A 52,202-nucleotide genomic window follows, 5' to 3' on the forward strand; every position below is an offset into this window, starting at 1 on the left:
TGAACAGGTCTTCCTTGCTGGGGAAATACAGAAACAGCGTGCCCTTGGACACGCCGGCGCGGGCCGCCACCTCTTCCACGCGCGTGGCGGCAAAGCCCTTTTCCACGAAAAGTTGCAGCGCCGCGTCCAGCAATTCGCCCGGGCGCGCCTGTTTGCGCCGCGAACGGCGCGGCGGCTCGGCAGGGGCCGGCGTGGGCGTGGGGGCTCGGGGTGCCATGGCGGGGGTTTAATGACCGATGGGTTAGTAATGTACCCCACCGGGCATCCCCGGACCCCGCCCCGGGGCGATCAGGCGGCGATCAGGAGAAGGCCTGGATGCCCGTGATCGCGCGGCCCAGGATGAGGGCGTGGATGTCGTGCGTGCCCTCGTAGGTGTTCACCACCTCCAGGTTCACCAGGTGGCGCGCCACGCCAAATTCGTCGCTGATGCCGTTGCCGCCCATCATGTCGCGCGCCAGGCGCGCAATGTCCAGCGCCTTGCCGCAGCTGTTGCGCTTGAGCACCGAGGTCAACTCCACCGGCGCCTGCCCCTCGTCTTTCAGCCGGCCCAGGCGCAGGCAGCCTTGCAGGCCCATGCCGATCTCGGTGAGCATGTCGGCCAGTTTTTTCTGGATGAGCTGGTTGGCCGCCAGCGGGCGGCCGAACTGCTGGCGGTCCAGCACGTACTGCCGGGCGCGGGCGTAGCAGTCTTCGGCCGCGCCCAGCGCGCCCCAGGCGATGCCGTAGCGCGCGCTGTTGAGGCAGGTGAACGGGCCCTTGAGGCCGCGCACCTCGGGGAAGGCGTTCTCTTCCGGGCAGAACACGTTGTCCATCACGATCTCGCCGGTGATGGAGGCGCGCAGCCCCACCTTGCTGTGGATGGCCGGGGTGCTCAGGCCGGCCATGCCCTTTTCCAGGATGAAGCCGCGAATCGAGCCCTCGTCGTCCTTGGCCCACACCACGAACACGTCGGCAATGGGGCTGTTGGTGATCCACATCTTGGCGCCGCTGAGGCTGTAGCCACCCGCCACCTTGCGGGCGCGCGTCACCATGCTGGCCGGGTCGGAGCCGTGGTTGGGCTCGGTCAGGCCGAAGCAGCCAATCCACTCGCCGCGCGCCAGCTTGGGCAGGTACTTCTGCTTCTGCGCCTCGGTGCCGAACTCGAAGATGGGCACCATCACCAGCGAGCTCTGCACGCTCATCATTGATCGGTAGCCCGAGTCCACCCGTTCCACCTCGCGCGCCACCAGCCCGTAGCTCACGTAGTTCAGGCCCGCGCCGCCGTAGGCCTCGGGAATGGTCACGCCCAACAGGCCGAGGTCGCCCATCTCGCGAAAGATGGCTGGGTCGGTCTTTTCGTGGCGAAAGGCCTCGGTCACGCGCGGGGCCAGGCGCTCCTGGCAATAGGCGTGGGCGGCGTCGCGCACGGCGCGTTCATCGGCGGTGAGCTGACCGTCGAGCTGGAAAGGGTCGTCCCAGGCGAACTGGGCCTTGGCGCGGGGGGCTGCGAGCATGCGTTGTCTCCGGTGCGGGGTGGGGAATCTCGGCATTTTCGGGGTGCCATGCATAGCTGTCTAATATTGAATCCATATCTATCCATACAAAAATCAGATTCATGGAGCTGCGTCACCTGCGCTATTTCCTGGCACTGGCCGAAGAGTTGCACTACGGCCGCGCGGCCCAGCGCCTGTCCATCACCCAGCCGCCGCTGTCGCTCAACATCCAGCAGCTAGAGGCCTCGGTGGGGGCGCCGCTGTTCGTGCGCAACAGCCGCGGCGTGGCGCTCACCGCTGCCGGGCAGGCCTTCGTGCCGGCGGCCCGCGCCGCGCTGGACCAGGTGGCCCGTGCCTCGCGCGAGGCGCGCGAGGTGGCGCAAGGCGTGCGCGGGCACTTGCAGGTGGGCTTTGCCGGCACGGTGCTGTACCGGGGCCTCACGCCCATCCTGCGCCGCTTCGCGCAGGAGCACCCGAGCCTGCGCCTGTCGCTGCGTGAAATGAGCTCCAGCGACCAGCTCACCGAGTTGCTGCACGACCGGCTGGACGCGGGCTTCGTGCACACCGCCCGGGTGCCGCCGGGCTGCTCGCAGATCCTGGTGTCGCGCCAAGGCTTCGTGGCCTGCTTGCCGGCCGGGCATGCCCTGGCGCGTCGGCGCACGCTCGCGCTGGGGCAACTGGCCGGCGAGCCTTTTGTGCTGATCGACCGTGAGGTCTCGCCCGACTACCACGACCGCCTGATCGCCCTGTGCGCCCAGCACGGCCTGGAGCCCGACACCCGTGTGGCCCTGCAGCATTGGCTGAGCGTGGTGGCCGCGGTGTCGCAGGGCCTGGGCGTGTCGCTGGTGCCCGAGGCCATGCGCCAGGTGGGCCTGCCCGGCGTGGTCTTCGTGCCCTTGGCCGGTGATGTGCCGGTGTACGACACCCATTGCTTGTGGAAGACCGAGCGCGAAGCCCCGGCGCTGGCGGCATTCCTGGGGGCTGTGCGGGGCATTGCCCCGGCGCTAGAGTCCCAGCTTTGATTCACAGGCCAAGAACGGAGACGCGCATGAGCGACAAACAGGTGTTGGTGTTGGGCGGCGGCTGCTTCTGGTGCACAGAGGCGGTTTACAAGGAAGTGCGCGGCGTGAGCGACGTGGAATCGGGCTACAGCAATGGCCACGGCCCGCGCCCGAGCTACGAGCTGGTGTGCACCGGGCGCACCGGCTACGTGGAGGTGGTGCGCCTCACCTACGACCCGGCCGAGGTGAGCACGCGCGAGTTGCTGGAGGTGTTCTTCCTCATCCACGACCCCACCACGCCCAACCGCCAGGGCCACGACGTGGGCACGCAGTACCGCAGCGGCATCTACTACACCAGCCTGGAACAAGAGGCCGAGGCGCGTGCGCTCATCGACGAGCTGACCCAGGCCAATGCCTTTGGCGCGCCCATCGTCACCGAGGTGGAGCCCCTGGCCGACTACTGGCCCGCCGAGGACTACCACCAAGACTTTTTCGAGCGCAACCCCTACCAGGGCTACTGCCTGGCGGTGGCCGCGCCCAAGGTGCTCAAGTTCCGCCAGACCCTGGCGCGGCTGGCGAAGTAGGGCGCCAGCGCGGCCACAGCACGATCAGCGCCAGCCCGGCCAGCACCAGGGCGCAGGCCAGCAGCTTCCAGGCCGGCATGGCCTCGCCCAGGCTGAGGGCCGATGCCGACAGGCCAAACACCGGCACCAGCAAGGCCATGGGCGTGATGGTGGCCGCCGGGTGGCGGGCCAGCAGCCAGTTCCAGGCGCCATAGCCAAACAAGGTGTTGCCCACGGCCTGCCACAGCACATTGGCCCAGATGCCAGGGCCGGCGTGGCGCAGCGCATCGGCCATGGCCTGCGGGCCTTCCAGCCAGAGAGACAGGCCCACCAGCGGCGGCACGGCGAAGGCGCTGCTCCACACCATGAAGTGCAGCATGTTCACCGGCCCGGCCGACTTGGCCACCAGGTTGGCGCAGGCCCAGCAGAAGGCGGCGGCCAGCACCGTGCCCAGGCCCAGCAGCGTGACGCTGGCGTCCAGGTGGCTGGCGATCACCCCCAGTCCGGCCAGGGCCAGCGCCAGGCCCGCCAACTGGTAAGGCTGCACCCGCTCGCGCAGCCACCAGATCGACAGCGCGATGGTGAAGAACACCTGCATCTGCACCACCAGCGAGGCCATGCCGGGCGAGATGTCGGCCCGCATGGCCAGAAACATCAGGCCAAACTGGCCCACGCCCAGCAACACCCCGAAAGCCGCCAGCCGCCACCACCGCACCGCCGGCGGTGGCACGAACAGCAGCCAGGGCAGGGCCGACAGGGCAAAGCGCAGCGCGGCGAACAGAAAAGGCGGCAGACCGTCCAGACCCCAGCGGATCACCACAAAGTTGGTGCCCCAGACAAACACCACGGACAGCGCAAGCAAGAAATGGTATAGGGGCATGGCGGCATCGGCGGATGGACGGCCTGCCAGTTTAGGTGGGGCAGGGGGCTTGACAGCTTCTGTACGCTGAAATGGGGGCTGGCCAAGGGGGCCGGCCCGTGTCATTGCCTTGTGTGAAATCCACCATGAATCGATTGGCTTTTGTTCTGCTTGCTTGTATCCTGTCCGTGCCCGCCTGGGCCCAGCATTCCGACAAGGAAACCCAGGAAGACATCAAGCGCCACCGCGCCATGGCCGCCGCCCACGAAGCCGCCGCGAAATGCCTGGCCTCGGGCAAGGGCGAGAAGGCCTGCATGGAGCAACTGGCCATTGACTGCAAGGGCTTGGCCATTGGCAAGTACTGCGGCATGCGCCACGCGCACTGAGCGGCGGTGACAGCGCCCGGGCGAGGGCACCTCACCAGGCGATACCATCGGCGCGGTGAACATCGCCGCCCACCCCGTCGTCGCCTCCCTCACCCCGGTTTTTCTGCTCATCGCCCTCGGCTGGTTCGCCGGGCGGCGCAACTGGATCAGCGATGGCGGCGTCAAAGACCTCTCCAACCTGGTCTTTCTGTTGCTGATCCCCTCGTTGCTGTTTCGCACCATGAGTTCGGTGCGCTTCGAGCAGCTCGATCTGCGCCCGATCGCCGCCTACTTTCCCGCCGCGCTGCTGCTCTTGGCCCTGTCGATTGCCTGGCGTGGATTCAACCGGCGCAGCGTCGTGATGGCCCTGGCGGGTACCTTCTCCAACATGGTGATGATCGGCATCACCCTGGTGGAACTGGCCTATGGCAAGGCCGGCCTGGTGACGCTGCTCACCCTGGTGTCGGTGCACGCCCTGATCTTGCTCACCGTGGGCTCGGTGGTGCTGGAACTGACCGTGGCCCGCGAGGCCCGGCAAGACGGCGGGCGCCAGGTGCACCTGGCCCAGACCGCCTGGTCGGCAGTGAAGGGCGCGCTGATCCACCCCATTCCCTTGCCCATCCTCTGCGGCTTGCTTTATGCCCAGACCGGCTGGGGCCTGCCCATGGTGGTGGACAAGCCGCTGCAACTGCTGGGCAGCGCCTTCGGCCCGATCTCGCTGGTGCTGGTGGGCGTGACCCTGGCCAAGACGGCGCTGGGCCACCACCTGCGCTCGGCCGCGCTGATCGTGGTGTCAAAAAACCTGGTGCTGCCGGTGATGGTGGGCCTGAGCGCCTGGGCCATGGGCATCACCGGCTTGCAACTCACCGTGTTGGTGGTGGCAGGCGCCCTGCCCATTGGCGCCAACGTGTTTCTGTTTGCCCAGCGCTACGAGGTGGCGCAAGACCTCACCACCGCCAGCATGGGCCTGTCCACCGTGGTGGCCTTGTTCACGCTGAGCGCGGCCATGGCCATCATGGGGTTCATTGGCTGATCTTGCGGGCCTCTTCGATCTGGTATTCGAAGTAGTGCTGGATGCCAAAGGCCAGGCTGCCCATGAAGGCCACCGTGCCCACCAGCAGCGAGGCCACCAGCGCCAAAATGGTCAGCCAGTTGGTTTCGCCAGCGCCCGATTGCGGGTCTTGTCCCGGGTTGAACCAGCGGTTCCATTTCTCTTTGTCGCTCAAGGCATAAACGATGCCGGTGAGGCAACTGGCCGCCAGGGTGACGCCGATGAAGGGCACCAGCACCCAGGAGAGCTTGTCGTCCTGCCCGTAGGTGAGCACCCGCTCCACGCCCCACAAGCCCAGTGCGGTGGGCACCGGGTGCAGCCAGCCAATCCAATCGCCAAGGCCCCTCAGGTAGAAGCGGTGCAATCCCAGGGTGCCACCGATCAGGGCGAGCCAGACGGCCAATGTTTTGTTTTTGCGGGCCATGGTCACGCCTCCTGCGGGGGCGTGCGGTCGCCCGCGCCCAGGGTTTTTTCCATCAGCACGATGTCCAGCCAGCGGTTGAACTTCCAGCCGCACGACTTCACCGTGCCCACGTGCTCAAAGCCCAGCGCGCGGTGCACGCCGATGGAGCCGGCGTTGGCCGAATCACCAATGACCGCCATCACCTTGCGGATGCCGCCCCGCTCCAGCGCCGCCAGCAACTCGGCCAGCAGGGCACGGCCCAGGCCCTGGCCCGCGGCCTCGGGCGCCAGGTAGATGGAGTCTTCCACCGAGAACCGGTAAGCCGGGCGCGGCTTGAACCAGTTGCCGTAGGCAAAGCCCAGCACCTGGCCGTCGTCACCTTCCACCACCAGCCAGGGCAGGCCCTTGCCCAGCACGTCGGCGCGGCGGGTGGCCATCTCGGCCTCGGTGGGCGCGGTGGTCTCGAAAGTGCCGGTGCCGTGCAGCACGTGGTGGCCGTAAATGCGGGCGATGGCGGGCAGGTCGCCATCGTGGCTGGGTCTGATGGTGGGCATGGTGGGGTTTGAAGGGCGTCGGCGCGCGGTCGGCGTTAATGGGAACGATTGAATGGCTATAATCGCGGGCTTTGCGACGTTTCGCTGGCCGGGTGGTCAGTCGTGTGTCTCAAGCGTTGCAATCAACGGATCGCAAGATCCGGTGGGGTGTCCAAGTAGGCCACCCCGAACCACCCGAAGGATAAATCATGGTCGTCATTCGACTCTCCCGCGGCGGCGCCAAAGCCCGTCCGTTCTACAACATCGTGGTCGCCGACAAGCGCAACCGCCGTGACGGTCGCTTCATCGAGCGCATCGGTTTCTACAACCCCCTGGCCAAGGGTGGTGAAGAGCCCCTGCGCATTGCACAAGACCGCCTGACCTACTGGACCGGCGTGGGTGCCATCCCCTCCGAGACCGTGGCTCGCCTGATCAAGCAAGCCGCCGCCAAGGCCGCCGCCTAAGCGCTGGCATGCCCCAACCCATGAGCACGGCACTGGTGCCATCGGCCTTGCCGGCCGACGCGGTGGAGTTGGGGCGCATCCAGGACGCCTGGGGCATCAAGGGCTGGGTCCGCATCCAGCCCCACAGCGCCGACACCGACGCGCTGTTCGCCTCTCAAGACTGGTTTCTTCAGCCGCCCGAAGCCCGCTTCGCGCGCGGCTTTTCGGCTTTCTCGGGCTGCGTGACGGTCCGCGTGGCCGAACTCAAGGCGCATGCCGACGGCCTGGTGGCGCGCCTGGATGGCGTGGCCGACCGCAACACGGCCGAGTCGCTCAAGGGCTGTCGCATCAGCCTGCCGCGCAGTGCATTCCCCGAGACGCCCGAGGGCGAGTACTACTGGGTCGACCTGATCGGCCTGGACGTGGTCAACCGCGAAGGCGTGAACCTGGGGGTGGTGCGCGACCTCATGGCCACCGGCCCCACCTCGGTGCTCGTGCTCGAATACCCCGTGGTCGAAGACGGGGTGGAAAAGTCGGCCGAGCGCATGATTCCCTTCGTGTCGGCCTACATCGACGAAGTTGATCGTCAGGCGCGGCGCATCGTTGCCGACTGGCAACCCGACTACTGATCCATCAAGCCCCTCAGCCGCTGAAGGCGGTGCGCGAGGCGGCGTGCCCCGGCACGGCGACAATCGCGCCATGCGTTTCGACGTCATCACCCTGTTTCCCGAGTTGTTCGGGCCTTTTCTGCAGCACGGCATCAACCGGCGCGCCTTTGAGTCGCGCCAGGTGGACGTGAGGCTGTGGAACCCGCGCGATTACGCCGAAGGCAATTACCGCCGCGTGGACGACCGGCCTTTCGGCGGCGGCCCCGGCATGGTGATGATGGCCGAGCCTCTGTGGCGTTGCCTGCAGGCCATTCGTACCGATCGCGCCGAGCCTGAGGGCCAGCGCGCCCCGGTGGTGCTGTTCTCGCCCATCGGGCAGCGCCTGGACCATGCCGCTGTGGCCGCCTGGTCAGACAGCCAGGGCGCGGTGCTGGTGTGCGGTCGCTACGAGGGCATTGACCAGCGCTTCATTGATACCTGTGTGGACCTGCAGATCAGCCTGGGCGATTTCGTGCTGTCCGGCGGCGAAATCCCGGCCATGGCCTTGCTGGACGCGGTGGCCCGCTTGCAGCCCGGCGTGCTCAGCGACCAGGGCAGCCACCAGCAAGACAGCTTCAACCCCGCGCTCGACGGCCTGCTCGACAGCCCGCACCACACGCGCCCCGAGGTGTGGGAGGGCCCGCAAGGGCCCATGCCAGTGCCTGAGGTGCTGCTGGGCGGCCACCACGGCCACATCGCGCGTTACCGGCGCGAGCAAAGCCTGAGCCTGACCGCGCGCCACCGGCCCGAGTTGCTGGCCCAGGCGCGCGAGCAAGGGCGGCTCAGCCGGGCCGACGAGCTTTACCTGCGCCAGCAGGGTTGGCTATAATGGCGGGCTTTCGATCCTCTGGTCGGCCGCTGTGACCGGGTCAGCCTGCTTGAAGCCCAGTGCCAATAGCCAGCGCCCCTGCCGGATTCGCAGCCTTTAGTGCAGCGCGGCCATGATCGTGAAACAGGAAACCATGAACCTCATCCAGACCCTCGAGCAAGAAGAAATTGCTCGCCTCGGCAAGACCATTCCCGAATTCGCCCCTGGCGACACCGTGATCGTCAGCGTCAACGTGATCGAAGGCACCCGCAAGCGCCTGCAGGCCTACGAAGGCGTGGTGATCGCTCGTCGCAACCGTGGCCTGAACTCCAGCTTCATCGTTCGCAAGATCTCCAACGGCGAAGGCGTGGAGCGTACCTTCCCGCTGTACAGCCCGCTGATCGCCAAGATCGAAGTGAAGCGCCGTGGTGACGTGCGCCGCGCCAAGCTGTACTACCTGCGCCAGCGCAGCGGCAAGTCGGCCCGCATCAAGGAAAAGCTGGGCGCCTGATACGTCCGCGACACCGAAAGAGCCGCTCCCCGGAGCGGCTTTTTTGCGTCTGGCCTATGCTCAAGCCATGAGTTCGCCAACCCTAGCGCTGCCCGCTTTCGATCCCCGCACCGTGCCCGTGGTGGCCGACGGCGCTTTGTCGCCTTTGCCGCCCGCACCCGCGGGGCGACTGACGCCCCAGGGGCTGCGCGAGTTGTTTGCCGCGCCGCCGGTGTGGACGCCCGAGCTGGCGCACGAGCCGCGTTTCCTGGACCGTTCGCCGGCGGAGGCCTCGGTCTTGCTGCCGCTGGTGATGCGCGACGAGCTGAAGCTGCTGCTCACCCAGCGCACGCCGCACCTCTCCACCCACTCGGGCCAGATCGCGTTTCCGGGCGGCAAGCGCGACGAGACCGACCCCGACGCCGTGGCCGCCGCGCTGCGCGAGGCGGAAGAAGAGATTGGCCTGCCTCGCTCTCACGTCGAGGTGCTGGGCCACATGCCCACCTATGTCACCGGCTCTGCTTTCATCATCACGCCGGTGGTGGCCCTGGTGCAGCCCGACTTTGACCTGCGCCCCAACCCCGACGAGGTGGCCGATGTGTTCGAGGTGCCGCTGTCTTTCCTGATGGACCCGCGCCACCACCGCCGCCACGCCATGGCGATCAACGGCCAGCGGCGCGAGTGGTACTCAATGCCTTACGACGACGCGGGTCGCGAGCGCTTCATCTGGGGCGCCACCGCCGGCATGCTGCGCAACTTTTACCGATTGCTCAGCGCCTGAGGCGGGCCCGAGCGCCACTATCATCGGCGGATGGGATTTTTAGCCGTCCTCCTGGCGCTGCTGCTCGAGCAAGCCCGCCCCCTCGCTTTCGACAACCCTGTGCATGCCGGGCTGCGCTCTTGGGCGCGCACCGTGCGCCGCAACCTGGATGCGGGCCAGTCGGCCCATGGCTGGCTGGCTTGGTTGCTGGCCGCTGGCGTGCCGGCGCTGGTGGTGATGCTGGTCTACCACGCCCTGTGGCAATTCAGCGTGCTGCTCTCGTTTGCCTGGGTGGTGGCCGTTCTTTACGTGACGCTGGGCTTTCGCCAGTTCAGCCACCACTTCAGCGAAATCCGCCGCTCGCTGGACGAAGGCAACGACGCCCAGGCGCGTGAGCAGTTGGCGCAGTGGCTGCGGGTGCAGCCCTCCAGCCTGCCGCGCGCTGAGTTGCTGCGCCAGGTGATCGAACACTCGGTGCTGGCGGCGCACCGCCATGTGTTCGGCGTGCTGGTGTGTTTCGTGGTGTTCTGGGCCGTGGGCCTGGGGCCGGCGGGCGCGGTGTTCTACCGCATGGCTGAGTACTTGTCGCGCAACTGGCGCGCCCGCCCAGACGGCACGCCCAGCGCGGCATTGCAGAACGCGGCGGCCCAGGCCTGGCGCTGGGTGGACCATGTGCCCGCGCGCGTCACCGCCATGGGCTTTGCCATCGTGGGCAATTTCGAAGAAGCGGTGGCGAGTTGGCGCGGCGACGCGGCACGCTTTGCGCCTGGCAGCGACGGCGTGGTGCTGGCGGCCACCTCGGGTGCGCTCAACGTGCGCCTGATTGCCCAGCCCGAAGGCGCTGGCCCGCTGGACGACAGCGACCCGGCCGCGCGGCCGCAGCCCCAGTTGGCCCACCTGGGCAGCGTGGTGGGGCTGGTGTGGCGCTCGGTGGTGCTGTGGATGCTGCTGCTGGCCTTGCTGACGCTGGCGCGCTTCTGAGCGGGCCTTTGCCTGCACCTCAGTAGCGCGGTGGGGCCGAGAGTTCTTCGAACAGGCTCTCGTAGAGGCGGTGGCGCTGCTCGTTGATGGCCAACGGGTCTTGCGCCGGGTCGGTGCCCACATGGGCGCGCACGCCGCAGCCGGGTTCGTGTCGGTGGGTGCAGTTGTAGAAGCGGCAGTCGCCCAGCGTGGCGCGCAGGTCGGGCATGAGTTGCGCCAGGCGCGTGGGCTCGATGTGGTGCAGGCCGAATTCCTGGAAACCGGGTGAGTCGATCAGCGCGGTCTGGCGCTGGTCGTCGGTCCAGTACCAGGTGGTGCTGGTGGTGGTGTGCTTGCCCGAGTTCAGGGCGCGCGAGATTTCACCGGTTTGCGCGCCCGCGTGCGGCACCAGCCGGTTCACCAGTGTGCTCTTGCCCACGCCAGACGGCCCCAGCACCAGGGTGTGCCGGCCTTGCAGCCGGGATGAGAGCTCGGCCACGCCGTGCTCGGCGCCGGCCTGCAGGCACAGCGGCAGCACGGGGCAGCCCATGCGGCGGTAGGCGTCCAGGCGGGCCCAGGCGCGCTCGAAGGTGGCGCCCAGGTCTTGTTTGTTGAGCACGATGAGGGCATCGATGCCGGCGTCTTCGGCGGCGATCAGGGCGCGGGTGAGCTGGCTTTCGGAGAACTCGGGGTCGGCGGCCAGCAGCACCAGCACCTGGTCGAGGTTGGCGGCGAAGGACTTGGTGCGCAGCTCGTCCTGGCGGTAGAACAGGTTACGCCGGGGCTCCACGCGCTCGATGCTGCCCTCGTCGCCAGTGGCCTGCCACTGCACGCGGTCGCCCACGACCACGGCGTTTTTCTTGCCTCGCGGGTGGCACAGCAGGCGGGTGCCGTCGTCTTGTTCGACGAGGCAGTGGCGGCCGTGTGCGGCCACCACCAGGCCAGGTTGCAGCGTCGCCATCAAGTGCCTTGCAGCGCGTCCACGGCGCGGGCGCAGAAGAAGTCGCTCACCGAGATGCCGTTCACGTCGTGGGTGTTGAAGCGCAGCGTGCAGCGGTTGTAGCCAAAGCTCACGTCGGGGTGGTGGTCTTCGCGGTGGGCGATCCAGGCCACGGCGTTGACGAAGGCCATGGTCTCGTGGAAGTTGGCGAAGGACCAGGTCTTTTCCAGCGCGCCGTCGATGAGCTTCCAGCCGTTGGCGGCGTCGCCATTGACCTGGGTGAGCTGGGTGACGACTTCGGTGGCGGTCAGGGCGCGGCGGTTGTGGTGGATGGGGTTCATGGGTCAGGCCGCCTGTAGGCGGGAGAGTCGCTCGCTGGCGGGCGGGTGGGAGTAGTAGAAGCGCGCGTACACCGGGTCGGGCGTGAGCGTGCTGGCGTTGTCCTGGTAGAGCTTGAGCAGGGCGCTGGCGAGGTCGGCGCCGCTGGTGTGTTCCACCGCGTAGGCGTCGGCCTCGAACTCGTGGCGTCGCGAGAGCTGGGCCATGAGGGGCGAGAGGAAGTAGGTGGCCAGGGGTGCTGCCAGCAGGAAGAGGATGAGGGCCAGCGCGTCGTTGGGCGCGTCCATGGCGGGGTAGACGCCCAGGCCGCTGTAGAACCAGGCTTGCGAGGACACCCAGCCCAGCAGGGCGAAGCCACCCAGGCTCATGGCGAACAGCAGCACGATGCGCTTGAGGATGTGGCGGCGGCGGTAGTGGCCCAGTTCGTGGGCGAGCACGGCGTCCACCTCGGCGGGGGTGAGCTGGCGCAGCAGCGTGTCGAAGAACACGACGCGCTTGGCGGCGCCGAAGCCGGTGAAGTAGGCGTTGGCGTGGGCGCTGCGTTTGCTGCCGTCCATCACGTAGAGGCCCTTGGCCGAGAAGCCGCAGCGCGCCATGAGGGCCTGCACGCGGGTCTTGAGGGTGTCGTCGGTGAGGGGCTCGAACTTGTTGAACAGCGGGGCGATGACGGTGGGGTAGAGCACCAGGGCCAGCAGGTTGAAGACCATCCAGGCGCCCCAGGCCCAGAGCCACCAGGTGGGGCCGGCAGCCTGCATGAGCCAGAGCACCAGGGCGGCAATGGGCAGGCCCACAACGGCGCCCACCAGCGTGCCTTTGATGAGGTCACTGACCCAGAGGCCCGGCGTCATTTTGTTGAAGCCAAAGCGCTCTTCGAGGCGGAAGGTGGTGTACCAGGCCAGCGGCAGCGACACCAGGCCGCCGATCAGCGCGAAGCTGCCCAGCAGCGCCAGCTCTTGCAACAGGCCGCCGCCCATCCAGGCCAGCAGGGCCTGGTTGAGCAGGTCCAGGCCGCCCAGCAGGGTCCAGCCCAGCAGCACGGCCGACTCGAAGGCCATCTCCAGCAGGCCGAAGCGGGTCTTGGCGATGGTGTAGTCGGCGGCCTTGGCGTGGGCTTCGGGCGAGATGGTCTGGGCGAAGGCCGCGGGCACCTGGTGGCGGTGGCGGGCCACGTGGCGGATCTGGCGGCTGGCCAGCACGGTGCGCGTGAGCAGACCGGCGGCCAGCAGCAAGCAGAAAAAGGCGGTGAAGGTGAGGGCGGCGGCGTCCATGGGGCGCGAGTCTAGCGAAGCCGCTGGCGCCCGCGCGAAAAAGGGCCATGGCCGCGATCGGCGAAAATCGCCCGATGTCCACCGATACCCCCACCCTGACCAAGAGCGACCAGAACCTGGTCTGGCTCGACTGTGAAATGAGCGGGCTTGACCCCGAGAAAGAGCGACTGCTGGAGATTGCGGTGGTCATCACCGGCCCGCAACTCACCCCCCGGGTGGAAGGCCCGGTGATCGTGATCCACCAGAGCGATGCGGTGCTCAACGCCATGGACGCCTGGAACAAGGGCACGCACGGCAAGAGCGGCCTGATCGACAAGGTCAAGGCCAGCACCGTGACGGAAGCCGAGGCCGAGGCCGAGCTGCTGGCCTTCATCTCGCGCTATGTGCCGCGCAACGGCACGCCCATGTGCGGCAACTCCATCGGGCAAGACCGCCGTTTCCTGGTGAAGTACATGCCCAAGCTGGAGTCGTATTTCCACTACCGCAACCTGGACGTGAGCACCCTGAAGGAACTGGCCAAGCGCTGGAAGCCCGAGGTGTACGAGTCGTTCAAGAAGCACCAGAAGCACACCGCGCTGGCCGATGTGCACGAGTCCATCGACGAGCTGGAGCACTACCGCACCCATTTCCTGCGCTGAGCTGCGCAGCAGGGCCTTCGCCGGCCCCTGAGCGCCGGGCCCGGGCGGGCCTGTGTCGCTGAAATGTCAAAATCGTGACCTTCACGAGAATTTCATATGCCCAAGCGAAATCGATTCATCGCGCGCCACCTGGAAGTTTTGCAACTCGGTGGCGCTTTGCTTTTCCTGCTGCTCACCGGTCTGTACGCCTCGCTCACCGGCGCAGCCGATGCCTCTCTCAGCACCTCGGCGGTGTGGCTGCTCATCGTCGCGGCGGCGGTGGGTGCCTACATGGCCATGAACATCGGCGCCAACGACGTGGCCAACAACATGGGTCCCGCCGTGGGTTCCGGCGCCATGACCATGGGCTGGGCCATCGTGGTGGCCGCCGTGTTCGAGGCGGTGGGCGCCATCGTGGCCGGTGGCGACGTGGTGGGCACCATCAAGGGCGGCATCATTGACCCGGCGGCCATCAGCGATGCGTCGATGTTCGCCGCCGTGATGTTCGCCGCGCTGCTGGCCGGGGCCCTGTGGCTGAACCTGGCCACCGCGCTGGGCGCGCCGGTGTCCACCACGCACTCGATCATCGGGGCCGTGATGGGCGCGGGCATCGCGGCCGGCGGCTGGGGCCTGGTGAACTGGGGCACCATCGGCTCCATCGTCATCAGCTGGGTGATTTCGCCCGTGTCGGGCGGCATCATCGCGGCGCTGTTCCTCTACATCATCAAGCGCAGCGTCACCTACAAGTCGGACAAGACCGAAGCCGCCGCGCGGGTGGTGCCCATCATGATCGCGCTGATGGTGTGGTCGTACGGCACCTACATGCTGCTCAAGGGCATGGGCCAACTGGTGAAGGTGGGTTTTGTGCCCGCGCTCATCGGCGGCGGCGTGCTGGCCCTGGTGGTGTGGGCGCTGATTCGCGGGCCCATTGCCCGCCGCGCCATGGCGCAAGACAACAGCAAAGACGGTGTGAACAGGCTCTTCACCTGGCCGCTGGTGTGCTCGGCGGCGTTGCTGAGCTTTGCCCACGGCGCCAATGACGTGGCCAACGCCATTGGCCCGCTGGCCGCCATTTACGAGGCGGTGAAGGCCGGCGCCATCGCCACCAAGGCGGGCACGCCGATGTGGATCATGGTGCTGGGTGCGCTGGGCCTGTCGGTGGGCCTGGCCCTGTACGGCGCCAAGCTGATTCGCACCGTGGGCAAGGAGATCACCGAGCTGGACAACATCCGCGCGTACTCCATCGCCATGGCCGCCACGCTCACCGTGATCGTGGCCTCGCAGATGGGCATGCCGGTGTCCACCACCCACATCTCGATTGGCGCGGTGTTTGGCGTGGGCTTCCTGCGCGAATTGCTCAAGGTGAACTACGCCAAGATGGAGGCCGCCGTGCGCGCCGGTCACCAGGGCGCTGACCGCGACGAGGTGGAAAGCTACCTGCAGCGTTTCGAGGCCGCCGAGGTGCACGAGAAGAAGCGCATGCTGGCCGAAATGAAGCAGCGCGCCAAGGCGCAGGCGCTGGCCGATGGCACCGTCTTTGCCAAGAAGGAGCGCAAGGCCTTCAAGAAGGCCTACAAGCAGGAGATCGTGAAGCGCTCGGCGGTGATGCGCATCGTGGCGGCGTGGATCGTCACCGTGCCGGCCACCGCCTTGCTGGCCGCGCTGCTGTTCTACGTGGTGCGCGCTGTCATGAACTGAGGGCCGTTTCGGCGCCCGATACCCTAAGGTGTTGGGGTTTTCCCGAAAGTGTGCGACAATCGCGGGCTTCGCTGGAAACGGCGAAGCCCTTTGTGCATTGGCCTCACTCACTGGCCCCCGAATCCGAGCCCTTTCAGGCGCTCGACCGGGGCCCCCCGCTCCCGGCGTCACCCTATCGACGCCACTTTCGCGGACCGTTTGTGGTTGATGTTGTGTAACCACGAACGGATCTGGCGACGCGGGCCTCATGGCCTTCCCGCTGGCTTCGGTCATTGCGCCTTGCCGCTTTTTTCAGGCAGGCGCGGGAACGAACATGAGCGACTCTTTTGAAGACCGCGGCGAACTCTCGCCCGAAATCCTGACCCCCGACACCAACGCCGGCGCTGAACTCAGCACCGAAGCCGTGGCCGAGACCGCCGCCGAGACCGGCCCGGTGGACGCCAGTGCCTTTGCCGCGCTGGGCCTGGCCTCCGAACTGGTGGCCGCCGTGGCCGACCTGGGCTACACCCAGCCCACCGCCGTGCAGGCGCGCGTGCTGCCCCTGGCCATGCCGGAGAACGCCGAGCAGCGCTACGCCGACCTGATGGTCTCCAGCCAGACCGGCAGCGGCAAGACCGCCGCCTTCCTGCTGCCCGTGCTGCACACGCTGATCCGCCAGCAAGCCGAGCGCGTGGCCGCCGAGCGCGCCGAACGCGAGCGCCTGGCCGCCGAGGCCCTGGCCCGTGGCGAATCGCCGGCCAAGGCGCCCAAGCGCAAAGACCCGACCAACCCGCGCCACTTCAAGGCCGCCACCCCCGGCGCCCTGGTGCTGTGCCCCACGCGCGAGCTGGCCCAGCAGGTGGCGCACGACGCCATCGAGCTGGTTCGCCATTGCCGCGGCCTGCGCATCGCCAACGTGGTGGGCGGCATGCCTTACCAGGTGCAGATCGCGCGCCTGCAGAACGCCGACCTGGTGGTGGCCACCCCGGGTCGCCTGCTGGACCTGCAGCGCTCGCAGCAACTCAAGCTCGACCAGGTGCAGTTCCTGGTGGTGGACGAGGCCGACCGCATGCTCGACCTGGGCTTCTCCGACGACCTGGCCGAGATCAACGAGCTCACCCGCAACCGCCGCCAGACCATGATGTTCAGTGCCACCTTCGCACCGCGCATCCAGCAACTGGCCATGCGCGTGATGCACGAGAACGGCCTGCACGTGCAGAAGGTGCAGATCGACTCGCCGCAAGAGAAGCACGCCAACATCAAGCAGGTGCTGTTCTGGGCCGACCACGCCGAGCACAAGCGCGCCATGCTGGACCACTGGCTGCGCGACGCCAGCATCAACCAGGCCGTGGTGTTCGCCAGCACCCAGGTCGAGTGCGATGGCCTGGCCAATGACCTGCAGCAAGCCGGCTTCTCGGCCGTGGCGCTGCACGGCGCCCTGAGCCAGGGCCTGCGCAACCGCCGCCTGATGGCGCTGCGCAACGGCCAGGTGCAGATCCTGGTGGCCACCGACGTGGCCGCGCGCGGCATCGACGTGCCCACCATCACCCACGTCTTCAACTTCGGCCTGCCGATGAAGGCCGAGGACTACACCCACCGCATTGGCCGCACCGGCCGCGCCGGCCGCGAAGGCCTGGCCGTGACCTTTGCCGAGTTCCGCGACCGCCGTCGCATTGCCGACATCGAGGCCTACACCCAGCAGCGCTTCAAGGCCGAAGTGGTGCCGGGCCTGGAGCCGCGCATGCGCCCGCCCCAGTCGGACAGCTTCGGTGGCCGTGGCCGTGGTGGCGATCGCCGCCCGGCCGGTCGCTCGGGTGACCGTTTCGGTGGTGACCGCTTCGGCGCCGAGCGCCGTGGCCCGCGCGTGGAAAACCGCGACAGCGCACCGCGCTTTGAAGGCCGTGGCCGCCCCGAAGGCGCCCGCTTTGAAGAGCGCCGTTTCGACGACCAACGCGCCGCCCCGCGCCAGGACGCCCGTTTTGACCCGCGCTTCGAGTCGCGTGGCGATGCCCGCCCGGCACCGCGCGCCGACCGTGGTTTCGGCAATGACCGTGGCTTTGGTGGCCAGGGCCGCCCGCAAGGCGCCGCCGGCTTTGGCGGCCGCCCCGACAAGGGCGGTTTCGCTGACCGCCGCCAAGACCGTGGCTTTGGTGGCGATCGCCCCCAGGGCTTCGGTGAGCGTGGCCAGGACCGTGGTGGCTTTGCCGGCCGCCCGGCACCGCGCCGCCCGCGTTAAGCCAGGGCCTGGCGGGCACTGACCCGCCGCCGCACTCGGACAAGCCGGACCTCGTGTCCGGCTTTTTCGTGGGCTCTCCACAATGCCGCCCCATGCGGTACGGCGTGGTCTGGTTCAAGCGGGATTTGCGGGTGCAAGACCATGCCCCGCTGGCCGAGGCCGCCGCGCGCGGCCCGGTGCTGTGCCTCTACATCCTGGAGCCCGCGCTGTGGCGGCAGCCCGACGCGGCCGCTCAGCACCTGGGCTTTGTGCGCGAGAGCCTGCGCGAGTTGCACGCCGACCTGCGCCGCCGGGGCCTGCGCCTGCGGCTGGCGGTGGGCGACGCGCAAGAGATGCTGGCGCGCCTGCACGCCCAAGCCCCGTTCGAGGCCTTGTATTCCCACCAGGAAACCGGCAACGGCGCCAGCTTCGAGCGCGACCGCCGCGTGGCCCGCTGGTGCCGCGAGCAGGGCGTGGCCTGGCACGAGCCTCGGCCCTGGGGCGTGGTGCGCGGCCTGCGTGAGCGCCGGCAGTGGGTGCGCCAGTGGGAAGCGCACATGGCCGCCCCGCAGGCGGGCTTGCCCCTTCGCTTGGAAGACGCCGTCGTGCCCTGGGCGCACGACCCTTGGCCCGAGCCGGTCAGCCTGGGCCTCGCCGAGGCCGAACCCCCGTTGCGCCAGCGCGGGGGGCGCACCCAGGCCGAGGCGGCGCTGCACGGCTTTCTGCAAGACCGCAGTGCCGCCTACCGGGGCGGCATTTCATCGCCCCTGAGCGCGCCCGATGCCTGCTCGCGCTTGTCGCCGCACCTGGCCTGGGGCACGCTGAGCCTGCGCGAGGTGGTGCAGGCCACGCGCGAGCGCATGGCCGACCCCGCCCTGGCCGGCACGCGCCAGCACGCCGGCCTGGCCGCCTTTCTCAGCCGGCTGCACTGGCACTGCCACTTCATTCAGAAGCTGGAAACCGAGCCCGACATTGAGTTCCGCCCCATGCACCCGGGCTACGAGGGCCTGCGCGAGGCCGAGTGGGACGAGGCCCGCTGGCAGGCCCTGGTGAACGGGCGCACCGGCTGGCCGCTGGTGGACGCCTGCGTGGCCATGCTGCGCGAAACGGGCTGGCTGAACTTTCGCATGCGGGCCATGCTGGTGTCGGTGGCGGCCTACCCGCTGTGGCTGCACTGGCGCCCGGTGGGCCTGTGGCTGGCGCGGCAGTTTCTGGACTACGAGCCCGGCATTCACTGGAGCCAGGTGCAGATGCAGTCGGGCACCACGGGCATCAACACCACGCGGGTTTACAACCCCATCAAGCAGGCGCGCGACCAAGACCCCGAGGGCCGTTTCGTGCGCCAGTGGCTGCCGGCCTTGCGCCGCGTGCCGCAGGCCTGGATTTTTGAGCCCTGGCGCATGCCGCCCGAGGTGGCGCAGCGCGCCGGCCTGCGCCTGGGCGAAGACATTCCGCTGCCGGTGGTGGACCTGGCGCCCGCGCTGCGCGAGGCCAAGCGCCGTGTGCACGAGCTGCGCGCCCGGCCCGAGGTGCAGGCCGAGCAGGACACCATCGTGCGCCGCCACGGCTCGCGGCACCGCCCGGCCGAGCAACTGGCCGGGCCGCGCCAGCAGCGCCGCGCCGCGCAGGCGCGGCAGCAGGCCGACGCCCAGGGCGCGTTTGATTTTTAGGCGCTCAGCGCGGCATGCCCGCGGCCAGCCAGGCGCGCCAGCCGCCAAAGGCGGTGATGTCGGTGGCGCCTTGCGTGCCGATGGCCTCGCAGATGAAGCCGGGCACCTCGCTGCCGTCGGCCAGGCGCACCTTGCCAATGCCCAGCGGCGCGGGAATGCCGGCCACGAAGCTGCCGAAGTGCTGGGCCGGCAGTTCCCAGATTTCCATGGCGATGGCCGCGCCGCCCCCGGCCACTTTCACCATGCCCGGGCGCATGGGCGGGCCACCGGCCAGGGCGTAGAAGCGGTACTCGGGTGCTGAGGAAAGCTGGGCGACCAGGCGCGCGCCGCGCGAGGTGAGCTGGTGGTTCAGGGGCAAGCCGTCCAGGTGGGCGCCGCACACGGCCACGCGGAGGGTGCCGCTGTCGGCCGGGCTGGGCGCCGGGCAGGGCGGGGTGTCGGCCAGGCGGGCGGCGGTGGCGCCCAGCGGGGTGTCGCCCAGGGTGCGGTGCAGGCGGTCGGCCAGGGCCAGCAGGTGCAGGTCGTGGAAGGCGGGGGCGGCCAGGGTCACGCCCCAGGGCAGGCCGGCCGCCTCGCCGCTGGCCAGGAAGCCCGCGGGCACGGCCACGGCGCTGTAGTCCAGCAGGTTCATGAAGTTGGTGTAGCGGCCCAGGTTCGAGTTCAGGCGGATCGGGTCGGCTTGCATGTCCGCGATGCGGTAAATGTTGCCGGCGGTGGGCGTGAGCAGGCAGTCGATGCGCTGCCACACCGCGTCGCACTCGCGCTTGAGCGCCTTCAGGCGGTACTGCGCGGCGAAGGCCTCGGCGGCGGTCTTGTGGCGACCGCCTTCGATGATGGTGCGCACCGGCGGGAACACGGCCTCGGGGTGCTGGTCGAGAAAGGCCTGAATGGCGACGAAGCGCTCGGCCACCCAGGGGCCTTCGTACAGCAGGCGGGCGGCTTCCATGAAGGGGCTCAGGTCCACCTCCACCGGGGTGCCGCCCAGGCTTTGGAGGCGCTCGATGCTGGCCTGGAACAGCGCGGCGGCGGCGCCGTTGCCGAAGAAGTCGAGGTCGGCCGCGCGCGGCACGCCGAAGCGGAAGGGGCCAGCGGAAAAGTCGGCCCCCGCGCCGGCGCGGGCGCGGCTGTAGGCGTCGGCCTCGTCGAAGGCGGCGGCCACCTCGAACACCGCGCGGGCATCGGCCGCGGTGAGGGCGAACACGCTGAGCGTGTCCACGGTTTTGCAGGCCGGCACCACGCCCGTGCCCGAGAGCAGGCCCAGCGTGGGCTTGAGGCCCACCAGGTGGTTGAACGAGGCCGGCACCCGGCCCGAGCCGGCGGTGTCGGTGCCCAGCGAGAAGCTGGCCCAGCCCTTGGCCACCGACACGGCCGAGCCCGAGCTGGAGCCGCCCGACACGAAGGCCGGGTCGTGCGCGTTCTGGCAGGCGCCATAGGGCGAGCGGGTGCCGTTCAGGCCGGTGGCGAACTGGTCGAGGTTGGTTTTGCCGATGGGCACCGCGCCGGCGTCGATGAGGCGCTGCACCACGAAGGCGGTGCGGGTGGGCGTGTAGGCGTATTCGGGGCAGGCGGCGGTGGTGGGCACGCCGGCCAGGTCGATGTTGTCTTTCACGGCGAAGGGCACGCCGTAGAGCGGCAGGCTGTCGGGGGCGATGCCGTCGAGCCGCGCCAGGTAGGGCTCCAGCTCGGCGGGGCTCAAGCGGTGGATGAAGGCGTGGTGGGCGTCGGTGGCGGCGCGGCGCACGGCCTCGCCGATCACCTCGCGCACCGGGGCGCCTTGGCGATAGGCCTCGCGCAGGCTGGCCAGGTGAAAGCTGAGTTCGGTCAGGTCGGTGGTGTTCATGGGGTGTCCTCAGGCGGTTTCTTCGATCAGCACGAGCACGTTCTGGCCGGCCGACACGGGCGAGCCCTGCGCGCACATGAGCCGGTGCACGGTGCCGCTGGCGGGGGCGACGAGGTTGAACTCCATCTTCATGGACTCGATCACCACCAGCACCTCGCCGGCCTGCACGCGCTGGCCTTCGCTCACGCTCACCTGCCACACATTGCCCGGCACGCTGGTGGCCAGGGCGCGGCCGCCGTCGGGCAGGTCGATCTCGGTCTCGGGGCCGGCGGCGGCCACGTCGGCCTCGCTGGCCACGGTGTCTTGCCCGGCGGCGGCCCAGCGCTCGCGCTCGGCCTCGAAGGCCGCTTGTTGCTGCGCCTTGAAGGTGGCGATGCTCTCGGCGTTCTCGGCCAGGAAGCTGCGGTACTCGCGCAGGCTGAACTGGCCTTCTTCCACGCGCAGGGCGTAGCCGCCGTGGGGGAAGCGCTCGCGAATGGCGAGCAGTTCGTCCTGGCCCACGGGCTCGAAGCGGATCTGGTCAAAGAAGCGCAGCAGCCAGGGCTTCTCAAACGCGCTGCCGGGTGTGCCGTGGCGCCAGCGGTTCCACATCTGCAGGGTGCGGCCGACGAACTGGTAGCCGCCGGGGCCTTCCATGCCATACACGCAGAGGTAGGCGCCGCCAATGCCCACGGCGTTCTCGGGCGTCCAGGTGCGCGCGGGGTTGTACTTGGTGGTGACGAGGCGGTGGCGCGGGTCCAGCGGCGTGGCCACGGGCGCGCCCAGGTACACGTCGCCCAGGCCGAGCACGAGGTAGCGCGCGTCGAACACGGTGCGGAACACGTCGTCGATGCTGTCCAGCCCGTTGATGCGGCGGATGAACTCGATGTTGCTGGGGCACCAGGGCGCATCGGGCCGCACCGATTGCATGTACTTCTCAATCGCCAGGCGGGTCTGCGGGTCGTCCCACGAGAGGGGCAGGACCACGGTGCGCGAGGGCACCACCATGTCGTCCACGGCGGGCAGGGCCAGGTCGCAGCGCACGATCTCGTCCAGCAGGCGCTCGCGCGGCAGCTCGGCCGGGTTGAAGTGCACCTGCAGCGAGCGGATGCCGGGCGTGAGGTCGATCACCCCGGGCAGGGCCAGGGCCTGCAGCGCGGCCAGCAGGCCTTGCACGCGCATGCGCAGTTCCAGGTCGAGCACGAGGGGGCCGTATTCCACCAGCACGTAGCGGTCGCCGGCCTGGCGGATCACCAGGCGCGGGCGGTCGCCGTCGATGGGCAGGTCCACCAGCACGGGGCTGGCGTCGTTCAGTGGTTCCACCGGCGCGGCGGGCAGGGTCTGGCTGGGCGCACCCTGGGCCTCAAGCGCCAGCGCGGTCTCGTGCGACACGCGGTGAAAGCGCACGGTGTCGCCGGGGCGAAGCTGGCCGAGCTTCCACAGCTCGGCGTTCACCACCACGGCCGGGCAGACGAAGCCGCCCAGGCTGGGGCCGTCGGGGCCGAGGATCACGGGCATGTCGCCGGTGAAGTCGATGGCGCCGATGGCGTAGGCGTTGTCGTGGATGTTGGAGGGGTGCAGCCCGGCCTCGCCGCCGTCGGGGCGCGCCCATTGGGGCTTGGGCCCGATCAGGCGCACGCCGGTGCGGCTGCTGTTGTGGTGCACCTTCCAGTCGGTGGCGAAGAAGGTGTGCACGTCATCGGGCGTGAAGAAATCGGGCGCGCCGTGCGGGCCGTAGAGCACGGCCACGTCCCAGTGCGTGCCGTAGGTGGGCACCTGCTCGGCGGGGGCGCTGGCGGGCGCGGCGCTGGCACCGGGCTGGGCCAGGTGCAGCACGTCGCCGGTGCGCAGGCAGCGCCCGGCGTGGCCACCGAACTGGCCCAGGGTGAAGGTGCTGCGGCTGCCCAGGTAGAGCGGCACGTCCAGCCCGCCGGCCACGGCCAGGGCCAGGCGAACGCCGCGCTCGCAGCGGCCCACGCTGAGCGTGGCGCCGGCCGGCACGGCAATGGTCTGCCACATGGGCACGGGCACGCCGTCGAGCTTCACCGGGGCCGGTGCACCGCACACCGCCACGGTGGTGGCCGTGTGAAAGCGCAGCGTGGGGCCGGCCAGGGTGATCTCCAGCGCGGCGGCCTCGGGCGCGTTGCCCACCAGGGCGTTGGCCGTGCGGTGGGCGTGGCTGTCCATGGGGCCGCTGGGCGGCACGCCCACGTCCCAGTGGCCCAGGCGGCCGGGCCAGTCTTGCACGCTGGTTTGCACGCCCGGCTCCAGCACCTCGATGGTGGCGGGGCGGAAATCGAGCGTGGACAGAAAGCGGGTGACCTGCCGGCCCTCGCGGAACACGGGGTGGCGCACCACCTCGCGCAGGTAGGCCAGGTTGGTCTCGATGCCGGCCAGGCGCGTGGCGGCCAGGGCGGCGTCGAGCCGGGCCAGGGCCTCAGTGCGGTCGGTGCCGGTGACGATGAGCTTGGCCAGCATGGGGTCGTACCAGGCGGGCACATCGGTGCCGCGCTCCACCCAGCCGTCCACGCGCGCATCGGTGGGGAACACCACCTCGGTGAGCAGGCCGGCGCAGGGCTGGAACTGGCGCGCCGGGTCTTCGGCATAGAGGCGCACCTGGATGCTGGCGCCGCGCGGCGTGGGCTGCAGCGCGGCCAGGTTGCCCAGCTCGCCAGCGGCCAGGCGCACCATCCAGGCCACCAGGTCCACGCCGGTCACTTGTTCGGTGACGCCGTGTTCCACCTGCAGCCGGGTGTTTACCTCCAGGAAGTAGAAGGCGCCGGTGCTGGCATCGAGCACGTATTCCACCGTGCCGGCCGAGCGGTAGCGCACGGCTTGGGCCAGGCGCACGGCGGTGGCGTGCAGCTCTTGGCGCACGGCCTCGCTCAGGCCGGGGGCGGGGGTCTCTTCAATCACCTTCTGGTTGCGCCGCTGCACCGAGCAGTCGCGCTCGCCCAGCGCCAGCACGGTGCCCTGGCCGTCGCCGAACACCTGCACCTCGATGTGGCGCGCCTGCTCGACGAACTTTTCCAGGAACAGGCCGGCGTCTTTGAAGTTGGCCGCGGCCAGGCGGGTGACGGAGGCGAAGGCGTCTTCCAGTTCGGCGGCGTCGCGCACCAGGCGCATGCCGATACCGCCGCCACCGGCGGTGCTTTTGAGCATCACCGGGTAGCCGATGCGCTCGGCCTCCAGGTGCGCCTGCGCCACATCGGCCAGCAGGCCCGAGCCGGGCAGCAGCGGCACGCCGGCACGCTCTGCCAATTCGCGTGCGGTGTGCTTCAGGCCGAAGGCGCGCATCTGCTCGGCGCTGGGGCCGATGAAGGCGATGCCGGCGGCCTCGCAGGCCTCGGCGAAGCCGGGGTTTTCCGACAGGAAGCCGTAGCCGGGGTGAATGGCCTGGGCGCCGCACTCACGGGCAATGGCCAGGATGCGGTCGGCGCGCAGGTAGCTTTCAGCGGCGGGCGCGGGGCCGACGCAGTAGGCCTCGTCGGCCTCGCGCACGTGGCGGGCCTGCGCGTCGGCCTCGGAATACACGGCCACGCTCTGCACGCCCAGGGCCTTGAGGGTGCGGATGATGCGGCAGGCGATGGCGCCGCGGTTGGCGATGAGGACCTTGGTGAACATGGGGGCTCCGGTGGCAGGCCGTCCTGCCGAGGCGAGGGAGTCAGACGGGTCGTCCCGTCATCGGGGGAAAAGAAAGAAGGCGGCGGCGCAGCGGGTCACCAGACCAGAAGCTCAATGGGCGTGGGGTTGTAGGCGTTGCAGGGGTTGTTGAGCTGCGGGCAGTTGCTGATGAGCACCCACAGGTCCATCTCGGCGCGCATCTCCACGTACTTGCCCGGGCCGGACACGCCGTCCTCGAAGCTGAGCGCGCCGTCGGCGGTGACGGGCACGTTCATGAAGAAGTTGATGTTGGGCACCAGGTCGCGCTTGCCCAGGCCCACGTCGGCGTGCTGCAGGGCGATGAGGTAGTTGTCGCGGCAACTGTGCATGTACTTCTTCTGCAGCGCGTAGCGCACGGTGTTGCTCTCGGCCGCGCAGGCGCCGCCCAGGGTGTCGTGGCGGCCGCAGGTGTCGGCCACGATGGTGAGCATGGGGCGGCCTTCGTTGCTGCGAATCACCGAGCCGGTGGTGAGGTAGATGCCGCCTTGCTGCACCATGGTGTCGGTGGCGCTGTAGTGCTCGGCCGGGTCGTGGCGGTTGTAGAAGAGCACGTCGGCGGCCTGGTTGCCTTCGGTGTCAACGATGCGAAGGGTCTGGCCCTGGCGCAGCTCGAACAGGATGGGCTCGCCCGCCGGGTGGCGCTGGCGCATCACGGCGTCTTCGGGCTTCAGCGCGCTTTCCTGCAGGCGGATGGCGGTGGCGGTGGTCATGGCGGGTCCCCTCAGAGGTAGAGCATGTCGGTGTTGTGCAGGGCGCGCGCGTTCTCGGGCCGGAAGGCGCGGCAATAGTCGTTGGCCGGGGCGGCGCCGCAGCGCCAGGCGGCCAGGCCCACCTTGCCGGGGGCGTACGCGGGGCGGGGGTCAAGCGCGTGGGGCGCGCTGCTCACGGCCAGGATCACGTCCATGTCAAAGCGCAGTTCCACGAAGTCGCCGGCCCGGGCGTGCTCGGGCGTGAAGCCAAAGCGGCCTTGCGCGTCCACCGTCACCTGGCTGAACAGGTTCACCGGCGCGATCAGGTCGCGCTTGCCCAGGCCGTACTTGCCGATCTCGATCAGCAGCCCGTCTTTGCCGGAACGGTGCATGGCGTTGCGCGCGTGCTCGTAGCGCTTGTCGCCGTAGCGGCGGGTCATGGCCTCGTTGTCGAGCAGGGCGCCCAGCGGGTCGTGCCAGCCCAGGCTGTCGGCGGTGAAGCTGGCCATGCTGCGGCCCATGTCGCTCATGAGCACGTGGCCGCGCGTGTAGTGCGCGGTGTGCTGGGCCTTGAGGCTGTCGGGCATGTTGTAGCGCTCGAGTTTTTCCAGCGCGCTGTAGAGCACCAGGCTCAGGTTGGCGCCGGCCTGCAGCGCCACGAAGCGGATGGCGCTGCCGCGCGGCATGCGCCAGCTCCAGTGGGCACCGCCGGGCAGCACCTCGCTCCACATCAGACGCGAGGTGTCCACGCCCGCGAGCGAGGCGGCGGGGAAGCGGCGCCACAGCTCGGGCGTGTCCACCGGCTCGGCGCGCGGCGGGTTGGGCAACACGGAGGTGAGCGGGTCGGGCAGGTCTTGCAGGTTCATGGCGGGTCTCCTTGGTGGGTCAGGCCGGGGTGGCGCTCAGGCGTTGCAGTTGTTCGAGGTCGGTCTTCATGCCCGAGGTCTCGCGGATGCGGTCCAGGATGTCGCGCTTCATGCGCAGAAACTCGGGGGCGTGCTTGAGGTCTTGCGTGCGCTGGTCGCCGAAGGGCACCTCGTACACCGTGTCGATGCGGCCCGGGCGCGGCGCCATGAGCACCACGCGCTGGCCCAGGTAGAGGGCCTCTTCCACGTCGTGCGTGACGAAGACGATGGTGGCCTTCTCCAGCCGGTGCACGTGGCGGATGAGGTCATGCATCACCTCGCGCGTTTGCGCATCCAGCGCGCCGAAAGGTTCGTCCATCAGCACGATCTCGGGGCGCCCCATCAGTGCGCGGGCAATGGCCACGCGCTGCTGCATGCCGCCCGAGAGCTGGTTGGGCCAGGCGTCGGCCACGGGGGTCAGGCCCATCAGGCGCAAGAGCGCGTCGGCCCGGCCCGAGGCGGCTTCCACGTCGCTGGAGGTGATGTCTTGCGTGTGCGCCTTGAGCTGGCGGCAGAACTTGATGTTCTGCATCACCGTCATCCACGGGTACAGGCTGTAGTGCTGGAACACCATGGCGCGGTCGATGCCCGGGCCGTTCACCGGCCGGCCGTCGATCAGCAGCTCGCCCGCGCTGTGCGTCTCCAGCCCGCCGATGGTGCGCAGCAGCGTGCTCTTGCCGCAGCCCGAGGCGCCCACGAAGGTGACGAACTCGTTGGCGCCAACGTCCAGGTTCACTTGCTCCAGCGCGTTCACGCTGGCGCCTTCGTAGCGCTTGAACAGCTCGCGCACGGCGATCTTGGGGGTGGTGTTGAGGCTCATGGTGGGGTGGCCTTTCATTTCAAATAGAGCCACGGAAAAGCGCGGCGGTGCAGCCAGCGAAACAGCTGGTCGGTGAGCAGGCCGATGAGGCCGATCACGATGATTCCGGCGAAGATGGTGTCGGTCTGCAGGAAGCGCTGGGCGCGCAGCACGGCGTAGCCCAGGCCCGAGTTGGCGGCCACCAGCTCGGCCACCACCAGGTAGGTCCAGGCCCAACCCATGGTGATGCGCAGCGTGTCCAGTAGCGCGGGCTTGGCGCTGGGGAAGATGACCTTCTCGATCAGCTCGGCGCGGGTGGCGCCCATGGTCTGTGCGGCCTCCACCTGCGCGCTGGGCACGCGGCGCACGTCCTCGGCCACCATGAGCACCATCTGGAAAAAGGTGCCGATGAAGATGATGGCGATCTTCGATGCCTCGTCGATGCCCACCCACAGCATCACCAGCGGAATGAAGGCCACCGCCGGCATGTAGCGGATGAAGTCGGTCAGCGGCTCCAGCAGGGCCTGCACCGCGCGGAACGAGCCGATCAGCAGGCCCAGGGGCAAGGCGATCACGGCTGACAGCGCAAAGCCCGCCACCACCCGGTAGGTGCTGATGCCCATGTCTTCCAGCAGGCCGGTGTCGGTGGCCCAGGTCCAGCCGCGCTCCAGCACCTTCAGCGGCGAGGGCAGGAACACCGGGTCCAGGCCACCCCAGGCGGCCAGCGCGGCCCAGAGCACCAAAGGGGTGAACAGGCCGGTGAGGGCGAGCACCCAATAGGTGCGTTGTGCGATGGGACCGCGCACCGTCCAGAGGCGGCTGGGCCGGCGGTGCACCAGCTTGGCGGCTGGCGCGGCCGGCACGGCGGTGGTGGGGGGCAGTTGGGACATGCGGGGCTCCTGTCGTTGGGACGTGCGGCGAGAGGCGTGCGCTCTGGCGAGCCAGCGTCTCCCGGGCTTTTGTCCCTCCGTGGAGCCACGCGATCGTGGCCGACCGCTCTCGGACCAGACGGCCTGCGCGGTGCAGGCCCGGAACCCTAGCGGTCTTTCAAGGCAAGCGGCGTGCGTTCAGGGCACGGCGCCTCTCGGTGTGCGGTGAATGCACGAGCCGTGCCAGCTTGTGCGGTCAGCGCGTCAGCCGCGCCAGCGCCGCAGCGCGTGGTCCAGCGACCACCGCCCCGCGCCCTGGCCCAGCAGGTACAGCAGTGGCGCCGCCCAGGTCAGGTGCGTGGGCCAGGCGGCCGGGTACACAAAGACCTGAATCACCGCCGTCATTCCCAGCAGCGCCAGGGCCGACAGCCGCGTGGCCAGGCCCAGCACCAGCAGGGCGGGAAACAGGTGCTCGGCCCAGGTGGCCAGGTAGGCCGCCGCCTCGGGTGGGATCAGGGGCAGGGCGTAGTCTTCGCGGAACAGCAGGAAGGTGGTGTCGGTGAGCGTGAGCCAACCCTCCACCTTGGTGCGCCCCGAGATCCAAAAGACGCTGGCGATGGCCACCCGCGAGACCAGCGCAATCAGGTCGGGTGAGACCCAGCGCGCGAGCAGTTCCCCCAAGTGCGGGCCTGCGTGGGGTGTGGTGGTGTTCATGGGGTGGTCTCCGTGGGGTTGGCGTGAAAGGCACCTTGGGCAAGCAGCAGGCCCATGCAGGCGGTGAGGTCCAGGCCTGGCTCGGCGGCCAGGGCGGCGGCCACCGCCTCGGGCAGGGTGGTGCCGGTGGCGCAGGCGCACAGCAGCGCCGCCGCACCTGGGCCGATGGGGGTGGCCAGCACCTCGTGCCCCGGCCGGGTGAACAGCACGCCCTCGCCGCGCCAGCGCGGTGGATTGGGGTCGGGCCAGCCTTCGCGGGCCGCGCGCCAGAGGTGCCACAGCGGCCACTGGCGGTGCCAGTGCCAGCGCGTGGCGGGGTGGGGGCGCCAGCGCAGGTCGGCCCCGGCCAGCGGGACCAATGCCTCGGCGCTGAGGCTGGGCGCGTCGCTGGCCACCAGGCTTTCGGCCCAGAGTTGGTCGAGCCTGGCCACCTCCGGCAGCCAGGGCCATTGGTCTTGGGGCAAGGCCTGCGCCAGCAGGTCGGGCAGCTCGGCGCCGTAGGTGGCCAGGCAGGCGTCGCGGGGTGGGTGGACGCGGGCGTGGCGCAGGGCCAGGGCGCGGAACCAGTCGTCGCCGGTGAGGCGGTGCACCGCCGGGTACAGGGCCACCAGGGCGTCCACGCAGCCCCTGAGCACGGTGTTGCGGTAGACCGCGAAACCGGGCTCGTGGGCCCAGGGCGCTTGCTCGGTGCTGGCATCGGCCGGGTTGGCCCAGATGGCCTGCCAGACCGATGGCTGGAAGTCGTGCAGGCCGTTCATGCCACCTCCCGCTCGCGGGCCAAGGCTGCCTGCGCCATGGTGCGCTCGGCCATCAGCGCGTCGAAGGGGGGAATGGTGTCGTCGCGCTCCAGCAGGGTGGGGCGGGCGCCGATGCGCGCCACCAGCCGCTCGTGCAGCCGCCACACGGCCTCGCACACCGGGGCGTCGTGGCTGTCGATCAGCAGGCGCGGGCCCAGGGCAGGGTCGGCGTGGTGCCCGGCCACGTGAATCTCCATCACCGCGTCGCCTGCCACGCCGTCCACCCAGGCGCGGGCGTCGGTGCCCAGGTTGTGGGCCGAGACGAACACGTTGTTCACGTCCACCAGCAGGCCGCAGCCGGTGCGCCGCACCAGCTCGTGCAGGAAGTCGAGTTCGCTCCAGTCGTGCGGCAGCCGGGCCAGGTAGTGCGCGGGGTTTTCGATGGCCACGCGCTGGCCCAGCGTGTCTTGCAGTTGGGCCACGTGCGCGGCCAGGTGGTGCAGCGCTTCGGTGGTGCGCGGCACGGGCAGCAGGTCGGGGGCATAGAAGCCGCCCCAGCGGCTCCAGGCCAGGTGCTCGGACACCAGGGCCGGCTGCAGCCGCCGCACCAGCGCAGCCAGGCGCGCGAGGTGCGAGGCGTCCAGCGCCTGCGCCCCGCCCAGCGAGGCAGACACGCCGTGCAGCGACAGCGGGTGCCGCTCGCGCACGGCCTCCAGCCAGGCCAGGCGGGGGCCACCGGCCACCAGGCTGTTCTCGGGGTGCACCTCGAACCACAGCCCTGGCGCCGAGGCGGCCAGCGCCTCGTGCAGGTGCTGCGGCTTCAGGCCCAGGCCCGCGCCCAGGTTGGCGGCGGGGTCGGTGGGCGATGCGGGCATGGCGATCAGCTCTTGATCGGTTGCAGCGAGCCCATGCCATTGGGCGTCTTGATGGTGGTGCAGGTGCCGGTGGGCACGTACTTCCAGGCGTTGCCCTGGTAGTCCACCTTCGAGGTGCCGGCGCAGGTGGTGCCCGGGCCGGCGGCGCAGTCGTTCTTGCCGGCCATGGACACGCCGTAGCAGCGCTCTTTGGCACTCGCGGGCTTGGCGTCGGGCATGTTGGACTGGGCAATGGCTGCGCCCGTGCTCAGGGCGGCCAGGGCGGCAAGGGTCAGGCTCAGGGTGGTCGAGGTCATGGTGGGCTCCGTTGGGTGGGTGGGCACACCGACCAGCCGGTGCGCTCCGGTGGTCAGTTCGGTGCGCGCCGTGCCGGGGTTACAGGCACCCAGGCCAAACCCCGCTTATTTGTTTCTGCGCCCCCCTGTAACCTTGGCCGGCCATGCAACGAATAGACCCCGTGATCGCAACCGAACACGAACTGCTGGGCCTGTTCCAGGCCGGGTTGGACGGCGACGCCGCCGCCTACCACCGTTTCCTGCAGCGCCTGGGGGCCTTGCTGCGTGGCTATTTCCGCCGCCGCCTGCAAAGCCTGCCCGACGAGGTGGAAGACCTGGTGCAGGAAACCCTGCTGGCCGTGCACACCCAGCGCCACACCTACCGCCCGGGTTCACCGCTCACGGCCTGGGTGCACGCGGTGGCGCGCTACAAGCTGGTGGACCTGTGGCGCCGGCGCGAGCGCCATGAGGCATTGAACGACCCGCTTGACGACGACCTGGCGGTGTTTGCCCACTCCGACGATGACGCTGGCCTGGCGCGACGCGACCTTTCGCGCCTGCTGGGTGGCCTGCCCGACCACCAGCGCCTGCCGATCCAGCACACCAAGCTGGACGGCCTCTCGGTGCAAGAGACGGCGCGCCTGACGGGCATGAGCGAGTCGGCGGTGAAGGTGGGCGTGCACCGGGGCCTGAAGGCCCTGGCGCGACAGTGGAAAGGACTGACATGAAAACCGACGAGTTGATCGGCCTGCTGGCCGCCGATGCCGCGCCCGTGCCGCGCCACGAGGGCCAGCGCCGCCTGTGGCTGGCGCTGGGTGGTGGTGGCTTGCTGGCGCTGCTGTGGATCGCGCTGGCCTATGGCGTTCGGCCCGACCTGGGCCAGGTGTTCTTCACCCCCGCCTTCGCCATGAAAGAGGCCATGCCCCTGGCGGTGCTGGCGGGCGCGGCCGTGGCCGTCTACCGCCTGGCCCACCCCGGGGCGCGCCTGGGCGGCTGGACCTGGGCCATGGTGGCGCCGGTGCTGGTGCTGTGGGCCATGGCGGGCTGGGTCTGGTGGCAGGCCGAGCCCGCCGCGCGCGAGGCCTTGCTATGGGGCAGCACTTGGCGCACTTGCGCCGTCAGCGTGTTGCTGGCGGCGCTGCCGGTGGGCGCTTGCCTGTTCTGGGCGCTCAAGGGCATGGCGCCCACGCGCCCGGCCCTGGCTGGCGCGGCCGCTGGTTGGCTGGCCGGTGCCACCGGCGCGGCGGTGTATGCCCTGCATTGCCCAGAGACTGGCATGCCCTTCATGGCGGTGTGGTACGTGCTGGGCATGACCGCCTCGGCGGGGCTGGGGGCGCTGGTGGGCGCGCGGGGTTTGCGCTGGTGAGCTTGCCATCGCCGATGCCGCAAGCGGTGCGGCAGCGCGAATCTTCAGTCGGCTGACGGGGGGCTTCCATGCCCCAGCAAGGCCTTGGCCGCTTCGATGCGCAGGGCCAGCGGGGTGGTGGGGTCGTTCATCACCCGCATCAGGAAGTCGCGCGGGGTCTGCCACCCGGTCTTGGTACCGACTGCCGGTGGCGCAGGTGCCGGTGACGGCGATGACGGCGCTGGCGCCAGGCCTTGCAGTGCATCCGCCACCGCCTCGGCTGGCACGCTGCGCAGGCGCGCCAGCAGCTCGGCCTGGGCCTCGTCGCCGGGGGGAATGTCCAGCACGGGGTCGTCGCCGAACACCGCCGCCAGGTCGGGGCTCACGAAGGCCGACCAGTTGCCTGAGGGCTGGGCTTGCGGCGGCGTGGGCAGTGGGGTGTCGGCGTCGGGCAGCACGCGCAGGCGGCGTGGGTCGGCATCGGGCAGGAAGCGCTTGAGCAGTGCACGCAACAAGCCTTGGGCCTGGGCCAGCGGCAGCGGCTGGGCGAAGGAAAACCAGAGTTGGTAGGCGTCGCGGCCGTTCACCGCGATGCCGGGCGCGGGCCAGCCGAGGTCGGCCTGAACGCCTTCCCACACTGCGCGCAGCGCCGGCCAGCCGGGCGGGCAGTGGGCCTGCAGCACGGCGTGGCGGGTGGTGCCATCGGCTTGGCCGCCCGATGGGGTTGGGGGGTAGAGGCGGTGGGTTTCGGTTTGCAAGCGGTTCATGTCGGGGGGCTCCTGCGCCGCGGGATTATCCGGCCGCCGCCTTGGCTGCCGTGGCCGTTGTGCCCATGCGCCGACTTTCAATTCAATAGTTCAAGTAATGTTGTATAGTTCCGCCTATGCAAGAAAACGACGTCGTCCGTTCCCTCGCCGCGCTGGCCCAAGCCGTGCGCCTGCGCGTGTTCCGTGCCTTGGTGGTGGCGGGGCCGCAAGGCCTCACCCCCGGCGTGCTGGCCGAGCAACTGGGCGTGGCCCCCACGGCCTTGTCTTTCCACCTGAAAGAGCTGGCGCAGGCCGGGCTCATCACCCAGGAGCGCCAGGGCCGCTACCTCGTTTACCGCGCCGCGTTCGACACCATGACCGCGCTGCTGACCTACCTCACCGACAACTGCTGCGAGGGCGCAGCCTGTGTCACCACCGAGGCGGCGGCCTGCCGCTGCTGAACCAGGAGATTCCCCATGAAACGCTTCCATGTGCACCTTCACGTGCGCGACCTGGCCCAGAGCGTGGCCTTCTATTCCAAGCTGTTCGCGGCCGAGCCGGTGCGCCTGGAGGCCGACTACGCCAAGTGGATGCTGGACGACCCGCGCCTGAACTTCGCCATCTCCACCCGCGGCGAGCTGCCCGGCGTTGACCACCTGGGTTTTCAGGTGGACGAGGCCGAGGAACTGGGCACCCTGAAGGCCCGCGCCGAGGCGGCCGACATGGCCCTGCTCGACGAAGGCGAGACTACCTGCTGCTACGCCCGCAGCGACAAGCACTGGGTCACCGACCCGCAAGGCATTGCCTGGGAGCACTTTCACACGCTGGCGAACATTCCCGTGTTCAACGAGCGCGAGCCCTCGGCCGGCGCTGCCTGCTGCGCGCCCAAGCCCGCCGCTCCTGCCGCCACGGGCTGCTGTGGCCCTGCCTCCACCCCCACCACCTCCTCCACCAAGTCCTGCTGCTGAACGACCACCATGTCTGACGCCCAACGCCCCCTGAACGTGCTGTTTCTGTGCACGCACAACTCCGCCCGCAGCATCCTGGCCGAGGCCTTGCTGAACCACCTCGGCCGCGGCCGCTTTCAGGCCTTCTCGGCCGGCAGCAGCCCGCGCGAGAACCAGCGGCCCAACCCCTTGGCGCTGGAGGCGCTGGCCCATGCCGGCGTGTCCACCGACGGCCTGCGCAGCAAGAGCTGGGACGAGTTCGCCGCCCCCGGCGCGCCGCACATGGACCTGGTGATCACCGTGTGCGACAACGCCGCCGGTGAGGTGTGCCCCTACTGGCCCGGCCAGCCGGCCACGGCGCACTGGGGTTACGCCGACCCATCGGAAGTGCAGGGCAGCGACGACGAGCGCCGCGAGGCCTTTCGCCGCACCTTGCACCTGATTGGCCGCCGCCTGGAACTGCTGGTGAGCCTGCCCGCCTCAGCCTTGGACCGCCTGGGCCTGCAAGACCAGGCACGCCGCCTGGCGAAAGAAGCCACGGAAGGCGGTGCGTGATGGGCGTGTTTGAACGCTACCTCACCCTCTGGGTGGCGCTGGGCATTGCCGCTGGCGTGGGCCTGGGCCTGGCCTCGCCCGGCCTGTTCCAGGCCATCGCCGCGCTGGAGCTGGCCCAGGTGAACGTGGTGGTGGCCGTGTTCATCTGGATCATGATCTACCCGATGATGATCCAGATCGACTGGGGCGCCGTGAAGGACGTGGGCAAGCGCCCGCAGGGCCTGGTGCTCACGGTGGTGATCAACTGGCTCATCAAGCCCTTCACCATGGCCGCGCTGGGTGTGCTGTTCTTCCAGTACCTGTTCGCGCCCTGGGTGGACCCGGCATCGGCCAGCGAGTACATCGCCGGCATGATTTTGCTGGGCGTGGCGCCCTGCACGGCCATGGTGTTCGTGTGGAGCCAGCTCGTCAAAGGCGACCCCAACTACACGCTGGTGCAGGTGTCGGTGAACGACCTGATCATGGTGGTGGCCTTCGCGCCCATCGCCGCCTTTCTCCTGGGCGTGACCGACGTCACCGTACCCTGGGAAACCCTGCTGCTGTCCACCGTGCTGTACGTGGTGCTGCCGCTGCTGGCCGGCGTGGCCACGCGCCATGCACTGTTGCGCCATTCCGAGGCAGCGCTGGCGGCCTTCAGCGCGCGTCTGAAGCCGTGGTCCATCGCGGGCCTGATCGCCACCGTGGTGCTGCTCTTCGGTTTTCAGGCCGGCACCATCGTGGCGCAGCCGGCCATCATTGCCTTGATCGCCGTGCCGCTCTTGCTGCAGACCTACGGCATCTTTTTCATTGGCTGGTGGGGCGCGCGGCTCATGAAGCTGCCGCACGACGTGGCCGGCCCGGCCTGCCTGATCGGTACGTCCAACTTCTTTGAGTTGGCGGTGGCCGTGGCCATCTCGCTGTTCGGCCTGAACTCGGGCGCGGCGCTGGCCACGGTGGTGGGCGTGCTGGTGGAGGTGCCGGTGATGCTGTCGCTGGTGGCCATGGTGAACGCCTGGGCGCCGAAGAGAGCCTGAACCCCGCGGGCCGTTCAGTAAAATCGCCGACCCCGCAGGCCGGGCCGCTCACGCAGGCCCGGCCGTTTTGTTTTTGTTGGCACCTACTTCATGCGCTACTCCGTCTCCCACCACAAGCTCAAGCAAATCCTCGCCGCCCACGGCCTGTCTTCCGGCGATGCCGGCGGCATCGACAAACTCTTTGGTGGTGAAGACGGCTACTACTGGTTCGGCACCCTGCGCGACCTCTGCCCCGAGGGCAAGACCCTGCACTGGGAGAGCCAGTACGACATGGTCAACGCCATCCGCGCCCACGAGGCCGCCACCGCCGAAGAAGACGGCATGAAGCCCATGGTGCCCACGGCCCAGCACATCGCCGCCCTGAGCAAGGCGCTGGCCGACCCGCTCTGACCGGGCAATGACCCGGGCGTTGGCCCGGGCATTGGCCCCGCTGCCGGGGCCAATGCACGACATCGAAATTCTCGGGAACTTGGCGGCCATTCCTGGCTCGCCTTAAAGCTGGCCTCGCCAGTCTGTCCCTGCCCCACGCCCGCTGCCGGTACCGTGGGGAGTGTCCTCTACACTTGGTTTGATGTCCCTTTTCCTGCTGTTACTGCTGCCCTTTGTCGGCAGCGCGGTCGCCGCGCTGCTGCCCACCAACGCCCGCAACCTGGAGTCGCTCTGGGCGGCGGCGGTGGCCTTGGCCGTGGCGGTGCCCCTGGGCTTGATGTACCCGCAGGTGGCGGCCGGGCAGGTGGTGGCCGAGCAGTTGGCCTGGCTGCCCAGCCTGGGCATGAACCTTAGCGTGCGCATTGACGGCTTTGCCTGGATGTTCGGCATGCTGGTCAGTGGCATGGGCCTGCTGGTGATCGTGTACGCGCGCTACTACCTCTCGCCCGAAGACCCGGCGGCGCGTTTCTATTCACTGCTGCTGGGTTTCATGGGCGCCATGCTGGGCGTGGTGCTCTCGGGCAACCTGGTGCAGTTGGTGGTGTTCTGGGAACTCACCAGCGTGTTCTCGTTTTTGCTGATCGGCTACTGGACGCACCGCAAGGACGCGCGGCGCGGCGCCCGCATGGCCTTCACCGTGACCGCCACCGGGGGCCTGGCCCTGCTGGGTGGCGTGCTGCTGCTGGGCCACATGGTCGGCAGCCTGGAGTTGCAGGCCGTGCTGGACTCGGGCCAGCAGGTGAGGGCACACCCCCTCTACCCGCTGGCCTTGGGACTCATCCTGCTGGGGGCCCTCACCAAGAGCGCCCAGTTCCCGTTTCATTTCTGGTTGCCGCACGCCATGGCCGCGCCCACGCCGGTGTCGGCCTACCTGCACTCGGCCACCATGGTCAAGGCCGGGGTGTTTCTGCTGGCGCGGCTGTGGCCGGTGCTCTCGGGCACCGACGCCTGGTTCTGGATCGTCGGCGGCGCGGGCCTGACGACCCTGCTGCTGGGCGCTTATGCCGCCATGTTCCAGAACGACCTGAAGGGCCTGCTGGCGTATTCCACCATCAGCCACCTGGGCCTCATCACCTTGCTGCTGGGCCTGAACAGCCCGCTGGCGGCGGTGGCGGCGGTGTTCCACATGATGAACCACGCCACCTTCAAGGCCTCGTTGTTCATGTCGGTGGGCATCATTGACCACGAGACCGGCACGCGCGACATGCGCCGCCTCGATGGCCTGTTCCGCTCCATGCCCATCACCGGCACGCTGGCCATCGTGGCCTGCGGCGCCATGGCCGGCGTGCCGCTGCTCAACGGCTTTCTGTCGAAAGAGATGTTCTTCGCCGAGACCGTGTTCGTCAGCGCCAGCCCGCTCATCGAACACGGCCTGCCGGCCCTGGCCACGCTGGCCGGTGTGTTCGCGGTGGTGTATTCGCTGCGCTTCGGGCACGACGTGTTCTTCGGCGCGCCGCCCGACTGCCCGCGCCAGCCGCACGAGCCGGTGCACTGGATGCGCGTGCCGGTGGAGCTGCTGGTGCTGGCCTGCATCGTGGTGGGCACGCTGCCGGCCTGGTCCATCGGGCCGGTGCTGGCCCTGGCCGCGCAGCCGGTGGTGGGCGGTGTGCTGCCCAGCTACAGCCTGGCGCTGTGGCACGGCTTCAATGCCCCGCTGATCATGAGCCTGCTGGCCACCGCCGGTGGCGTGGTCGTCTACCTGCTGTTTGGCGCGCGCTTCAAGCAGCGCCGCGCGCGCTGGGCCCCGGGCCTGCGCTGGCTCAATGGCAAGCGCCTGTTCGAGGGGCTGCTGGCGGCCCTCACCGACCTGGCGCGGCGCGTGCTGCGCGTGGCCGGCACGCGCCGGCTGCAGTCACAGTTGCTGGTGCTGGTGGTGATCGCCGGGCTGGCGGGGCTGGCCTCGTCGCTCATCGTGCCACTCACCTGGGGCGACCGCGCGCGCGTGCCGGCCACGCCCGAGTTCGCGCTGCTGTGGGCGGTGGCCGGTGCCTGCGCCATTGGCGCGGCCTGGCAGGCCAAGTTCCACCGGCTGGCCGCGCTCATCATGCTCAGCGTGGTGGGCCTGGCGCTGTGCATCACCTTTGCCTGGTTCTCGGCGCCCGACCTGGCGCTCACCCAACTGGCGGTGGAGGTGGTGACCATGGTGCTGTTCCTGCTGGGCCTGCGCTGGATGCCCAAGCGCCTGGAACAAGACGACGTCCAAGCCCGCACGCTGCGCGCCTGGCTGCGCCGCCGCCGCGACCTGCTGGTGGCAGTGCTCATCGGTGGTGGGCTGGCCGCGCTGTCGTACGCGCTGCTCACCCGCAAGGCGCCGCTGTCGATTTCGCCGTACTTCATCGAGCACGCGCTGCCCCTGGGCGGCGGCACCAACATCGTCAACGTGATGCTGGTCGACTTCCGCGCCTTCGACACGCTGGGCGAGATCACGGTGCTGGGCATCGTGGGCATCACGGTGTACGCGCTGCTGCGGCGCTTCCGCCCGCCGCAAGAGGTGATCGACCAGCCCACGCAGCAGCAACTGGTGCCCCTGGGCTCTGACGGTGACCTCGTCACCCGCGCCGACGGCGAGGGCGACACGCCCCAGCGTTACCTCGACGTGCCCGCCGTGCTGGTGCGCCTGCTGCTGCCGGTGGCCGCCGTGTTCGCGTTTCACCTGTTCATGCGCGGCCACAACGAGCCGGGCGGCGGCTTCGTGGCCGGCCTGGTGGTGGCCATTGCCTTCATCGCGCAATACATGGTGAGCGGCACCCGCTGGGTGGAGGCGCGCATGTACCTGCTGCCCCCGCGCTGGATTGCCTTTGGCCTGTTGCTGGCCCTGGCCACCGGCCTGGGCTCGCTGGCGCTGGGCTACCCCTTCCTCACCACCCACACCGCGCACGTCACCTGGCCCCTGGTGGGCGAGGTGCACCTGCCCACGGCCGCCATCTTTGACCTGGGGGTGTTCGCGGTGGTGGTGGGCTCCACCCTGCTGCTGCTCACCGCCATTGCCCACCAGTCGCTGCGCGCGCGCCGGCGCCAGGTGGTGGTGCTGGAGGACAACACCGACGAGCCCGAGGCTCAAGAAGACCACAAGGAGTTGCGCTGATGGAAGTGATCGTCTCCATCGCCATTGGCGTCATGGCCGGTGCCGGCGTGTGGCTGCTGCTGCGCCCCCGCACGTTTCAGGTGCTCATTGGCCTGTCGCTGCTGTCGTATGCCATCAACCTGTTCATCTTCAGCGTGGGCAGCCTCTCGGTGGACGCCGAGCCCATCGTGCGCGCCGGCCAGGCGGCCGACCTGGTGAACTACACCGACCCGCTGCCGCAGTCGCTGGTGCTCACGGCCATCGTCATTGGCTTTGCCACCACCGCGCTGTTCCTGGTGGTGCTGCTGGCGCTGCGGGGCCTCTCGGGCGGTGACCACGTGGACGGACAGGAGCCGCGCGGATGACGGGCACCGTGGATCACCTGATCGTGGCCCCGGTGCTGCTGCCCCTGGCCACCGCCGCGCTGATGCTCATGTTCGGCGAGGGCCGGCGTGGCCTGAAGGCCGTGGTCAACACCTTGTCCACCACCACTGGCCTGGTGCTGGCGGTGATGCTGCTGCTGCGCGTGCAGGCCGAAGGCCCGGCCGCCTTTGGCGTGTACCTGCCGGGCAACTGGCCCGTGCCCTACGGCATCGTGCTGGTGGCCGACCGGCTCTCGGCCCTCATGGCGGTGCTGGCCGGCGCCGTGGGCCTGGCCGGGCTGCTGTACGCGCTGGCGCGCTGGCAGCACGCGGGCGTGTACTTCCATGTGCTGTTCCAGTTGCAGCTCATGGGCCTGTACGGCGCCTTCCTCACGGCCGACCTGTTCAACCTGTTCGTGTTCTTCGAGGTGCTGCTGGCCGCCAGCTACGGCCTGCTGCTGCACGGCGGCGGCGCGGCGCGGGTGCGCGCGGGCCTGCACTACATCGCCATCAACCTGGTGGCCTCGCTGCTGTTCCTGATTGGCGTGGCCGTGCTCTACGGCGTGACCGGCACGCTCAACATGGCCGACATCGCGCAAAAGCTCTCGATGGTGCCGACCAGCGACCGCGGCCTGCTGCACGCGGGCGCGGCCATTCTGGCCATTGCCTTCCTGGCCAAGGCCGCGCTGTGGCCGCTGAATTTCTGGCTGCCCCCGGCCTACGCAGCGGCCAGCGCGCCGGCGGCGGCGGTGTTCGCCATCCTCACCAAGGTGGGCGTGTACGCCATCCTGCGGCTGTGGACCCTGTGCTTTCCCGCCAGCGCCGGGGCCTCGGCGGGTTTCGGTGGCGACGTGCTGGTGTGGGGGGGCCTGGCCACGCTGGCCTTTGGCACCGTGGGCATGCTGGCCTCGCAGCAGGTGGCGCGCTTGGCCGGCTACAGCGTGATCGCCTCGTCCGGCACGGTGATCGCGGCCATCGGTTTCGATGCCCCGCAGCTCAGCGCCGGCGCGCTGTTCTACCTGGCCAGTTCCACCCTGGCGGGCTGCGCCCTGTTCCTGCTGGTGGAGCTGCTCGACCGGGCGCGACAGGTCGAAGAAGACCGCCCCGACCTGGACGACGGCAACGGCGCCTTGCCCGCCTTCCTGGACGCCGAGCCCCTGCCCGGCACCAACCTGGACGACGAAGAAGAGGTGCTCATCGGCCGCGCCATTCCCGCCGCGCTGGCCTTCCTGGGCGTGGGCTTCACCGTGTGCGCCCTGGTGGTGGCGGGCCTGCCGCCGCTGTCGGGATTTGTGGGCAAAGTGGCCATGCTCACCGCCTTGCTGGATTTGCAGACCCGCCCCGCCTGGGCCTTGTTCGGCCTGCTCATTGCGTCGGGCCTGTTGGCGGCCATGGCGCTCATGCGCGCCGGCATTCGCCACTTCTGGACCACGCAAGACCGGCCCGCACCGCGCCTGCGCGTGGTGGAGACCCTGCCCATCGCCGGGCTGCTCATGGCCTTGCTGGCCATGGTCTGGCAGGCCGAGGCGGTGCTGGGCTACACCCGCGCCACGGCCGAGGCCCTGCACTCGCCCAACCGCTACATCGATGCCGTGATGGACACCCTGCCCGTGCCCAACCCCACGCCCGCCCAGGTGCCGGGGGTGCTGCCATGAAGCGCTGGCTGCCTTCCCCCTGGCTCTCGCTGGGCCTGTTTGTCGGCTGGCTGCTGCTGGTGCGCAGCACCAGCCCCGGGCAGTTGCTGCTGGGCCTGCTGGTGGCCGTGGTCATGCCGCTGCTGATGGCGCCGCTGCGGCCCACGCCCGGTCCCTTGCGGCGCTGGGGCGTGTTGCTGCTGCTGATCTTGCGCGTGGGGCGTGACGTGGTGCGCTCGGCCATCGAGGTGGCGCGCGGCGTGCTGCGCGCGCGTCGCCAGCCGCCGCGCGGCACCTTCGTGGTGGTGCCGCTGGAGCTGCGCGACGCCCACGCCCTGGCCTCGCTGGCCATGATCTCGGCCGTGATTCCCGGCACGGTGTGGTCCGAGCTGGCGCCCGACCGCAGCTCGCTGCTGGTGCACGTGTTTGACCTGGACGACGAGGCGGCCTTCATCGCCCACTTCAAGGCCGACTACGAGCACCCCCTGAAGGAGATTTTTGAATGAGCCCGCTGCTCTCGCTGGCCGTCACCATCACCCTCATGCTCTACGTGCTGGCCATGGGCATCGGGCTGGCACGGCTCATGCGCGGCCCCACCGCGCAAGACCGGGTGCTGGCGCTCGACTTTCTCTACGTGGTGGGCATGCTCATCATGCTGGCGCTGGCCATCCGCTACGACAGCGCCATGTACTTCGAGGGCGCGCTGCTGATGGTGCTGTTTGGCTTCGTGTCCTCGGTGGCGCTGGCCAAGTTTCTGCTGCGCGGCGAGGTGATCGAATGAACCTGTTCACCCCTTTGCCTTCGGTGGGTGAGGCCATCACCGCCTTGCTGCTGCTGGCCAGTGGCCTGGTGGTGCTGGTGGCCGCGCTGGGCCTGTGGCGCCTGCCCGACTTTTTCTCGCGCATGCACGCGCCGGCGCTGGCCTCCACGCTGGCCGCGTGGCTGGTGACGTTTGCGTCGATTGCCTACTTCAGCACCCGGGGCGATGGCCTGGCCCTGCACGTGTGGCTGATCATCATCGTGCTGTCGATCACCGCGCCGGTGACCACCATCGTGCTGGCGCGCGCCGCGCTGTTCCGGCGGCGCCATTCGGGCGACGACTTGCCGCCGCCGCTCAAGCCACAAGACGGCGCCGCCGACTGAGCGCCGGCGGCCGGGCCGGTTCAGCGCCCGATCTGGGCCAGTGCGGCCTGCAGGCCGGCCAGGCCACCCACGCGCTGGTCGTTGATGAAGATCTGCGGCATCTGCCGCACCGAGGGACCGCACTTGGCGTAGAAGGCCAGGCGCTCGGCCTCGTCATCGATCTTGATTTCCTCGAAGTCCAGCGAGCGGGACTTGAGCAGCATCTTCGCCGACTCGCATTGCGGGCAGGCGGACTTGGAGTAAACGACGATCTTGAGTTCCATGCCCGAAGTGTACGGGGCCGGGTGTTCCCGGCCCGCCAGTCAGGGTGGGCGGCCCGACCGCTCAGGCCGTGAATGCGCCGCTTGGTCCCGATGCCATTGACCCGCAAAAGATTGCGTGCAAGATATTGGTACTTTATTTGGTACTTGAGAAGCGGAGGCGAGGGGATGCCGATACGAAAGGCGCAACTGCTCGTTGCGCGTTGGGCGCGCACAGGCGCGGTGGGCTTGGCGTTGACAGGTGCGGCCATGGTCCATGCCCAGGCGCCCGCGCCGGCCTCAAACGTGAGCGATTTCCAGGTGCAGTTGTGGGCCAGCAGTTGCATGTCGTGCCATGGGCCCGGCGGCAAGGCCGTGGGCACTGGCCTGGCCATTGGCGGCAAGCCCGCGCAAGAGCTGTACAACAAGCTGCTGGGCTACAAGAACGGCAAGCTCCCCGCCACGGTGATGCACCAGCACGCCAAGGGCTACAGCGATGAGGAGCTTTCCCGCATCGCCGACCATTTCGCCAGCCTCAAATGACGGGCCCCAGCATGCAAAGACGGCAATTGTTGAAAGCAGGGGCGGGCGCTGCCGCCATGGCCGGTGCCCCCTGGGTGGGTGCCCAGGCGCCGCGCCGCGTGGTGGTGATCGGTGGTGGCTTTGGCGGGGCCACGGCCGCGCGCTACCTGCGGCAGTTCAACCCCGACCTGTCCATCACCCTGATCGAGCCGGCCGACACCTTCGTGATGTGCCCCATGAGCAACCGCGTGGTGCACGGTGGCCTGCAGTTGCGCGACATCTCGCGCCCCTATGACCGCTTCGTGTCGCGCCACGGCCTGCGCTGGGTGCGCGGCCGCGCCGAGGCCATTGACCCGGTGGCGCGCGAGGTGCGCGTGGGCAAGGAACGTGTGCCCTACGACCACCTCATCGTCTCGCCCGGGGTGGACTACGTGTACGACGGCATCGAAGGCCTGCAGACCGCCGAGCAGCAGGCCCGCGTGCCGCACGCCTGGAAGGCCGGCCCGCAAACGCAGATGCTGCGCGACCAGTTGCAGGCCATGCCCGAGAACGGCGTGGTGGCCATGACCATTCCCAAAGTGCCGTACCGCTGCCCGCCCGGGCCTTACGAGCGCGCCAGCCTGATCGCCCACTACCTGCAGACGCGCAAGCCCAAGGGCAAGCTGCTGGTGTTTGACGCCAACCCCGAGATGCAGGCCAAGAAGGGCTTGTTCGAGGCGGTGTGGAAGAAGCGCTATGCGGGCCTCATCGAGTACGTGCCCAGCGCCGACCTCAAGTCGGTGGACGCCGCGGGCGGCACCTTGCGCTTTGACATGCAGGGCGAGGTGAAGGCGCAGGTGCTCAATGTGATTCCGCCGCAGCGCGCGGGCGAGGTGGCGCGCAATGCCGGCCTGGCCAACGCGGGCAACCGCTGGTGCGAGGTGGACTTTCTCAGCTACGAGTCCACCGCCGTGGCAGGCATCCACGTGCTGGGCGACTCGATCGCCGCGGCACCTGGCATGCCCAAGTCAGGCCACATGGCCAACCAGCAGGCCAAGGTGTGCGCCGGTGCCATCACGGCGCGGCTGCGTGGCATCGAGCTGCCGTCCGACCCCATCATCGCCAACACCTGCTACAGCTTCGTCTCGCAGACCGACGTGATCCACGTGGCCTCGGTGCACCGCTACGACGCCGCCAAGAAAACCATGCTGCCGGTGCCAGGCGCGGGCGGCCTGTCGGCCGAGCCCAGTGTGATCGAGGGCATCTACGCCATGGCCTGGGCCACCAACATCCTCAACGACACGCTGGGGGCCTGAGCGCCGCCCGCCACGGTTTCTTCTCTCGCCAAGGGTCTTGGCCAAGCCCGGTGATCGGCAGCGATCCCCGGGCTCTTTTTTGGTAGCGGGCAGCCCAGGTGGTGTCGCCCGTGTGGGGGACGGTGGCAACCGCCGGGCTTGCCCCGCGCGCCGCTCAGGGTGGGATGTTTTGTGTGTTTGACACAAGTCAATTGTGTGAAACCCTTGTGTCGGTCCAATGCCCCCGATCGCAGACCGCCAGCACCTGTCTGGCCCGCGGCCGGCCCCAGCGCCCAGGCCCATCACCCATCCCCAAGGAACTCTCTTGCGCACCGACATGCTTCAGCAGGCGCTGGGGGAACTCAACGGCTCCACCGCCGACATTGAGGCCTCCGCCCTGATCTCCACCGACGGCCTGATGATCGCATCGGCCCTGCCCAATGGCACCGACGAAGACCGCATCGGCGCCATGTCCGCCGCCTTGCTCGCGCTGGGCGACCGCACCGCGCGCGAACTGGCGCGCGGGCAATTGAATCGCGTGCTCATTCAGGGCGAGCGCGGTTACGTCATCATGAGCTCGGCCGGCCCCGAGGCCGTGCTCACCGTGCTGGCCAAGCCCAATGCCAAGCTCGGCCTGATTTTTCTGGACATCAAGCGAGCGGCCGAAACGCTCTCGCAGCTCATCTGAGGCGCGGGCCATGGCATTGCCTGACATGACCCCTCCCTCGGCCCCCGGCGCCCGCGAAGCCCAGCTTCGCCACAGCGACGGCAGCACGCGCCGCGTGTATTGCACCGACGTGGAGCGCCCCTTTCCCGAAGGCCGCCTGATCGTCTCGCGCACCGACCTGCAAGGCGTCATCACCCACGCCAACGAGGCCTTCGTGGAGATGAGCGGCTACGAACGCGCCGAGCTGATCGGCGCGCCGCAGCACGTGCTGCGCCACCCCGACATGCCGCGCGCGGCCTTCAAGGATTTGTGGGACACCGTGCAGCGCGGCGAGAAGTGGCACGGCTACGTGAAGAACCTGTGCAAGGACGGCAGCTTCTACTGGGTCTATGCCACCGTGATTCCCAACGTGCGCCACGGCCAGGCCACCGGCTACACCTCGGTGCGCCGCAAACCCTCGCGCCGCCGCGTGGCCGAGGCCGAGGCCCAGTACCAGCAATGGCGCGCGCAAGAAGCCGCCCAGCCCTGACCCCCGCCCATCAAGAGACCCGCGCCGTGACCTTTACCTTTCTGGTGGCCCCCGACTTCGCGCCCGAGCGATTTGCGGGCTGGCACATGCTCAACACCGCGCTGCAAAAGCGCGCTGGCATTCAACTGCACCTGCTCACCCCGGTCAACGCGGCCGAGCAATCCGCCTTGCTGGCCGATGCCCAGGTGGACCTGATCTACGCCAACCCCTTCGATGCCGCCCACCTGGTGCGCCAACTCGGCTACGTGCCGCTGGCGCGCCCCCTGGACCGCTTCGACGAGATGGTGATGGCCTGCGCCACCGACTCACCCCTGCAGACAGTGGAAGACCTCAAGCCCGGCTGCCGCATCGCGCTCACCCACAACCAGGACGTGAAGCTGCTGGGCCTGCGCCTGCTGGAGCCGGCCGACATCGGCGAGGCCGACGCGCAATGGCAGGTGGTGGACAGCTACCAGGCCGCCGCGCGCCTGCTCATCAAGCAAGAGGCCGACGTGGCCTTCTTCCTGGCCGACGCCTTTGCCTCGCTCTCGCGCATCACGCGCACCCAGATTCGGCCCCTGGTGGAAAGCGCCATTCACACCCTGAGCCACGTGGTGCTGGCCCACCCGCGCCTGGACGCGGCCCTGCCCGCCGTGCGCAAAGCCCTGCTGGAGCTGCACACCGACGCGCCCGGCCAGGCCGTGCTGGAGGCCCTGGGCATGCCCGGCGGCTTCGAGGCCCTGTTGCAAGAAGACGCCGAGTTCATGATCGACCTCATGGACACCCTGCTCGACTGAGCAGCACCGCCATGGCGCCCGATGCCTTGGCCGCGCGTGAGCAGGCCCGCCACCTGGCACGCGGTTTTGCCCGTGCCCTGCGACTGAGCCCGCACGACGAGACCGCGCACCTGGGCCGCCTGCAAGCCTGCCTGGCGCTGGACGGCGCAGAGCCGGTGCAAGGCGCCCTGGCCGATGTGTTCGTGGCCTTCGGTGCCGAGGGTGCAGCCCTCAAGCGCCGCGCGCTGGCGCTGGCCGCACCGCGCCTGCACGAGTGGCTGCGCGGTCGCTTCGAGCCCTGGGTGCACGCCCGCGCCTTGCCCCGCGTCACGCCCCTGGCCACGCGCTGGAGCCTGCTGGCCGTGCCATCTGCCGACATGTCCACCCGGGCGCGGCGCTGCAGCCCCGACGTGTCGCGCGCCGTGGCCGCGCAGGCCCTGGCCGCCTGGCAGGCACATGACCTTGACGGGATGGACCACTTTCTTCACCACTGCCTCACCTGCCGCGACCGCCTGGCCTTCATGTTGGTGCGGCGCGCCCTGTACCAGCGCCAGGCCCGCCTGCCTGAAGGCTGGGGCGCGGTGGAAACCGAATTGCTGCAAGGAGACCCTCACCCATGATCGCCGCACTGGTGGGCCTGCCGGCCCGCGACGCCGCCGCGCTGAAGATTTTTCTGGGCATGGCCTTCAAGGGCTGCCACGTGGTGCAGGCCCCCGCCACCCCCGGCCTGGCCCTGCCGCGCGCCGATGTCTGCATCGTGGACCTGGCCGCCATGGGCCTGGCCCAATGGTCGCCCAAGGCCGAGGCTGACCTGCTCTTGTGCCTGGGCGGCCAGCACGCCTTGCTGCTGGGGGCGCCAGGCAACGCCACGTGGCAAGACAAGGTGCACGCCACTGGCCGGCACGGCGCGCAGCGCCTGGCCTACCTGGCCAAGCCCTACGGGCGCGATGCCATGCGCGAGGCGCTGGACAGCCTGGGCCTGGGCCAGGCCAGAAGTCCCGCCCCCACGCAGGCGCCGGCCGCGCTGGCCGCGCCATCGCCCCGCGACACGGCAGCGCCGCCACCGCCGACCATGCCCTCGGTCTTCGCCAGCCTGCAGGCCGTGCGCACCTTGTTCCCCGATCTTCAGCGCCACGCCCTGCTGGGCAAGCTCTTGGATTTGCTGGCCACCGGGCAGTCGCACGAGCTTCGCCTCACCCTGCACCAGGCCCTCATCGTGCACCCCCGCCAGGGCTGGGTGGCCCACAACACCAGCCCCGAGGTGCTGGCCCGGCTGGCCCAGCAAGGGCACACCGCCATCGCCATGAACGCCCGCGCGCTGGACAGCGAAGACGACATCCAGCGCCGCCTGGTCCACATGACCGCCCGCGACAACCTCGACACCTTCTTCTGGCGCCTGGCCAACGACTCGCTGGGCCAGGGCCTGCCCGCGCCCACGCGCGACGCCGAGCTGCGCCTGGTGTGCATGCCCGGCTTCACCCGCATCGCGGGCGTGGACGACCTGGCCCTGCAACTCGCCGCCATCTGCCTGCGCCTGCCGCAGACCCTCTCATCGCTGCGCGCGGCCTTCCCCGAGGCCGACCCAGGCGCCATTGACCGCTTTGTCTTGCTGGCTACCTTGTGCGGCGCTGGCCGCCTGCGCCTGTTGGACACGCCGCCCCGCGCGCGCCACAAGGCCCGCGCCGAGCGCCGCCCCGCACCGCGTGCCCCCAAACCCCACAGCCCGACACCCCATCGCGGCTTCTTTCGCGCCATGCTGCAAAAGCTGTTCTGACCGCCATGAGCACGCCCTACAAAATTGTGTTTGCCGGGCCCGTGGGCGCCGGCAAGACCACCGCCATCCAGACCCTGTCCGACATCGAGGTGCTCAACACCGACGCCCGCGCCTCAGACGAGGTGCGCCGGCTCAAGCCCACCACCACCGTGGCCATGGACTACGGCGTCATGAAGCTGGGCAATGGTGACCAGGTGCGGCTGTACGGTGCGCCCGGCCAGGCCCGGTTTGACTTCATGTGGGACATCCTCACCGAGAACGCCCTGGGCCTGGTGCTGCTGCTGAGCGCCCGCGCCGATGACCCGGTGGCCGAGCTGGACGTGTACCTCACCGCCTTTCGCGATCTCATCGACCGCACCGCCCTGGTGGTGGGCATCACCCACACCGACGCCGGCAACCGAGGGGCGCGCCAACTCGTGATCGAGGCCCTGGGCGCGCGCGGCCTCCCGCCCTGCGTGATGGACGTGGACGCCCGCCACCGCCCCGACGTGGCCCTGCTGGTGAAGGCGCTGCTTTACAGCATCGACCCCTTCGCCGGCCGCGACGAAGACGCCGAGGCGGTCACGCCATGACCACGCCTCCCGCCACCGCCTGGCTCATGCTCACCCCGCCCGGTGCCTGGCGCGCCTTCGGCCAGCCCGAGCCCGATGAAATGGCCCAGGCCCTGCAGGCCCTGCTGGGTGGGCGGCAGACCATGGCCCGTGAGGCCTGGCTGGCGGCCGACGAGCGCCGCCAGGCCTGGCTCGACCAGGCCTTGGCCGAGGCCTGGGTGGAAGCCCTGCCGCGCCCCCTCCAGGGGCCCGACGTGCGCCTGGACGACTTCCTGCCCCACGTCATCGCCTCGCTCTCGGGCGAGCGCCGCGCCGTGCTGGCGTCTGACAGCGGCTTTTGCCTGGGCCGCACCGGCGTGTCGCCCGAGCAGGCCGATGTGCTCAGCGCCGCCGCCGCTGACTTCACCGAGTTCGGCCAGCGCCAGGCCCGCCGCGGCTGGCGCGGCGCCCAACGCTGCGTGGCCTTTCACGCCCACCCCGACATGCTCTTGCCCGAAATGGCCTTCGTGCCCTTCTGGGTGGACGGCGTGGGCTACTGGCTCATCGTGCAGGGCGAGCCCCTGCTCAACCACCCCACCTGGGTGGAACTGCTGTGGGGCATTCGCGAAGCGGGGAGCCGCTTCCTGGCCATGGCGCAGGCGTGATCGCCTGAGCGTGCCCGCCGTGCGTCGGCGGGCAGGGTGGCCGTCAATCTAATGATCATTAGAATGACGGCATGAGAACCGTCAAAGACCACCTCTACGCCCAGGTTGCCCGCATCGGCAAGGCCCTCTCCAGCCCCAAGCGGCTGGAACTCATCGAGCTGCTGTGCCAGGGCGAAAAGCCGGTGGAGCTGCTGGCCGAGCAGGCCGACCTCAGCGTCAAGCTCGCCAGCGCCCACCTGAAAGAACTGCGCCTGGCGCGGTTGGTGGACACCCGCAAGGAAGGCAAGTACGTGCACTACCGACTGGCCGCCCCCAGCGTGGCCAACCTGTGGGTGGCCCTGCGCGGCGAAGCCGAAGAGCGCCTGGTGGAACTGCAAGTGGCCCTGGCCGGCCTGGTGCGCCACGAGGCCGACCTGCAAGGCATGGACCGCAAGACCATTCTGAAGGCCGCGCGCCAGGGCGAGGTGCTCATGCTGGACGTGCGCCCGGCCGACGAATTCGCCGTGGCCCACCTGCCGCACGCGCGCTCCATGCCGCTGGCCGAGCTGAAAAAGCGCCTGGGCGAGCTGCCCAAAGGCCTGCCCGTGGTGGCCTATTGCCGTGGCCCCTTCTGCCTGTTCGCCCAAGACGCCGTGGCCCTGCTGCGCCGCCACGGCTACCAGGCCCACCACCTCAGCGACGGCGTGGCCGAGTGGCGCGCGCGCGGGCTGCCGGTGGCCACCGGCGCTTGATGCCCACCAGCGATTCAGGAGACCGCCATGTTCTTTCGCCAACGGGCCGCGGCCCACGCCACCCTGTCGTATCTCTTCGGTTGCGCTGGTCACCAGAAGGCCGTGGCGGTGGACGTGGTGGCGGGTGACGAAGACTGGTTCGTGGCGCAGGCCGAACAGGCCGGCGCGCGCCTCACCCACGTGATCGACACCCATGTGCACGCCGACCACCTCTCGGGTGGCCTGGCCCTGGCGCGCCGCGTGGGCGCGGCCTATTGCCTGCACGAAAGCAACCAGGGGCGCACCGCGTTTGCGTTCGAGCCGCTGCGCCACGGCCAGCGGCTGGACGTGGGCAATGTGCAGGTGGACGTGCGCCACACCCCCGGCCACACGCCCGACAGCGTGTGCCTGCTGGTGCGCGACCTGCGCCGGGGCGACGCGCCCTGGTTCGTGCTGACTGGCGACACCCTGTTCGTGGGCGCGGTGGGCCGCCCCGACCTGGCCGGGCAAGAGCGGGCCATGGCCGCGCAACTGTTCGACAGCCTGCACCGCGAGCTGCTGGGCCTGCCGCCCGAACTCGAGATCTACCCCGGCCACCAGGCCGGCAGCGCCTGCGGCGCGGGCCTCTCCGGCAAGCCCGCGTCCACGCTGGCGTTCGAGTGCCGCTTCAACCCCATGCTCTCGCTGGACCGCGCCGCCTTTGTGGACGCACTCACGGCCGACATTCCCCCGCCGCCCGAGGGCATGGCCGACACCGTGTCGGCCAACCTGCGCGGCACGCCATGACGCTGCGCCACGGCATTTGCGCCAACCGCGCGCAGTTTGGCCTGCAGCTGCTGCAGGTGCTGCTGGTGGGCATGGCCATCGGCATGATGCGCAACGTGGTGCCCGCGCTGGCCGAGACCGAGTTCGGCGTGCCGCGAGGCTCCTTTGTGCTGCTGGTGGCCTTTGTGGTGGCGTTTGGCGTGGTCAAGGGCAGCCTGAACTTCGTGGCCGGCCGCCTGGCCGAGCGCCTGGGCCGCCAGCGCGTGCTGCTGGCGGGCTGGCTGGTGGCGCTGCCCATTCCCTTCATGGTGTACCTCGCGCCCAACTGGGCCTGGGTGGTGGCGGCCACCGTGCTGCTGGGCGTGAACCAGGGGCTCACCTGGTCCATGACGCAGACCGCCAAGCTTGATCTCACCCGCGCCGACCAGCGCGGCCTGGTGATTGGCCTGAACGAATTTGCCGGTTACCTGGGCGTGGCCATCGCGGGCGTGGCCACCGGCTACCTCGCCACCGCCCTGGGCCCGCGCGAGGGCCTGCTGTGGTTTGGTGGCGTGGTGATTGGCCTGGGCGCGCTGCTCTCGGCCTGGGCCGTGGCCGAGACGTTGCCCTGGGCGCGCGCCGAACTCAAGGCGCACGCGGGCGGCGCAGCGGCTACCGGCCATCGCCCGCGCTACCCCGAGCGCGTGAGCGCCGAGCCGTCCACCCGCGAGTTGTTCGCGCTCATGTCCTGGCGCGACCGGCGCCTGGTCGCCTTGTGCCAGGCCGGCCTGGTGGAGAAGTTTGTGGACGCCTTGGTCTGGGTGTTCTGGCCGGTGTTCCTGCATCAGCGCGGCGTGTCGCTGCCCGGCATTGGCTGGATCGTGGGCGTGTACGGCTTCACCTGGGGCGCGGCCCAGCTCGCCACCGGCCGCCTGTCCGATCAATGGGGCCGCCACGCCCTGAACACCGGCGGCATGTGGCTGTGTGGCCTGGGCGTGGCCCTCATGCCGCTGGGCGATGGCGTGGCCTGGTGGTCGTTCGCCGCTGCGCTGGCCGGCCTGGGCATGGCCATGCTCTACCCCAATCTCAGCGCGGCCGTGGCCGACATCGCCCACCCCAACTGGCGGGCCTCGGCCATTGGCATCTACCGCTTCTGGCGCGACCTGGGCTACGGCGTGGGCGCCCTGGGCCTGGGCTTGGCCGCGGCCTGGGGCGGCTCGGTGCAGGCGGCCTTCTGGTTCGTGGCCGTGGCCATGGGCCTGTCGGGCGCTTGCCTCTGGGCCTGGGGCGAAGAGACCCACCCCCGGCTCAACCCCGCGCCGTGACCCCTTTGTTTTTTCAGGAGACTCCCATGACCCTTCGTTCCCTCACCGCCGCCCTGGCCCTGGCCAGCCTGGGCGCGCTGCCCCTGGCGGCCCACGCCCAAGCCGACAAAGTCGTCACCGAGGCGGTGGAGTCGTACTTTGATTTCGTGGACGCCAATGGCGGCACCATCGCTGCCGAGCAGATTCCCGCCGAGGACTACCCCAAGCTCTTCGTGCTGGACGTGCGCGATGCCGCCCAGTTCGCCAAAGAGCACGTGCCCGGCGCGGTGAACATCGAGTGGCGCCAGGTGTTCGCCCAGCGCAGCCGCCTGCCGCGCGACAAGACCGTGCTGGTCTACTGCAACACCAGCTCGTTTGCGGCCCAGGTGGCCATGGCGCTGCGGCTGGACGGCTTTGAGAACGTGCGCGTGCTCTACGGCGGCTTCAACCAGTGGAAGGCCAGCGGTGGCATGGCGGCCAACGCGCGGGCGGCCAAGAAGGGCTGAGGCGCGGCCGGCAGGGGGGTGCACTTGCGCCGAATGGCTGAACCCGGGCGGCCATAATTGCCGCCACCGCCGCGCCGCGGCGCTTGCTGCCCATTCGAGTTGAACGCTTCCCCCGCCATTGAATTGCAAGGCGTCACGCTGGTGCGTGGCGCCACGCCGGTGTTTCAAGACCTGAGCCTGTCGCTGCGCGAGCCCCGCGTGGGGCTCATTGGCGACAACGGCGCCGGCAAGAGCAGCCTGTTTCGCCTGTTGTGCGGGCTGGAAGAGCCCCGCGCCGGCACGGTGCGCGTGGCCGGGCAGGGCGTGGGCTCGCTGGCCA

At 69.6% G+C, this 52,202-nt stretch carries 61 protein-coding genes and 1 riboswitch (1 of these 62 running past the window's edge); of the genes, 41 read left to right on the forward strand and 20 right to left on the reverse strand.

Translation table 11 applies throughout. From position 1 onward, the window contains the following. Window positions 1-217 (reverse strand): helix-turn-helix domain-containing protein (locus tag ACE3RQ_RS12075; RefSeq protein ID WP_374522258.1); only part of this gene is annotated, 217 nt, incomplete at its 3' end. Between the two features lie 82 nt (window positions 218-299). Further along, window positions 300-1,493: an acyl-CoA dehydrogenase gene (locus ACE3RQ_RS12080; RefSeq protein WP_374522259.1), complete on the reverse strand. Its 1,194-nt coding sequence runs from the start codon at window positions 1,491-1,493 to the stop codon at window positions 300-302. 101 nt (window positions 1,494-1,594) lie between these two features. Here ACE3RQ_RS12080 and ACE3RQ_RS12085 point away from each other — a divergent pair, with 101 nt between their 5' ends. Next, complete coding sequence (locus ACE3RQ_RS12085; protein ID WP_374522260.1) at window positions 1,595-2,494, forward strand: LysR substrate-binding domain-containing protein; 900 nt, start codon at window positions 1,595-1,597, stop codon at window positions 2,492-2,494. Between the two features lie 26 nt (window positions 2,495-2,520). Further along, window positions 2,521-3,057 carry a peptide-methionine (S)-S-oxide reductase MsrA gene (gene msrA / locus ACE3RQ_RS12090; protein WP_374522261.1) on the forward strand — a complete coding sequence of 179 codons (537 nt, stop codon included), beginning with the start codon at window positions 2,521-2,523 and terminating at the stop codon, window positions 3,055-3,057. Here msrA and ACE3RQ_RS12095 read toward each other — a convergent pair. After that, entirely contained in the window at window positions 3,020-3,916 is an 897-nt protein-coding gene (locus ACE3RQ_RS12095; RefSeq protein ID WP_374522262.1) for an EamA family transporter, read from the reverse strand. The two genes, msrA and ACE3RQ_RS12095, sit on opposite strands and share 38 nt — an antisense overlap. Before the next feature lie 125 nt (window positions 3,917-4,041). Between ACE3RQ_RS12095 and ACE3RQ_RS12100 the strand changes: the two genes are divergently transcribed. Both ACE3RQ_RS12100 and ACE3RQ_RS12105 read left to right on the forward strand, forming a co-directional pair. Beyond that, window positions 4,042-4,281, forward strand: coding sequence for a hypothetical protein (locus tag ACE3RQ_RS12100; protein ID WP_374522263.1), 240 nt, complete (start codon window positions 4,042-4,044; stop codon window positions 4,279-4,281). A 55-nt stretch (window positions 4,282-4,336) separates the two neighbouring features. Beyond that, on the forward strand, window positions 4,337-5,293 hold the full coding sequence (locus tag ACE3RQ_RS12105) for an AEC family transporter (RefSeq protein WP_374522264.1): 957 nt from the start codon (window positions 4,337-4,339) through the stop codon (window positions 5,291-5,293). Here the strand turns inward: ACE3RQ_RS12105 and ACE3RQ_RS12110 are convergent. Next, a complete protein-coding gene (locus tag ACE3RQ_RS12110; RefSeq protein WP_374522265.1) occupies window positions 5,283-5,735 on the reverse strand; it encodes an NINE protein in 453 nt (150 codons plus the stop codon). The genes ACE3RQ_RS12105 and ACE3RQ_RS12110 overlap by 11 nt on opposite strands. Window positions 5,736-5,737: 2 nt before the next feature. Next, complete coding sequence (locus ACE3RQ_RS12115; RefSeq protein ID WP_374522266.1) at window positions 5,738-6,268, reverse strand: N-acetyltransferase family protein; 531 nt, start codon at window positions 6,266-6,268, stop codon at window positions 5,738-5,740. Window positions 6,269-6,456: 188 nt separating this feature from the next. On the opposite strand from ACE3RQ_RS12115, the gene rpsP reads away from it, so the two are divergent. From rpsP to ACE3RQ_RS12145, 6 genes are all read left to right on the forward strand, one after another. Beyond that, complete coding sequence (gene rpsP / locus ACE3RQ_RS12120; protein WP_374522267.1) at window positions 6,457-6,711, forward strand: 30S ribosomal protein S16; 255 nt, start codon at window positions 6,457-6,459, stop codon at window positions 6,709-6,711. Window positions 6,712-6,731: 20 nt separating this feature from the next. Then, entirely contained in the window at window positions 6,732-7,319 is a 588-nt protein-coding gene (gene rimM / locus ACE3RQ_RS12125; RefSeq protein WP_374522268.1) for a ribosome maturation factor RimM, read from the forward strand. A gap of 70 nt (window positions 7,320-7,389) precedes the next feature. Beyond that, complete coding sequence (gene trmD / locus ACE3RQ_RS12130; RefSeq protein WP_374522269.1) at window positions 7,390-8,166, forward strand: tRNA (guanosine(37)-N1)-methyltransferase TrmD; 777 nt, start codon at window positions 7,390-7,392, stop codon at window positions 8,164-8,166. 133 nt (window positions 8,167-8,299) lie between these two features. Continuing rightward, window positions 8,300-8,656 carry a 50S ribosomal protein L19 gene (gene rplS, locus ACE3RQ_RS12135; protein ID WP_374522428.1) on the forward strand — a complete coding sequence of 119 codons (357 nt, stop codon included), beginning with the start codon at window positions 8,300-8,302 and terminating at the stop codon, window positions 8,654-8,656. 67 nt (window positions 8,657-8,723) lie between these two features. Beyond that, window positions 8,724-9,416 carry a CoA pyrophosphatase gene (locus tag ACE3RQ_RS12140; protein WP_374522270.1) on the forward strand — a complete coding sequence of 231 codons (693 nt, stop codon included), beginning with the start codon at window positions 8,724-8,726 and terminating at the stop codon, window positions 9,414-9,416. Between the two features lie 30 nt (window positions 9,417-9,446). Then, entirely contained in the window at window positions 9,447-10,376 is a 930-nt protein-coding gene (locus ACE3RQ_RS12145) for a CobD/CbiB family protein (protein WP_374522271.1), read from the forward strand. 19 nt (window positions 10,377-10,395) lie between these two features. Here the strand turns inward: ACE3RQ_RS12145 and rsgA are convergent, their stop codons facing one another. The 3 genes from rsgA to ACE3RQ_RS12160 are packed head-to-tail and all read right to left on the reverse strand — an operon-like array spanning window position 10,396 to window position 12,902. Next, complete coding sequence (rsgA, locus tag ACE3RQ_RS12150) at window positions 10,396-11,316, reverse strand: ribosome small subunit-dependent GTPase A (RefSeq protein ID WP_374522272.1); 921 nt, start codon at window positions 11,314-11,316, stop codon at window positions 10,396-10,398. After that, complete coding sequence (locus ACE3RQ_RS12155; RefSeq protein WP_374522273.1) at window positions 11,316-11,636, reverse strand: 4a-hydroxytetrahydrobiopterin dehydratase; 321 nt, start codon at window positions 11,634-11,636, stop codon at window positions 11,316-11,318. Before ACE3RQ_RS12155 ends, rsgA begins: the two co-directional genes overlap by 1 nt. Before the next feature lie 3 nt (window positions 11,637-11,639). Further along, window positions 11,640-12,902, reverse strand: a complete 1,263-nt coding sequence (locus ACE3RQ_RS12160) for a M48 family metallopeptidase (protein WP_374522274.1) — start codon at window positions 12,900-12,902, stop codon at window positions 11,640-11,642. Window positions 12,903-12,976: 74 nt separating this feature from the next. On the opposite strand from ACE3RQ_RS12160, the gene orn reads away from it, so the two are divergent. The 4 genes from orn (at window position 12,977) to ACE3RQ_RS12180 (ending at window position 19,081) form a co-directional block, all read left to right on the forward strand. Further along, window positions 12,977-13,540, forward strand: coding sequence for an oligoribonuclease (gene orn, locus ACE3RQ_RS12165; RefSeq protein WP_374522275.1), 564 nt, complete (start codon window positions 12,977-12,979; stop codon window positions 13,538-13,540). A 96-nt stretch (window positions 13,541-13,636) separates the two neighbouring features. Beyond that, window positions 13,637-15,217: an inorganic phosphate transporter gene (locus tag ACE3RQ_RS12170; RefSeq protein ID WP_374522276.1), complete on the forward strand. Its 1,581-nt coding sequence runs from the start codon at window positions 13,637-13,639 to the stop codon at window positions 15,215-15,217. Window positions 15,218-15,530: 313 nt separating this feature from the next. After that, window positions 15,531-17,432: a DEAD/DEAH box helicase gene (locus tag ACE3RQ_RS12175; RefSeq protein WP_374522277.1), complete on the forward strand. Its 1,902-nt coding sequence runs from the start codon at window positions 15,531-15,533 to the stop codon at window positions 17,430-17,432. 92 nt (window positions 17,433-17,524) lie between these two features. Next, window positions 17,525-19,081, forward strand: a complete 1,557-nt coding sequence (locus ACE3RQ_RS12180; RefSeq protein ID WP_374522278.1) for a deoxyribodipyrimidine photo-lyase/cryptochrome family protein — start codon at window positions 17,525-17,527, stop codon at window positions 19,079-19,081. A gap of 4 nt (window positions 19,082-19,085) precedes the next feature. Here the strand turns inward: ACE3RQ_RS12180 and atzF are convergent, their stop codons facing one another. The 10 genes from atzF to ACE3RQ_RS12230 all read right to left on the reverse strand — a co-directional run bounded on the left by atzF (window position 19,086) and on the right by ACE3RQ_RS12230 (window position 30,447). Then, complete coding sequence (gene atzF / locus ACE3RQ_RS12185; RefSeq protein WP_374522279.1) at window positions 19,086-20,921, reverse strand: allophanate hydrolase; 1,836 nt, start codon at window positions 20,919-20,921, stop codon at window positions 19,086-19,088. A gap of 9 nt (window positions 20,922-20,930) precedes the next feature. Continuing rightward, window positions 20,931-24,524 carry an urea carboxylase gene (gene uca, locus ACE3RQ_RS12190; RefSeq protein WP_374522280.1) on the reverse strand — a complete coding sequence of 1,198 codons (3,594 nt, stop codon included), beginning with the start codon at window positions 24,522-24,524 and terminating at the stop codon, window positions 20,931-20,933. 95 nt (window positions 24,525-24,619) lie between these two features. Further along, window positions 24,620-25,273, reverse strand: coding sequence for an urea amidolyase associated protein UAAP2 (locus ACE3RQ_RS12195; protein ID WP_374522281.1), 654 nt, complete (start codon window positions 25,271-25,273; stop codon window positions 24,620-24,622). Between the two features lie 11 nt (window positions 25,274-25,284). Beyond that, the gene (locus ACE3RQ_RS12200; protein ID WP_374522429.1) at window positions 25,285-25,983 is read right to left on the reverse strand and encodes an urea amidolyase associated protein UAAP1; all 699 of its coding nucleotides are present in this window, start codon (window positions 25,981-25,983) and stop codon (window positions 25,285-25,287) included. Window positions 25,984-26,137: 154 nt separating this feature from the next. After that, window positions 26,138-26,977: an ABC transporter ATP-binding protein gene (locus ACE3RQ_RS12205; protein WP_374522282.1), complete on the reverse strand. Its 840-nt coding sequence runs from the start codon at window positions 26,975-26,977 to the stop codon at window positions 26,138-26,140. A gap of 14 nt (window positions 26,978-26,991) precedes the next feature. Next, window positions 26,992-27,846 (reverse strand): ABC transporter permease, encoded by an 855-nt coding sequence (locus tag ACE3RQ_RS12210; protein ID WP_374522283.1) that lies wholly within the window; start codon window positions 27,844-27,846, stop codon window positions 26,992-26,994. A 56-nt stretch (window positions 27,847-27,902) separates the two neighbouring features. Beyond that, window positions 27,903-28,007, reverse strand: a riboswitch (guanidine-I (ykkC/yxkD leader). Between the two features lie 82 nt (window positions 28,008-28,089). Then, window positions 28,090-28,539 carry a DoxX family protein gene (locus ACE3RQ_RS12215; protein ID WP_374522284.1) on the reverse strand — a complete coding sequence of 150 codons (450 nt, stop codon included), beginning with the start codon at window positions 28,537-28,539 and terminating at the stop codon, window positions 28,090-28,092. Beyond that, complete coding sequence (locus ACE3RQ_RS12220) at window positions 28,536-29,297, reverse strand: DNA-binding domain-containing protein (protein WP_374522285.1); 762 nt, start codon at window positions 29,295-29,297, stop codon at window positions 28,536-28,538. Before ACE3RQ_RS12220 ends, ACE3RQ_RS12215 begins: the two co-directional genes overlap by 4 nt. Further along, a complete protein-coding gene (locus tag ACE3RQ_RS12225) occupies window positions 29,294-30,151 on the reverse strand; it encodes a DUF692 family multinuclear iron-containing protein (protein WP_374522286.1) in 858 nt (285 codons plus the stop codon). Before ACE3RQ_RS12225 ends, ACE3RQ_RS12220 begins: the two co-directional genes overlap by 4 nt. Before the next feature lie 5 nt (window positions 30,152-30,156). Continuing rightward, a complete protein-coding gene (locus tag ACE3RQ_RS12230) occupies window positions 30,157-30,447 on the reverse strand; it encodes a DUF2282 domain-containing protein (protein WP_374522287.1) in 291 nt (96 codons plus the stop codon). Window positions 30,448-30,590: 143 nt separating this feature from the next. Between ACE3RQ_RS12230 and ACE3RQ_RS12235 the strand changes: the two genes are divergently transcribed. Together ACE3RQ_RS12235 and ACE3RQ_RS12240 are read left to right on the forward strand one after the other, a co-directional pair. Continuing rightward, the gene (locus ACE3RQ_RS12235) at window positions 30,591-31,154 is read left to right on the forward strand and encodes a sigma-70 family RNA polymerase sigma factor (protein WP_374522288.1); all 564 of its coding nucleotides are present in this window, start codon (window positions 30,591-30,593) and stop codon (window positions 31,152-31,154) included. Beyond that, window positions 31,151-31,792, forward strand: a complete 642-nt coding sequence (locus ACE3RQ_RS12240; protein WP_374522289.1) for an NrsF family protein — start codon at window positions 31,151-31,153, stop codon at window positions 31,790-31,792. Before ACE3RQ_RS12235 ends, ACE3RQ_RS12240 begins: the two co-directional genes overlap by 4 nt. Window positions 31,793-31,836: 44 nt before the next feature. On the opposite strand, the gene ACE3RQ_RS12245 is transcribed toward ACE3RQ_RS12240, so the two are convergent. Beyond that, complete coding sequence (locus ACE3RQ_RS12245) at window positions 31,837-32,538, reverse strand: hypothetical protein (RefSeq protein WP_374522290.1); 702 nt, start codon at window positions 32,536-32,538, stop codon at window positions 31,837-31,839. 116 nt (window positions 32,539-32,654) lie between these two features. Here ACE3RQ_RS12245 and ACE3RQ_RS12250 point away from each other — a divergent pair, with 116 nt between their 5' ends. The 11 genes from ACE3RQ_RS12250 (at window position 32,655) to mnhG (ending at window position 41,664) form a co-directional block, all read left to right on the forward strand. Continuing rightward, on the forward strand, window positions 32,655-32,978 hold the full coding sequence (locus tag ACE3RQ_RS12250; protein ID WP_374522291.1) for an ArsR/SmtB family transcription factor: 324 nt from the start codon (window positions 32,655-32,657) through the stop codon (window positions 32,976-32,978). Between the two features lie 15 nt (window positions 32,979-32,993). Beyond that, window positions 32,994-33,485: an ArsI/CadI family heavy metal resistance metalloenzyme gene (locus ACE3RQ_RS12255; RefSeq protein ID WP_374522292.1), complete on the forward strand. Its 492-nt coding sequence runs from the start codon at window positions 32,994-32,996 to the stop codon at window positions 33,483-33,485. A gap of 9 nt (window positions 33,486-33,494) precedes the next feature. Further along, complete coding sequence (locus ACE3RQ_RS12260) at window positions 33,495-34,019, forward strand: arsenate reductase ArsC (protein ID WP_374522293.1); 525 nt, start codon at window positions 33,495-33,497, stop codon at window positions 34,017-34,019. After that, window positions 34,019-35,032 (forward strand): ACR3 family arsenite efflux transporter, encoded by a 1,014-nt coding sequence (arsB, locus tag ACE3RQ_RS12265; protein WP_374522294.1) that lies wholly within the window; start codon window positions 34,019-34,021, stop codon window positions 35,030-35,032. Before ACE3RQ_RS12260 ends, arsB begins: the two co-directional genes overlap by 1 nt. Window positions 35,033-35,122: 90 nt before the next feature. Next, window positions 35,123-35,422: a hypothetical protein gene (locus ACE3RQ_RS12270; RefSeq protein WP_374522295.1), complete on the forward strand. Its 300-nt coding sequence runs from the start codon at window positions 35,123-35,125 to the stop codon at window positions 35,420-35,422. Between the two features lie 181 nt (window positions 35,423-35,603). Further along, window positions 35,604-38,546, forward strand: coding sequence for a monovalent cation/H+ antiporter subunit A (locus ACE3RQ_RS12275; RefSeq protein ID WP_374522296.1), 2,943 nt, complete (start codon window positions 35,604-35,606; stop codon window positions 38,544-38,546). Then, window positions 38,546-38,890: a Na+/H+ antiporter subunit C gene (locus ACE3RQ_RS12280; RefSeq protein WP_374522297.1), complete on the forward strand. Its 345-nt coding sequence runs from the start codon at window positions 38,546-38,548 to the stop codon at window positions 38,888-38,890. Before ACE3RQ_RS12275 ends, ACE3RQ_RS12280 begins: the two co-directional genes overlap by 1 nt. Further along, complete coding sequence (locus tag ACE3RQ_RS12285) at window positions 38,887-40,542, forward strand: monovalent cation/H+ antiporter subunit D (protein WP_374522299.1); 1,656 nt, start codon at window positions 38,887-38,889, stop codon at window positions 40,540-40,542. The genes ACE3RQ_RS12280 and ACE3RQ_RS12285 overlap by 4 nt, the downstream gene beginning before the upstream one ends. Beyond that, window positions 40,539-41,027 (forward strand): Na+/H+ antiporter subunit E, encoded by a 489-nt coding sequence (locus ACE3RQ_RS12290; protein WP_374522300.1) that lies wholly within the window; start codon window positions 40,539-40,541, stop codon window positions 41,025-41,027. Before ACE3RQ_RS12285 ends, ACE3RQ_RS12290 begins: the two co-directional genes overlap by 4 nt. After that, a complete protein-coding gene (locus ACE3RQ_RS12295) occupies window positions 41,024-41,302 on the forward strand; it encodes a K+/H+ antiporter subunit F (protein ID WP_374522302.1) in 279 nt (92 codons plus the stop codon). Before ACE3RQ_RS12290 ends, ACE3RQ_RS12295 begins: the two co-directional genes overlap by 4 nt. Then, on the forward strand, window positions 41,299-41,664 hold the full coding sequence (gene mnhG / locus ACE3RQ_RS12300; protein WP_374522303.1) for a monovalent cation/H(+) antiporter subunit G: 366 nt from the start codon (window positions 41,299-41,301) through the stop codon (window positions 41,662-41,664). Before ACE3RQ_RS12295 ends, mnhG begins: the two co-directional genes overlap by 4 nt. 20 nt (window positions 41,665-41,684) lie before the next feature. Here mnhG and ACE3RQ_RS12305 read toward each other — a convergent pair whose 3' ends face one another. Then, complete coding sequence (locus ACE3RQ_RS12305) at window positions 41,685-41,927, reverse strand: glutaredoxin family protein (RefSeq protein ID WP_374522304.1); 243 nt, start codon at window positions 41,925-41,927, stop codon at window positions 41,685-41,687. Window positions 41,928-42,173: 246 nt separating this feature from the next. Here ACE3RQ_RS12305 and ACE3RQ_RS12310 point away from each other — a divergent pair, with 246 nt between their 5' ends. From ACE3RQ_RS12310 to ACE3RQ_RS12375, 14 genes are all read left to right on the forward strand, one after another. Next, window positions 42,174-42,446, forward strand: a complete 273-nt coding sequence (locus ACE3RQ_RS12310) for a cytochrome c (RefSeq protein WP_374522305.1) — start codon at window positions 42,174-42,176, stop codon at window positions 42,444-42,446. 11 nt (window positions 42,447-42,457) lie between these two features. Continuing rightward, window positions 42,458-43,720 (forward strand): FCSD flavin-binding domain-containing protein, encoded by a 1,263-nt coding sequence (locus ACE3RQ_RS12315; protein WP_374522306.1) that lies wholly within the window; start codon window positions 42,458-42,460, stop codon window positions 43,718-43,720. 304 nt (window positions 43,721-44,024) lie between these two features. Continuing rightward, window positions 44,025-44,387, forward strand: a complete 363-nt coding sequence (locus ACE3RQ_RS12320) for a roadblock/LC7 domain-containing protein (protein WP_374522307.1) — start codon at window positions 44,025-44,027, stop codon at window positions 44,385-44,387. Window positions 44,388-44,397: 10 nt separating this feature from the next. Next, window positions 44,398-44,895 carry a PAS domain-containing protein gene (locus ACE3RQ_RS12325; RefSeq protein WP_374522308.1) on the forward strand — a complete coding sequence of 166 codons (498 nt, stop codon included), beginning with the start codon at window positions 44,398-44,400 and terminating at the stop codon, window positions 44,893-44,895. A gap of 26 nt (window positions 44,896-44,921) precedes the next feature. Continuing rightward, window positions 44,922-45,671, forward strand: a complete 750-nt coding sequence (locus ACE3RQ_RS12330) for a phosphate/phosphite/phosphonate ABC transporter substrate-binding protein (RefSeq protein WP_374522309.1) — start codon at window positions 44,922-44,924, stop codon at window positions 45,669-45,671. Between the two features lie 11 nt (window positions 45,672-45,682). Continuing rightward, window positions 45,683-46,270 (forward strand): hypothetical protein, encoded by a 588-nt coding sequence (locus ACE3RQ_RS12335; protein WP_374522310.1) that lies wholly within the window; start codon window positions 45,683-45,685, stop codon window positions 46,268-46,270. Then, complete coding sequence (locus ACE3RQ_RS12340) at window positions 46,267-47,424, forward strand: hypothetical protein (RefSeq protein ID WP_374522311.1); 1,158 nt, start codon at window positions 46,267-46,269, stop codon at window positions 47,422-47,424. Before ACE3RQ_RS12335 ends, ACE3RQ_RS12340 begins: the two co-directional genes overlap by 4 nt. 5 nt (window positions 47,425-47,429) lie before the next feature. Further along, a complete protein-coding gene (locus ACE3RQ_RS12345) occupies window positions 47,430-47,996 on the forward strand; it encodes an ATP/GTP-binding protein (RefSeq protein ID WP_374522312.1) in 567 nt (188 codons plus the stop codon). Beyond that, a complete protein-coding gene (locus ACE3RQ_RS12350) occupies window positions 47,993-48,619 on the forward strand; it encodes a hypothetical protein (protein ID WP_374522313.1) in 627 nt (208 codons plus the stop codon). The genes ACE3RQ_RS12345 and ACE3RQ_RS12350 overlap by 4 nt, the downstream gene beginning before the upstream one ends. Window positions 48,620-48,690: 71 nt before the next feature. Then, window positions 48,691-49,350, forward strand: coding sequence for an ArsR/SmtB family transcription factor (locus ACE3RQ_RS12355; protein ID WP_374522314.1), 660 nt, complete (start codon window positions 48,691-48,693; stop codon window positions 49,348-49,350). Window positions 49,351-49,377: 27 nt separating this feature from the next. Beyond that, on the forward strand, window positions 49,378-50,115 hold the full coding sequence (locus ACE3RQ_RS12360; RefSeq protein ID WP_374522315.1) for an MBL fold metallo-hydrolase: 738 nt from the start codon (window positions 49,378-49,380) through the stop codon (window positions 50,113-50,115). Next, the gene (locus ACE3RQ_RS12365) at window positions 50,112-51,398 is read left to right on the forward strand and encodes an MFS transporter (RefSeq protein ID WP_374522316.1); all 1,287 of its coding nucleotides are present in this window, start codon (window positions 50,112-50,114) and stop codon (window positions 51,396-51,398) included. Before ACE3RQ_RS12360 ends, ACE3RQ_RS12365 begins: the two co-directional genes overlap by 4 nt. A 26-nt stretch (window positions 51,399-51,424) precedes the next feature. Then, complete coding sequence (locus tag ACE3RQ_RS12370; RefSeq protein ID WP_374522317.1) at window positions 51,425-51,883, forward strand: rhodanese-like domain-containing protein; 459 nt, start codon at window positions 51,425-51,427, stop codon at window positions 51,881-51,883. A 99-nt stretch (window positions 51,884-51,982) separates the two neighbouring features. Beyond that, window positions 51,983-52,202 carry the start of an energy-coupling factor ABC transporter ATP-binding protein gene (locus ACE3RQ_RS12375; RefSeq protein WP_374522318.1) on the forward strand. Its footprint extends 503 nt past the window's final position, so the window shows 220 of its 723 coding nt (coding positions 1-220); its start codon is at window positions 51,983-51,985; the stop codon falls past the right edge of the window.

This window comes from Hydrogenophaga sp. (assembly GCF_041913525.1).
In the GTDB taxonomy this organism is placed as follows: domain Bacteria; phylum Pseudomonadota; class Gammaproteobacteria; order Burkholderiales; family Burkholderiaceae_C; genus Hydrogenophaga.

Excerpts from the sequence above, each read along its gene's own strand:
- ACE3RQ_RS12080 (WP_374522259.1), bottom strand. The coding sequence starts at position 1,493 with ATGCTCGCAGCCCCCCGCGCCAAGGCCCAGTTCGCCTGGGACGACCCT.
- ACE3RQ_RS12085 (WP_374522260.1), top strand. The coding sequence starts at position 1,595 with ATGGAGCTGCGTCACCTGCGCTATTTCCTGGCACTGGCCGAAGAGTTG.
- msrA (WP_374522261.1), top strand. The coding sequence starts at position 2,521 with ATGAGCGACAAACAGGTGTTGGTGTTGGGCGGCGGCTGCTTCTGGTGC.
- ACE3RQ_RS12095 (WP_374522262.1), bottom strand. The coding sequence starts at position 3,916 with ATGCCCCTATACCATTTCTTGCTTGCGCTGTCCGTGGTGTTTGTCTGG.
- ACE3RQ_RS12100 (WP_374522263.1), top strand. The coding sequence starts at position 4,042 with ATGAATCGATTGGCTTTTGTTCTGCTTGCTTGTATCCTGTCCGTGCCC.
- ACE3RQ_RS12110 (WP_374522265.1), bottom strand. The coding sequence starts at position 5,735 with ATGGCCCGCAAAAACAAAACATTGGCCGTCTGGCTCGCCCTGATCGGT.
- ACE3RQ_RS12115 (WP_374522266.1), bottom strand. The coding sequence starts at position 6,268 with ATGCCCACCATCAGACCCAGCCACGATGGCGACCTGCCCGCCATCGCC.
- rpsP (WP_374522267.1), top strand. The coding sequence starts at position 6,457 with ATGGTCGTCATTCGACTCTCCCGCGGCGGCGCCAAAGCCCGTCCGTTC.
- rimM (WP_374522268.1), top strand. The coding sequence starts at position 6,732 with ATGAGCACGGCACTGGTGCCATCGGCCTTGCCGGCCGACGCGGTGGAG.
- trmD (WP_374522269.1), top strand. The coding sequence starts at position 7,390 with ATGCGTTTCGACGTCATCACCCTGTTTCCCGAGTTGTTCGGGCCTTTT.
- rplS (WP_374522428.1), top strand. The coding sequence starts at position 8,300 with ATGAACCTCATCCAGACCCTCGAGCAAGAAGAAATTGCTCGCCTCGGC.
- ACE3RQ_RS12140 (WP_374522270.1), top strand. The coding sequence starts at position 8,724 with ATGAGTTCGCCAACCCTAGCGCTGCCCGCTTTCGATCCCCGCACCGTG.
- ACE3RQ_RS12145 (WP_374522271.1), top strand. The coding sequence starts at position 9,447 with ATGGGATTTTTAGCCGTCCTCCTGGCGCTGCTGCTCGAGCAAGCCCGC.
- rsgA (WP_374522272.1), bottom strand. The coding sequence starts at position 11,316 with ATGGCGACGCTGCAACCTGGCCTGGTGGTGGCCGCACACGGCCGCCAC.
- ACE3RQ_RS12155 (WP_374522273.1), bottom strand. The coding sequence starts at position 11,636 with ATGAACCCCATCCACCACAACCGCCGCGCCCTGACCGCCACCGAAGTC.
- ACE3RQ_RS12160 (WP_374522274.1), bottom strand. The coding sequence starts at position 12,902 with ATGGACGCCGCCGCCCTCACCTTCACCGCCTTTTTCTGCTTGCTGCTG.
- orn (WP_374522275.1), top strand. The coding sequence starts at position 12,977 with ATGTCCACCGATACCCCCACCCTGACCAAGAGCGACCAGAACCTGGTC.
- ACE3RQ_RS12170 (WP_374522276.1), top strand. The coding sequence starts at position 13,637 with ATGCCCAAGCGAAATCGATTCATCGCGCGCCACCTGGAAGTTTTGCAA.
- ACE3RQ_RS12175 (WP_374522277.1), top strand. The coding sequence starts at position 15,531 with ATGAGCGACTCTTTTGAAGACCGCGGCGAACTCTCGCCCGAAATCCTG.
- ACE3RQ_RS12180 (WP_374522278.1), top strand. The coding sequence starts at position 17,525 with ATGCGGTACGGCGTGGTCTGGTTCAAGCGGGATTTGCGGGTGCAAGAC.
- atzF (WP_374522279.1), bottom strand. The coding sequence starts at position 20,921 with ATGAACACCACCGACCTGACCGAACTCAGCTTTCACCTGGCCAGCCTG.
- uca (WP_374522280.1), bottom strand. The coding sequence starts at position 24,524 with ATGTTCACCAAGGTCCTCATCGCCAACCGCGGCGCCATCGCCTGCCGC.
- ACE3RQ_RS12195 (WP_374522281.1), bottom strand. The coding sequence starts at position 25,273 with ATGACCACCGCCACCGCCATCCGCCTGCAGGAAAGCGCGCTGAAGCCC.
- ACE3RQ_RS12200 (WP_374522429.1), bottom strand. The coding sequence starts at position 25,983 with ATGTGGAGCGAGGTGCTGCCCGGCGGTGCCCACTGGAGCTGGCGCATG.
- ACE3RQ_RS12205 (WP_374522282.1), bottom strand. The coding sequence starts at position 26,977 with ATGAGCCTCAACACCACCCCCAAGATCGCCGTGCGCGAGCTGTTCAAG.
- ACE3RQ_RS12210 (WP_374522283.1), bottom strand. The coding sequence starts at position 27,846 with ATGTCCCAACTGCCCCCCACCACCGCCGTGCCGGCCGCGCCAGCCGCC.
- ACE3RQ_RS12215 (WP_374522284.1), bottom strand. The coding sequence starts at position 28,539 with ATGAACACCACCACACCCCACGCAGGCCCGCACTTGGGGGAACTGCTC.
- ACE3RQ_RS12220 (WP_374522285.1), bottom strand. The coding sequence starts at position 29,297 with ATGAACGGCCTGCACGACTTCCAGCCATCGGTCTGGCAGGCCATCTGG.
- ACE3RQ_RS12225 (WP_374522286.1), bottom strand. The coding sequence starts at position 30,151 with ATGCCCGCATCGCCCACCGACCCCGCCGCCAACCTGGGCGCGGGCCTG.
- ACE3RQ_RS12230 (WP_374522287.1), bottom strand. The coding sequence starts at position 30,447 with ATGACCTCGACCACCCTGAGCCTGACCCTTGCCGCCCTGGCCGCCCTG.
- ACE3RQ_RS12235 (WP_374522288.1), top strand. The coding sequence starts at position 30,591 with ATGCAACGAATAGACCCCGTGATCGCAACCGAACACGAACTGCTGGGC.
- ACE3RQ_RS12240 (WP_374522289.1), top strand. The coding sequence starts at position 31,151 with ATGAAAACCGACGAGTTGATCGGCCTGCTGGCCGCCGATGCCGCGCCC.
- ACE3RQ_RS12245 (WP_374522290.1), bottom strand. The coding sequence starts at position 32,538 with ATGAACCGCTTGCAAACCGAAACCCACCGCCTCTACCCCCCAACCCCA.
- ACE3RQ_RS12250 (WP_374522291.1), top strand. The coding sequence starts at position 32,655 with ATGCAAGAAAACGACGTCGTCCGTTCCCTCGCCGCGCTGGCCCAAGCC.
- ACE3RQ_RS12255 (WP_374522292.1), top strand. The coding sequence starts at position 32,994 with ATGAAACGCTTCCATGTGCACCTTCACGTGCGCGACCTGGCCCAGAGC.
- ACE3RQ_RS12260 (WP_374522293.1), top strand. The coding sequence starts at position 33,495 with ATGTCTGACGCCCAACGCCCCCTGAACGTGCTGTTTCTGTGCACGCAC.
- arsB (WP_374522294.1), top strand. The coding sequence starts at position 34,019 with ATGGGCGTGTTTGAACGCTACCTCACCCTCTGGGTGGCGCTGGGCATT.
- ACE3RQ_RS12270 (WP_374522295.1), top strand. The coding sequence starts at position 35,123 with ATGCGCTACTCCGTCTCCCACCACAAGCTCAAGCAAATCCTCGCCGCC.
- ACE3RQ_RS12275 (WP_374522296.1), top strand. The coding sequence starts at position 35,604 with ATGTCCCTTTTCCTGCTGTTACTGCTGCCCTTTGTCGGCAGCGCGGTC.
- ACE3RQ_RS12280 (WP_374522297.1), top strand. The coding sequence starts at position 38,546 with ATGGAAGTGATCGTCTCCATCGCCATTGGCGTCATGGCCGGTGCCGGC.
- ACE3RQ_RS12285 (WP_374522299.1), top strand. The coding sequence starts at position 38,887 with ATGACGGGCACCGTGGATCACCTGATCGTGGCCCCGGTGCTGCTGCCC.
- ACE3RQ_RS12290 (WP_374522300.1), top strand. The coding sequence starts at position 40,539 with ATGAAGCGCTGGCTGCCTTCCCCCTGGCTCTCGCTGGGCCTGTTTGTC.
- ACE3RQ_RS12295 (WP_374522302.1), top strand. The coding sequence starts at position 41,024 with ATGAGCCCGCTGCTCTCGCTGGCCGTCACCATCACCCTCATGCTCTAC.
- mnhG (WP_374522303.1), top strand. The coding sequence starts at position 41,299 with ATGAACCTGTTCACCCCTTTGCCTTCGGTGGGTGAGGCCATCACCGCC.
- ACE3RQ_RS12305 (WP_374522304.1), bottom strand. The coding sequence starts at position 41,927 with ATGGAACTCAAGATCGTCGTTTACTCCAAGTCCGCCTGCCCGCAATGC.
- ACE3RQ_RS12310 (WP_374522305.1), top strand. The coding sequence starts at position 42,174 with ATGGTCCATGCCCAGGCGCCCGCGCCGGCCTCAAACGTGAGCGATTTC.
- ACE3RQ_RS12315 (WP_374522306.1), top strand. The coding sequence starts at position 42,458 with ATGCAAAGACGGCAATTGTTGAAAGCAGGGGCGGGCGCTGCCGCCATG.
- ACE3RQ_RS12325 (WP_374522308.1), top strand. The coding sequence starts at position 44,398 with ATGGCATTGCCTGACATGACCCCTCCCTCGGCCCCCGGCGCCCGCGAA.
- ACE3RQ_RS12335 (WP_374522310.1), top strand. The coding sequence starts at position 45,683 with ATGGCGCCCGATGCCTTGGCCGCGCGTGAGCAGGCCCGCCACCTGGCA.
- ACE3RQ_RS12340 (WP_374522311.1), top strand. The coding sequence starts at position 46,267 with ATGATCGCCGCACTGGTGGGCCTGCCGGCCCGCGACGCCGCCGCGCTG.
- ACE3RQ_RS12345 (WP_374522312.1), top strand. The coding sequence starts at position 47,430 with ATGAGCACGCCCTACAAAATTGTGTTTGCCGGGCCCGTGGGCGCCGGC.
- ACE3RQ_RS12350 (WP_374522313.1), top strand. The coding sequence starts at position 47,993 with ATGACCACGCCTCCCGCCACCGCCTGGCTCATGCTCACCCCGCCCGGT.
- ACE3RQ_RS12355 (WP_374522314.1), top strand. The coding sequence starts at position 48,691 with ATGAGAACCGTCAAAGACCACCTCTACGCCCAGGTTGCCCGCATCGGC.
- ACE3RQ_RS12360 (WP_374522315.1), top strand. The coding sequence starts at position 49,378 with ATGTTCTTTCGCCAACGGGCCGCGGCCCACGCCACCCTGTCGTATCTC.
- ACE3RQ_RS12365 (WP_374522316.1), top strand. The coding sequence starts at position 50,112 with ATGACGCTGCGCCACGGCATTTGCGCCAACCGCGCGCAGTTTGGCCTG.
- ACE3RQ_RS12370 (WP_374522317.1), top strand. The coding sequence starts at position 51,425 with ATGACCCTTCGTTCCCTCACCGCCGCCCTGGCCCTGGCCAGCCTGGGC.